Source organism: Paraburkholderia sp. J12, from assembly GCF_905220215.1.
GTDB lineage: Bacteria > Pseudomonadota > Gammaproteobacteria > Burkholderiales > Burkholderiaceae > Paraburkholderia.
In genome coordinates, this window is the sequence record NZ_CAJMZC010000014.1 from 113,260 (window position 1) to 170,116 (window position 56,857).

49 protein-coding genes (1 of these 49 cut by a window edge) are annotated in these 56,857 nt (G+C 66.6%); 25 read left to right on the forward strand and 24 right to left on the reverse strand.

Translation table 11 applies throughout. The features are described from left to right. The first annotated feature begins 150 nt into the window (after window positions 1-150). Window positions 151-1,053 (forward strand): hypothetical protein, encoded by a 903-nt coding sequence (locus tag U5760_RS25520; protein ID WP_322015097.1) that lies wholly within the window; start codon window positions 151-153, stop codon window positions 1,051-1,053. A gap of 62 nt (window positions 1,054-1,115) precedes the next feature. Here U5760_RS25520 and U5760_RS25525 read toward each other — a convergent pair whose 3' ends face one another. The 5 genes from U5760_RS25525 to U5760_RS25545 all read right to left on the reverse strand — a co-directional run bounded on the left by U5760_RS25525 (window position 1,116) and on the right by U5760_RS25545 (window position 9,048). After that, window positions 1,116-3,332, reverse strand: coding sequence for a GNVR domain-containing protein (locus tag U5760_RS25525; RefSeq protein ID WP_322015098.1), 2,217 nt, complete (start codon window positions 3,330-3,332; stop codon window positions 1,116-1,118). A 58-nt stretch (window positions 3,333-3,390) separates the two neighbouring features. Continuing rightward, window positions 3,391-4,494 carry a polysaccharide biosynthesis/export family protein gene (locus U5760_RS25530; RefSeq protein WP_415914178.1) on the reverse strand — a complete coding sequence of 368 codons (1,104 nt, stop codon included), beginning with the start codon at window positions 4,492-4,494 and terminating at the stop codon, window positions 3,391-3,393. A gap of 225 nt (window positions 4,495-4,719) precedes the next feature. After that, entirely contained in the window at window positions 4,720-5,790 is a 1,071-nt protein-coding gene (locus U5760_RS25535) for a sugar transferase (RefSeq protein WP_322015100.1), read from the reverse strand. Between the two features lie 433 nt (window positions 5,791-6,223). Beyond that, a complete protein-coding gene (locus U5760_RS25540) occupies window positions 6,224-8,041 on the reverse strand; it encodes a serine aminopeptidase domain-containing protein (RefSeq protein ID WP_322015101.1) in 1,818 nt (605 codons plus the stop codon). A gap of 191 nt (window positions 8,042-8,232) precedes the next feature. Then, window positions 8,233-9,048, reverse strand: coding sequence for a class I SAM-dependent methyltransferase (locus U5760_RS25545; protein WP_322015102.1), 816 nt, complete (start codon window positions 9,046-9,048; stop codon window positions 8,233-8,235). Window positions 9,049-9,439: 391 nt separating this feature from the next. Between U5760_RS25545 and U5760_RS25550 the strand changes: the two genes are divergently transcribed. From U5760_RS25550 to U5760_RS25570, 5 genes are read left to right on the forward strand one after another with little or no spacing between them, the layout of a single operon-like run. Then, on the forward strand, window positions 9,440-9,691 hold the full coding sequence (locus tag U5760_RS25550; protein ID WP_322015103.1) for an acyl carrier protein: 252 nt from the start codon (window positions 9,440-9,442) through the stop codon (window positions 9,689-9,691). Then, the gene (locus tag U5760_RS25555) at window positions 9,688-10,935 is read left to right on the forward strand and encodes an acyl-CoA dehydrogenase family protein (RefSeq protein WP_322015104.1); all 1,248 of its coding nucleotides are present in this window, start codon (window positions 9,688-9,690) and stop codon (window positions 10,933-10,935) included. The genes U5760_RS25550 and U5760_RS25555 overlap by 4 nt, the downstream gene beginning before the upstream one ends. A 1-nt stretch (window position 10,936) precedes the next feature. Next, window positions 10,937-11,962, forward strand: coding sequence for an amino acid--[acyl-carrier-protein] ligase (locus tag U5760_RS25560; RefSeq protein ID WP_322015105.1), 1,026 nt, complete (start codon window positions 10,937-10,939; stop codon window positions 11,960-11,962). After that, on the forward strand, window positions 11,959-12,954 hold the full coding sequence (locus tag U5760_RS25565; RefSeq protein ID WP_322015106.1) for a DUF1839 family protein: 996 nt from the start codon (window positions 11,959-11,961) through the stop codon (window positions 12,952-12,954). Before U5760_RS25560 ends, U5760_RS25565 begins: the two co-directional genes overlap by 4 nt. A 25-nt stretch (window positions 12,955-12,979) precedes the next feature. Continuing rightward, window positions 12,980-15,511: a glycosyl hydrolase 2 galactose-binding domain-containing protein gene (locus tag U5760_RS25570; RefSeq protein WP_322015107.1), complete on the forward strand. Its 2,532-nt coding sequence runs from the start codon at window positions 12,980-12,982 to the stop codon at window positions 15,509-15,511. A gap of 22 nt (window positions 15,512-15,533) precedes the next feature. Here the strand turns inward: U5760_RS25570 and U5760_RS25575 are convergent, their stop codons facing one another. After that, window positions 15,534-16,106, reverse strand: a complete 573-nt coding sequence (locus tag U5760_RS25575; RefSeq protein ID WP_322015108.1) for a flavin reductase family protein — start codon at window positions 16,104-16,106, stop codon at window positions 15,534-15,536. Window positions 16,107-16,267: 161 nt separating this feature from the next. On the opposite strand from U5760_RS25575, the gene U5760_RS25580 reads away from it, so the two are divergent. Continuing rightward, on the forward strand, window positions 16,268-17,374 hold the full coding sequence (locus U5760_RS25580) for a glycosyltransferase (protein WP_322015109.1): 1,107 nt from the start codon (window positions 16,268-16,270) through the stop codon (window positions 17,372-17,374). 39 nt (window positions 17,375-17,413) lie between these two features. On the opposite strand, the gene U5760_RS25585 is transcribed toward U5760_RS25580, so the two are convergent. Then, window positions 17,414-18,529 carry an acyltransferase gene (locus U5760_RS25585; protein ID WP_322015110.1) on the reverse strand — a complete coding sequence of 372 codons (1,116 nt, stop codon included), beginning with the start codon at window positions 18,527-18,529 and terminating at the stop codon, window positions 17,414-17,416. A 351-nt stretch (window positions 18,530-18,880) separates the two neighbouring features. Between U5760_RS25585 and U5760_RS25590 the strand changes: the two genes are divergently transcribed. Beyond that, on the forward strand, window positions 18,881-19,015 hold the full coding sequence (locus tag U5760_RS25590; protein WP_322015111.1) for an entericidin A/B family lipoprotein: 135 nt from the start codon (window positions 18,881-18,883) through the stop codon (window positions 19,013-19,015). 82 nt (window positions 19,016-19,097) lie between these two features. On the opposite strand, the gene U5760_RS25595 is transcribed toward U5760_RS25590, so the two are convergent. After that, the gene (locus tag U5760_RS25595; RefSeq protein ID WP_322015112.1) at window positions 19,098-19,787 is read right to left on the reverse strand and encodes a pyridoxamine 5'-phosphate oxidase family protein; all 690 of its coding nucleotides are present in this window, start codon (window positions 19,785-19,787) and stop codon (window positions 19,098-19,100) included. Window positions 19,788-20,102: 315 nt separating this feature from the next. Here U5760_RS25595 and U5760_RS25600 point away from each other — a divergent pair, with 315 nt between their 5' ends. After that, window positions 20,103-20,558 (forward strand): host attachment protein, encoded by a 456-nt coding sequence (locus tag U5760_RS25600; protein ID WP_322015113.1) that lies wholly within the window; start codon window positions 20,103-20,105, stop codon window positions 20,556-20,558. A gap of 69 nt (window positions 20,559-20,627) precedes the next feature. On the opposite strand, the gene U5760_RS25605 is transcribed toward U5760_RS25600, so the two are convergent. Then, entirely contained in the window at window positions 20,628-21,596 is a 969-nt protein-coding gene (locus U5760_RS25605) for a zinc-binding alcohol dehydrogenase family protein (RefSeq protein ID WP_322015114.1), read from the reverse strand. Window positions 21,597-21,796: 200 nt separating this feature from the next. Next, window positions 21,797-22,744: an MBL fold metallo-hydrolase gene (locus U5760_RS25610; RefSeq protein WP_322015115.1), complete on the reverse strand. Its 948-nt coding sequence runs from the start codon at window positions 22,742-22,744 to the stop codon at window positions 21,797-21,799. 109 nt (window positions 22,745-22,853) lie between these two features. On the opposite strand from U5760_RS25610, the gene U5760_RS25615 reads away from it, so the two are divergent. The 5 genes from U5760_RS25615 to U5760_RS25635 are packed head-to-tail and all read left to right on the forward strand — an operon-like array spanning window position 22,854 to window position 26,279. After that, window positions 22,854-23,189, forward strand: coding sequence for a metalloregulator ArsR/SmtB family transcription factor (locus U5760_RS25615; protein ID WP_322015116.1), 336 nt, complete (start codon window positions 22,854-22,856; stop codon window positions 23,187-23,189). After that, a complete protein-coding gene (locus U5760_RS25620; protein WP_322015117.1) occupies window positions 23,186-23,650 on the forward strand; it encodes a YeeE/YedE family protein in 465 nt (154 codons plus the stop codon). The genes U5760_RS25615 and U5760_RS25620 overlap by 4 nt, the downstream gene beginning before the upstream one ends. Window position 23,651: 1 nt before the next feature. Further along, complete coding sequence (locus U5760_RS25625) at window positions 23,652-24,104, forward strand: YeeE/YedE family protein (protein WP_322015118.1); 453 nt, start codon at window positions 23,652-23,654, stop codon at window positions 24,102-24,104. 17 nt (window positions 24,105-24,121) lie between these two features. Continuing rightward, window positions 24,122-25,414, forward strand: coding sequence for an FAD/NAD(P)-binding oxidoreductase (locus U5760_RS25630; protein WP_322015119.1), 1,293 nt, complete (start codon window positions 24,122-24,124; stop codon window positions 25,412-25,414). 25 nt (window positions 25,415-25,439) lie between these two features. Further along, the gene (locus U5760_RS25635) at window positions 25,440-26,279 is read left to right on the forward strand and encodes a sulfite exporter TauE/SafE family protein (RefSeq protein ID WP_322015120.1); all 840 of its coding nucleotides are present in this window, start codon (window positions 25,440-25,442) and stop codon (window positions 26,277-26,279) included. Window positions 26,280-26,283: 4 nt separating this feature from the next. Here the strand turns inward: U5760_RS25635 and U5760_RS25640 are convergent, their stop codons facing one another. Then, the gene (locus tag U5760_RS25640) at window positions 26,284-26,664 is read right to left on the reverse strand and encodes a DUF5594 family protein (RefSeq protein WP_322015121.1); all 381 of its coding nucleotides are present in this window, start codon (window positions 26,662-26,664) and stop codon (window positions 26,284-26,286) included. A 152-nt stretch (window positions 26,665-26,816) separates the two neighbouring features. Beyond that, the gene (gene rarD / locus U5760_RS25645; protein WP_322015122.1) at window positions 26,817-27,707 is read right to left on the reverse strand and encodes an EamA family transporter RarD; all 891 of its coding nucleotides are present in this window, start codon (window positions 27,705-27,707) and stop codon (window positions 26,817-26,819) included. Between the two features lie 296 nt (window positions 27,708-28,003). Here rarD and U5760_RS25650 point away from each other — a divergent pair, with 296 nt between their 5' ends. After that, complete coding sequence (locus U5760_RS25650; protein WP_322015123.1) at window positions 28,004-28,792, forward strand: sulfite exporter TauE/SafE family protein; 789 nt, start codon at window positions 28,004-28,006, stop codon at window positions 28,790-28,792. 39 nt (window positions 28,793-28,831) lie between these two features. Here U5760_RS25650 and U5760_RS25655 read toward each other — a convergent pair whose 3' ends face one another. Further along, window positions 28,832-29,092, reverse strand: a complete 261-nt coding sequence (locus U5760_RS25655; RefSeq protein ID WP_322015124.1) for a hypothetical protein — start codon at window positions 29,090-29,092, stop codon at window positions 28,832-28,834. 220 nt (window positions 29,093-29,312) lie between these two features. Continuing rightward, complete coding sequence (locus U5760_RS25660) at window positions 29,313-29,666, reverse strand: BON domain-containing protein (RefSeq protein ID WP_322015125.1); 354 nt, start codon at window positions 29,664-29,666, stop codon at window positions 29,313-29,315. A 574-nt stretch (window positions 29,667-30,240) separates the two neighbouring features. Between U5760_RS25660 and U5760_RS25665 the strand changes: the two genes are divergently transcribed. The 3 genes from U5760_RS25665 (at window position 30,241) to U5760_RS25675 (ending at window position 33,705) form a co-directional block, all read left to right on the forward strand. Next, complete coding sequence (locus U5760_RS25665; RefSeq protein ID WP_322015126.1) at window positions 30,241-31,710, forward strand: TAXI family TRAP transporter solute-binding subunit; 1,470 nt, start codon at window positions 30,241-30,243, stop codon at window positions 31,708-31,710. 135 nt (window positions 31,711-31,845) lie between these two features. Beyond that, a complete protein-coding gene (locus U5760_RS25670) occupies window positions 31,846-32,514 on the forward strand; it encodes a 2-hydroxychromene-2-carboxylate isomerase (RefSeq protein WP_322015127.1) in 669 nt (222 codons plus the stop codon). Between the two features lie 168 nt (window positions 32,515-32,682). Beyond that, window positions 32,683-33,705, forward strand: a complete 1,023-nt coding sequence (locus tag U5760_RS25675) for a LysR family transcriptional regulator (protein WP_322015128.1) — start codon at window positions 32,683-32,685, stop codon at window positions 33,703-33,705. A gap of 140 nt (window positions 33,706-33,845) precedes the next feature. On the opposite strand, the gene xdhC is transcribed toward U5760_RS25675, so the two are convergent. The 3 genes from xdhC to xdhA are packed head-to-tail and all read right to left on the reverse strand — an operon-like array spanning window position 33,846 to window position 38,453. Beyond that, entirely contained in the window at window positions 33,846-34,463 is a 618-nt protein-coding gene (xdhC, locus tag U5760_RS25680) for a xanthine dehydrogenase accessory protein XdhC (RefSeq protein WP_415914179.1), read from the reverse strand. Between the two features lie 41 nt (window positions 34,464-34,504). Then, complete coding sequence (gene xdhB / locus U5760_RS25685) at window positions 34,505-36,859, reverse strand: xanthine dehydrogenase molybdopterin binding subunit (protein WP_322015129.1); 2,355 nt, start codon at window positions 36,857-36,859, stop codon at window positions 34,505-34,507. A 31-nt stretch (window positions 36,860-36,890) separates the two neighbouring features. Then, window positions 36,891-38,453 (reverse strand): xanthine dehydrogenase small subunit, encoded by a 1,563-nt coding sequence (xdhA, locus tag U5760_RS25690; protein WP_322015130.1) that lies wholly within the window; start codon window positions 38,451-38,453, stop codon window positions 36,891-36,893. 358 nt (window positions 38,454-38,811) lie between these two features. On the opposite strand from xdhA, the gene U5760_RS25695 reads away from it, so the two are divergent. Then, window positions 38,812-40,050 carry an MFS transporter gene (locus U5760_RS25695; protein WP_322015131.1) on the forward strand — a complete coding sequence of 413 codons (1,239 nt, stop codon included), beginning with the start codon at window positions 38,812-38,814 and terminating at the stop codon, window positions 40,048-40,050. A gap of 101 nt (window positions 40,051-40,151) precedes the next feature. Here the strand turns inward: U5760_RS25695 and U5760_RS25700 are convergent, their stop codons facing one another. From U5760_RS25700 to aspT (U5760_RS25710), 3 genes are all read right to left on the reverse strand, one after another. Beyond that, complete coding sequence (locus U5760_RS25700; protein ID WP_322015132.1) at window positions 40,152-41,813, reverse strand: bifunctional aspartate transaminase/aspartate 4-decarboxylase; 1,662 nt, start codon at window positions 41,811-41,813, stop codon at window positions 40,152-40,154. A gap of 69 nt (window positions 41,814-41,882) precedes the next feature. After that, complete coding sequence (gene aspT, locus U5760_RS25705) at window positions 41,883-43,568, reverse strand: aspartate-alanine antiporter (RefSeq protein WP_322015133.1); 1,686 nt, start codon at window positions 43,566-43,568, stop codon at window positions 41,883-41,885. 120 nt (window positions 43,569-43,688) lie between these two features. After that, entirely contained in the window at window positions 43,689-45,371 is a 1,683-nt protein-coding gene (gene aspT, locus U5760_RS25710) for an aspartate-alanine antiporter (protein ID WP_322015134.1), read from the reverse strand. Between the two features lie 649 nt (window positions 45,372-46,020). Between aspT (U5760_RS25710) and U5760_RS25715 the strand changes: the two genes are divergently transcribed. Then, a complete protein-coding gene (locus U5760_RS25715; protein ID WP_322015135.1) occupies window positions 46,021-47,034 on the forward strand; it encodes a LysR family transcriptional regulator in 1,014 nt (337 codons plus the stop codon). Between the two features lie 42 nt (window positions 47,035-47,076). Here U5760_RS25715 and U5760_RS25720 read toward each other — a convergent pair whose 3' ends face one another. Then, window positions 47,077-47,598, reverse strand: a complete 522-nt coding sequence (locus U5760_RS25720) for a plasmid fertility inhibition factor family protein (RefSeq protein WP_322015136.1) — start codon at window positions 47,596-47,598, stop codon at window positions 47,077-47,079. Window positions 47,599-47,716: 118 nt separating this feature from the next. Between U5760_RS25720 and U5760_RS25725 the strand changes: the two genes are divergently transcribed. From U5760_RS25725 to U5760_RS25735, 3 genes are all read left to right on the forward strand, one after another. After that, window positions 47,717-48,517, forward strand: coding sequence for a crotonase/enoyl-CoA hydratase family protein (locus U5760_RS25725; protein WP_322015137.1), 801 nt, complete (start codon window positions 47,717-47,719; stop codon window positions 48,515-48,517). 216 nt (window positions 48,518-48,733) lie between these two features. Continuing rightward, entirely contained in the window at window positions 48,734-49,915 is a 1,182-nt protein-coding gene (locus U5760_RS25730; protein ID WP_322015138.1) for an MFS transporter, read from the forward strand. Between the two features lie 135 nt (window positions 49,916-50,050). Continuing rightward, window positions 50,051-51,238 carry an MFS transporter gene (locus U5760_RS25735; protein ID WP_322015139.1) on the forward strand — a complete coding sequence of 396 codons (1,188 nt, stop codon included), beginning with the start codon at window positions 50,051-50,053 and terminating at the stop codon, window positions 51,236-51,238. Window positions 51,239-51,315: 77 nt separating this feature from the next. Here the strand turns inward: U5760_RS25735 and fahA are convergent, their stop codons facing one another. Then, a complete protein-coding gene (fahA, locus tag U5760_RS25740) occupies window positions 51,316-52,632 on the reverse strand; it encodes a fumarylacetoacetase (RefSeq protein WP_322015140.1) in 1,317 nt (438 codons plus the stop codon). Beyond that, a complete protein-coding gene (hmgA, locus tag U5760_RS25745) occupies window positions 52,629-53,990 on the reverse strand; it encodes a homogentisate 1,2-dioxygenase (RefSeq protein WP_322015141.1) in 1,362 nt (453 codons plus the stop codon). The genes fahA and hmgA overlap by 4 nt, the downstream gene beginning before the upstream one ends. Before the next feature lie 369 nt (window positions 53,991-54,359). Here hmgA and U5760_RS25750 point away from each other — a divergent pair, with 369 nt between their 5' ends. Next, complete coding sequence (locus U5760_RS25750) at window positions 54,360-55,187, forward strand: EAL domain-containing protein (protein ID WP_322015142.1); 828 nt, start codon at window positions 54,360-54,362, stop codon at window positions 55,185-55,187. A 60-nt stretch (window positions 55,188-55,247) separates the two neighbouring features. On the opposite strand, the gene murB is transcribed toward U5760_RS25750, so the two are convergent. After that, window positions 55,248-56,306 carry a UDP-N-acetylmuramate dehydrogenase gene (gene murB, locus U5760_RS25755; protein ID WP_322015143.1) on the reverse strand — a complete coding sequence of 353 codons (1,059 nt, stop codon included), beginning with the start codon at window positions 56,304-56,306 and terminating at the stop codon, window positions 55,248-55,250. A gap of 269 nt (window positions 56,307-56,575) precedes the next feature. Here murB and U5760_RS25760 point away from each other — a divergent pair, with 269 nt between their 5' ends. Next, a protein-coding gene (locus U5760_RS25760; RefSeq protein ID WP_322015144.1) for a YajQ family cyclic di-GMP-binding protein crosses the window boundary here: on the forward strand, window positions 56,576-56,857 show its 5' portion. Its footprint extends 204 nt past the window's final position; the window shows 282 of its 486 coding nt (coding positions 1-282); it begins with the start codon at window positions 56,576-56,578; the stop codon falls past the right edge of the window.

A 56,857-nucleotide genomic window follows, 5' to 3' on the forward strand; every position in this document is an offset into this window, starting at 1 on the left:
CTGTGCGATGACTCACCTATGCCATGGAATATCGCAGCAAGCGCTCCCACACCATCGGTACAATGCAGACGAGTACGCGCTCGGCCTCTGCCGGTAACGTTTCTGATTTTTTTCCGCCGGGCAGCGAGAGAACCACGAGATAGAGGCAATATGAAGCCGGACAATCTGGTTATCGTCAGGGCTGGAAAGAACAGCCTCCACCCGGGATGGATGGAGGACCGTGGAAACGAATCGCCCGATTTCGATCTGCTCGTGGCCGCCTATGACAAAGAGGCCATGAAAGACGATACGGCACGTATCCAGTACAGGTTCGTTCCCGGCAGCAAAGTGCAGGGATGGAATACGGTCCTGCGGGAATATGGCGATCTCGTCAGCGGCTATACGCGCATTGCCCTCATCGATGACGATATCGACGCCGACACCAGCACGTTGAATCGATGCTTCGCCGTGGGAAAGGCTCACGATTTGAGCCTGTGGCAGCCGAGTCTCTCGCACGCCTCGTTCGTGACATACGGCGCATCGCTGCAAAACGAGCGATTCCTGCTTCGGCACGTCAATTTCGTCGAGATGATGTGCCCATTCTTCAAAGTCTCGACGCTATTGCAAATCTCCCCTCTGTTCTCACTCGGCTTCGAAAGCGGCATCGATCTCATCTGGTGCAGCATCGTTCGAGAGCTGGGGGGAACGTGCGCGATCGTCGACGCATGCGCCGTGACCCACACGGAGCCGGTTGGAGGGAGAAAGCAGTTGAATGGCTTCGTCGACAAGGACTACGAAGACGACATCTACCGTTGCCTCGAACTGTTCGGCATGAAATGGCCGTCCTGGGTGACGGAAGCCGGAATCGACAGAACGCGCAACGCAAAGCTCGACGGCGTCAGCCTGAAATTCAATTCGTTGCGGCCGCTGCTCAAATTTTATCTGGCCCCTAGAGGAAGCCGCCTTGGCAGACTCAAAGCGTCGTTCACCCACTTCCGGCACCAGGCGCTTCGTACGCCTTATTATGGCGCCGATGTTCTGAAAAGAACGAACCAGTTGGGCATGCTGGATTAGCGAATTCCCGGCGTGGTGCGACGCAGTGCGGCGAGATCTCGCCGCACTGCCGCTTTCCCGTTCTACGTATTGCCGTGGCTCGAATAGCCATACGCGGAGTACTCGTTGCCGTAGCGGCCAGGCCGCGATGCCATGTCGTTGAAAATCACGCCGCTGATCGGTACGCCGACCTGTTCGAAACGGCGCACCGATTCGCGGAGTTCCGCGAGGCTTGTGGCACCGTGGCGCGCGATCACGAACACGGCACCCGCGAGCTTGCCGACGATGCCGGCATCGGCCACCGGAAGAATCGGCGGGGCGTCGATCAGCACGACGTCATAGGCTTCGTTGGCCCAGTCCACGAAGGTCTGGAAACTCGATGCGCGCAGCAGCTCGCTGGCGTTGGTCACATGACCGCCTGTCGCGACGAAGTCGACGCCCGGCATGACCTCGGGGTGGACCACCAGATCATAGTCCAGGGTGTATCCGACAATATCCGTGACGCCGGGTGAGCACGGCACCCCCACGTGCTTGTGCAGCGAGCCGCGCCGCAGATCCGCGTCGACCAGGAGCACGCGCTTGCCCGCCACGCCGAGTACCGCAGCAAGATTGACCGTGACGAACGACTTCCCCACCATCGGTGTCGGTCCCGCCAGCAACACGACGCGATTGTGCGAGTTGCTCAACGAATACTCGAGTGCGCTGCGGAAGCTGCGCAGACTCTCCACCGCCGCATCGAACACGGCCGTATGGGCCAGCACCATATTCGTGCCGGGCGCGCCATGCGGCAGGCGCCGCGTCAGCGTCCGCTGAATACGGCTGCGCGGTATGGCCGCGAAAACGGCGAGCCCGGTGCCCACTTCAATTTCGTCGACGAGCGAAATGCCGCTATTGAGCCGCTGGCGCATCAGCACGATCGCCGTGCCGATGAACAACCCGGTAAAGGCCGCCGCGATCAGCAAAACGCTCCGCTTGGGCCGCACGGGGTTCTCCGGCGCCACAGCGGCATCGATCATGCGCACGTTCGACACACGGCCCGCCTTCAAGAGGCGCAACTGTTCGCGGCTATTCAGAAGATTCGTGTATATATTGGTGTCGACCGTCACCTCGCGCTGCAGGCGTACGACACCCTGCTCCACGGGCGGCAGTGCACGGGTTTGTTCCGCAAGGCTGTCGAGCGATTTCTGCGCCTCGGCCAGTTCACCGTTGACGGCAACGAGAGCGGGATTGTCGTCGGTGAAGCGGGCCAGCAACTGCGCGCGCTGCTGACGCAAGTCCGCGATGCGCTGCTGGGCCAACGCCGAACTCTGCAATAACGCGGCCCCGGCGGCGCTCAGGTCCACCGCGCCATGCTGGGAGCGAAACCGGTTGTACTCGTCCTCGGCCTTGTCGAGTTGCGCCTTCAGCTTCGGCAGTTGCTGGTCGAGAAACTCGATCGACTTCTCCGCCTCCTCCTGCGTGCGCAGCGCGTTCTGCCGCACGTACTCGTTGCCGATTGCATTGAGAATGGTGCTGGTCAAAACCGGGTCGCTGCCTTCCAGCGCGACGCCGATCACATCGGACTCCTTACCCTTCTCGGAGATCATCAACGAGGATTGCAGCTTCTCGATCGCACTCAGTTCGGACGAACGCGACAGATCGAAGGACGTGCCCGGCTGCGCGTCGATCCGGTTCACGAGCAGGTCGATCGATCCGCCCACCACCGCAACATGCAAGGCGGTGCCCACCACTCCGTCGTAAAGAACGCCATCGAGCTTGAGCGTATAAGCGCCGTAGCCGCGGTAGGTCAGGACGAACGGCTTGCCGTGCAGCCGTTCCGGCACATCGAACTGCACCACGTCTATCGCGGCGTCGCCCCACGCGTAGCCGCCCCATCCCGAGAGTTCGGCCAGGTTCAGATGCTGTGCGATCCAGCGGCCGATGACGGGAAAGTATTGCGGCGTCGCATGGATATAGAGCCGCGTGGCCTCCACGGCGGGCGAGACGACCGAGCGCGAGCGCAGCACCTCGATTTCCGCCGATGCGGCAGTCTTGATCGCAAACTGTGAAGAAAGGGCCGCCAACGCCGTCTTGTCGGGGCTCTGGCTCTCCTCCACCTGAATGAGCATGTCCGACTCGTAGACCGGGGACGCCAGCAACACATAAACGCAGCCCAAAAGCGTGCAGATCGCCGTGACGATCAAGATCAGCTTTCGACCGGCGTACAGTGTGTCGAGCAGGTTACCCATATGTCCGCCCTCGGGCGCCGGCGGCATGCTCCACTCAGCCGGCCCTTCGAGCAAATGATCACGCTGATTCATATCGCACTCTCGATAGAGGGAACGCGACCGCTCAAGCGGACCCGCGTTCCTGCGCCCATCAGTAGCCAACCGCGCGGCTCGCCGCCGCAGCCTGGGTAGTCGGCAAAATCAGGTTGATGACACGGCTCCACTTCACGAGGGAAGACGTATCGACGAACACCACGTCGTTAGGTTGAAGATCGAATCCATCGGCCGTCGCCATGGCGGACGCGTTGCTGGCATCCAGATGGAACACGACCGGCTTGCCGGTATCGCGCCCTCGCACCACATACACCTGCGAAGCGTCGGCCGACGCCTGGCTGATGCCACCCGCTTCGCCAATCGCCTCGTTGAGCGACATATGCCCGTTGTTGAACATCACGCCGCCGGGGCGCTCGACCTCCCCGACCACGAAGACCTTGCTGTCCGCCTGCGCGAAGATACGCACGAGGTCGCCGTCGTGAAGAATGATGCGGTCGGGATTCATGCCCTTGCGAATCAGTTCGGGCATGTTCACCACCACGGTGCTGTCGCCGCGCGTCACCGCCACGCGCGAACGATCGGCCGTGCTGGTGAACCCGCCTGCCCGGTTGATCGCCTCGGGCAAGGTCATCGGGCGGTCGTTCAGCACTTCCACACCTGGCGTCTTGACTTCGCCGTCCAGATAGACGCGCTTGCTGCGATACGTCTGGATACGCACGGTCACCTGGGGCTGACGCACGTATCGCACGAGCCTGGCCGCGAGCGCATCGCGCACGCCCATTTCCGAAAGACCCGCAACCTTCAACGGACCGATATAGGCGTACTGAATGAAGCCGTTGGTGTCGACGGTGTAGCCCGCGGCAACCGAACTGGCGCCCACCGTGCTATCCGCGACACCTGTTTCCGTGCCGGGCAGGTTGAGCTCCGGGTGATCCCAGACCACGATGCTCAGAACGTCCCCGGGCCCGATCTCGTACGGAGTGGGCGCAGCGAACAGCTTCTGCACGTCAACGGGAACCTCCTTCGGACGCTCCGCGGCTTCCTTTGCGATCAGCTCGGTATTGATCTCGATGAGCGAACCCGGCGTCGCACCCGCATAGCCCTTCGCCACCACACTGGCCGGAACCGGGGTGTCGGAGGCCGCGCCGGTGTCTGCGCCGGAAGCCGTACCGGTGCCGCTTTTCGCAGCATCGAACGTCATGCCCGGCGACCACGCGCAGCCGCTCACGCCCGCCAACGCGAGCCACGCAGCACACAGGGCCGCGCAGCGCACACTCCCGACCCGAGGCAAGTCACACGCTATTCGCGCCAGGGCGCCCCGGGTCGCATCTTTAACGGTCAGTTCCATAACTACCCCCAATCCCGTTCTATCGTTCCGGACCATGCTGTGTGATCCGGAAACGTACAACGCCGGCGCCGCCTTCGATCAGTAAGCGCCGCTACCGCGAATCACCACGAAAAACGTCTTGAACAGAATTCCCATATCTTTGCGGAAGGTCCAGTTCGTCACATACGAAACGTCGAGCGATACGCGCGTGTCGTAGTCCACGTCATTGCGCCCGCTCACCTGCCACAGGCCGGTGATCCCCGGCGTCACCATCAAGTAGTACTTTCTGGCCTCGCCGTAGCGCTGCAGCTCCTGGTCGATGATCGGCCGCGGGCCGACAAAACTCATCTCACCGCGCAGCACGTTCCAGAGCTGGGGCAATTCATCGAGGCTCGAGCGGCGCAGAAAGTGGCCGATCCGCGTCACGCGCACGTCGTTCTTGAGCTTGAACTCGCGCTCCCATTCGGCGCGCGCCTCGGGATCCCGCGCGAGCAGCTCCTCCAGCACCTGCTGGGAATTCACCACCATCGAGCGAAACTTCAGACAACGAAATGTCTTGCCATGTCGTCCGATACGCGTATGCCCGTAGAGCACGGGACCGCCGTCGCGCCGAACCATCAGGGCGACAACGGCGAGCACCGGCGAAAGCACGACAATGGCAGCCACTGCCGCGACGATGTCGAAGACGCGCTTCAAGGCATGGCCAATGACGGCGCCGCGCGCCGCTTCACGCGTTTCGGCCGCGAGCGGCTCCCGGTACCACCAGGCACGCGCAACGCGCAACACGCTGGACTTCGAAAACAGCAGCGTATGCGACATCAGCAGAGAGATACCCGTCGTCAGCGTCCAGTCGATGAACCACGGCAGCGCCAGCAGATGGTCGTGATGAATCGTGTAGAGCAGCACGAGGCCACAGAGCTGCACCGCAAGCCATGCAAACGCCGTACGGCCGGCCACGCTGAAAAGCGAGCCGCTGCCGCGCGAGCCATAGGTGCCGCAAGCAGGAAATACCGACAGGGCGAGCGCTGCGCAGAACGCCACCAGCGTGGGATCGGGGTGATGCACGGCACCCATATCAATATGCGCAAAATTCGGGTTCAGGTGGACGGCGCATACCGCGCCCAGCACGATCAGTGCGACATCGATCGCACGCTGCGTTAGCTCAGACATTTCCCTACCCCAATACGTGTCGTGTTCGTCAATCGTTCGTGGTACGGCGCGGTCGTCTTGCCGCGTGCGGACTGGAGATCCTCTCGCCGCCAGCGAGCCATGTACTCACACCACCTACCCGTCAGGTCACAGGAACACATTAAGGAGTGGGGAACAAAGAGACCGTGCGCGACACCACAAAGTCGGTACGATCCTGCTCCCACCTCTCCGTCCCGCTCATGCACGTGTTTTCGTTATCCAACGGATCTGCGCGCTGGCGCACATAAGCGCTTCGCCCGCCCGCATCCGGCATGCCGATCAGGCGACTTCGCTTTTAATGTGTAGTTGTACGAAGATTATGAATGGCAATAGTCTGTTGAATCGCTGCGATGGCGCGCGGACACACCGCGTGGCGCATATGACACGCTTGACCGGATGACCTCCGTGCTGCCGGCTAACCTCGTGCGGGCGTACCGATCCACGGCGGCACGCGCCGCGCCTGCGTCGCGGCAGCGCGCTCGTCGAGGCGCGTACGCTCGTCCGTGGCGACGAACTCCGTCAACAGCCAGTCCATGAAGTCGTTCATGACCTCGTTGCGGGCCTCGCGCGTGAAAAGCGCGTGGTCGAGCCTCGGCAACACCTGGATCTGCACGTTCGGCAGTCCGCGCAGCGCGCCCAGCGAAGCACCCAGATGCAGGTGGGCTTCGTCCAGCCCCGGGTCCAGATCGCCGTAGACGAGACGCATGCGAGCGTTCTTCGTTTGAATCGAGCGAAGCAACGCTACCGTTTCAGACCCGGCGAATTGCCGGTTCGTGGCGCGCGCAATCCCGCCCGTGCCCGCCACCCAGCAACGCCGCAGCGCACGGCGCGACAGTTCACCGGCAATCGCGAGCGGATTGATCGAGGTCTTGCCGCGCAACGCACGCATCCATTTCTCGCGGGTCAGGAAGGCACGCCAGTACGCCCGCGACGAGACATAGCGGTCATCGCGCGGCTTGTTGTTCGTCTCATGCCAGACGAACGCCTGCAGGTTCACACCGTATCCCGCGACAATGCCCGGATGCGTCGCGCACGACTGGAGGCTCGCAAAGGCGCCGCCACAAACGCCGAAGGTCACGACCCGCGCATGGCCGCACGCGGCCAGCCACTGCGCGCCAGCAATGGCGTCCTCACGCGAGGCCTGGGCGTAGATCGAATCGAGCGTGACCGTATCGGAAAGCGGCGTGGAATCGCCCTGGCCACGCAAATCCATGCGCAACGAGGCGATGCCCAGCGCGGCGAGCCGGCGTGCCATCAGCACCGAGAACCGGCCGTCCCCAATGTGATGCGACGCCCCCGTGCAGACGAGCAGGACCGCGGGTGCGCCCGCGCGCGGCTCATTGGGCTCGCAGGCAATGCCGAAGCAATGCCCGAATACGACGGGCCGCTCGCTTGCGCAGAGATCGGGCAGCGCCAGCACGGGCTCCGGCAACGCAGGCATGCGCGCGAATGGCGCATCGCGCGAGAGCGTGCTGGCGAGCCAGTCGACCACGCGGCCGAAAGCCTCGACAGGCTCCGTGCTGAAAAGCGCTTCCAGAAAGAAACGATCGGACTCCTCAAAACTGCCCTGCTCGACTTCCACACCGTTGGACGTATAGTGACGCGCCAGTTCGTCCACGAGATTCGTGCCGGTCGAGTCGAGCAGCAGCACGCGCCGTGCGGGCGAGTGGGTATCGGTCCGAAGATCGATGGCGCCGATCCGTTCGATGTCCGCGCCATGCAAACCAAAACCTAGCGCCTCCACATAGCGATCGTCGTCGGCAATGGGCTTGGCGCTGGCGCCCCCCGGCGTACTGAGCCACGCCTGACGATGGGCGCGCAACTCGCGCACATAACGGCGGCCGGTCACAGGAGGCGCGAGCAGCACCAGGCTCTCGATATCCCCCAGACGTTGCGCCGCAAGCGCTGCCAGCGTGGCGCCAAAGCGCAGGCCCACGAGCGCGACGCGCTCGACGCCCGTCCATTCGCGCAGCCGGCGTACCGCCGCACCGATGGCCGCGAGCCAGGCCTCCATACGCGCGGGATCTTCCTCGAAACCCGTCGCGTCGCCCGTGCCCGGATAGTCGAAGCGCAGCGTGGGCATCCCGGCCGCGGCGAGACGCGTCGCGAGCTTGCGCCAGCTCCGGTGCGTACAGAGCGCGTCGTATCCGAACGGATTGCAGAGCACGACCCCTGTGCGGGATCGGGCCGGATGCAGCCAGCCAAAGCAGCCGTCGAAAACTACTGGTTCCATGGATTCGCCACCCTTTGCCGTGTGCCCACACGCTTGTCACGCGGGGCCTGCGGCACGCGAACCGACCGCCCCTCCCCCACCCGAGCCGCCCTGGTCCGCGTTGCTACCGCGGCCAAGGCGTAAGGCAAATTTAATGTTCCGCCGAATCCCGATCTGTTCGCTGTCACACGCAGGGAAAAGGCGGCGAGACATCAGCGCGGCTTGCGGGCGATGAAATGCAGCCACCACGCGTCGCTCGTTTGCACCGAAGGGTCAATCACGCGGCCGTCGCAACTGCCGATCACGGCTTCCACTTCGAGGCCGATCGACTTCAGTTGACGCCGCTGCTCGGGCAACGTCGTATAAATGATGACGATGGCAAAGAAGTGTGCCGCGGCCGCGCGAATGGAATATCCCTCGTAGTCGCGGTGCAGCTGCGAATTGCGGTGGTAGTTACGCAGCGCGAGCGGCATCTGGCGCACCGTGCGCAACACGCGCCAGCCGAAGCGCAGCGGATTGAGGCAGCGGCGCGGCAGCAGTTGCCGGGGATGCTCCCCGAAGCCGGGACCATTGCGATTGTGCGTCGAGAAAAACACGAGGCCGCCGGGGCGCGTCACGCGATACATCTCTCTGAGGATGCGCTCGCGGTCTTCGTAGTCGACGCAGTCGATGCCGTTCCAGCTGAACGCCGTGAGCGCGTAGTGATTGTCCGGCAACGCGGACATGTCGCGCGCGTCCATGTGGCGCAGGTCGAGGTTCGGAAAGCGCAGGCGAGCTTTCTCCAGCAGCGGCTCCGTATAGTCGACTCCCGTGTAGTTCGAGGACATCTGCATCATCAGCGGAATCGTGCGACCCGCGCCGATGCCGATGTCGAGCAGAGGCTGGCCATGGCACTCGTCTGCGAGCCACGCGAACGCGGTCTCCTCGCCTGGGTCCGTCCACTTCTTCTCCGCGGTAAATTCGCGAAATGCGTCGCGCGTGGTCCATGCGCGTTGGTTGACCTGGTCGAGTGCAAGCTGCACGTCCATAGCGCCCCTCCAATGGGATCCGTCATGCGGGTTCAATCCCGTTACCGCCCACGTTGCGAAGCAAGTGGCGCGACGTGTTGCCCATGGGCTTTGCACATCGCGCGAAACGAGATCGCGATCGGCCTTTCACCGACGTCGCAGCCATTACAACAAAGAGCTTTCACCGTATCTGTACGGGCGCACACACACGTCGGCCGCCCATCCGGTGCAATCTTCGTCAGGTTCGCGCCGCCCGGCTCGAACCGCTCGACACGATGCACAACGGTGCGCTGGCGCACCGACGACGCACAGGGACAGTCCGTTTAATACGGCAAACAAGCTGTGCGTAAGGTCGAACCCAGCCGCTACCGGCGCATTTGATCCAACGTCATCCACGAGGGGGTTAAGCTCCATGAAAAATTCGCTGAGACGCATCCTTTCCGAATCCGCCCGGCTCGACGTGCCGCCCGAGACGCTCGCCGACGATGCCGATCTCTATGCCGCCGGACTGTCTTCGCTCGCCACCGTCCATCTGATGCTCGCCATCGAAGACGAATTCGGCATCGAGATTCCCGACCGGATGCTCACGCGCCGGCTCTTCTCGAGCATCGACTCACTCGCCGCCGCAGTCACCGAGCTGCAACAGGCGAAGGCGGCAGCATGAACGCCCCGCACGACGAAGCGACGCTCGAGCCCGAGCGCACTGCCGACGCGCCGGACGCCGACGGCCCTTGCTGGCGCGCCGCCGCGCACCGCGTTGCGCGCGTGGCCGTGCAGCATGCGGACGAAGTGGACCGCGCCGCGCGCTTTCCTGTCGAGGCGTTCGATGCGCTGCGGCGCGAACGCCTGCTCTCCGCGATGGTGTCGCCGCGCTTCGGCGGCGCCGGCCTCCCGCTCGCCGACATCGCGCAGATCTGCGAGATCCTCGCGCACGGCTGCGCTTCGACCGCAATGATCTATGCAATGCACCAGATCCAGGTCGCGTGCATCCAGGACCATGGTGCCGCGGTGCCGTGGCACCAGGCGCTGCTTCGCGAACTGGTCGAGCACCAATCGCTGCTGGCCTCGGCGACGTCCGAGGAAACCATCGGCGGAAACCTGCGCACGAGCGCATGTGCGATCGAACTGAACGGCGAGCGCCTGCGCATCGAGAAACTCGCACCGACGATTTCCTACGGCGCGCATGCCGACCTCATTCTCGTGACGGCGCGCCGCACGGCCGAATCGACGGCATCCGACCAGGCGCTGATCGTCGCGCGTTGCGAAGACATCGAGCTCGAAAAGCGCGGCACGTGGGATTCCATGGGCATGCGCGGCACCTGTAGCGAAGGATTCCGGCTCGTCGCGACGGGCGACGCCGCGCAGATCCTGCCGACGCCCTTCGCCGAGATCGCCGACCAGACCATGCTGCCCGTCTCGCACACGCTGTGGGCCGCGGTATGGACCGGTGTGGCTGCCGATGCGCTGGACCGCGCGAAGGCATTCTTCCGTGCCCAGGCCCGCACCCGGCCAGGCGCGGTGTCGCCGGCGGGCATTCGTCTGGCTGAAGCCGCGGGTCTGTTGCAGATGATGCAGGCGCGCCTCGCGGTGGCACTCGACGCCGCGCGCGCAGCGCATCGCGCACGCCATGCCGCGCCGGACGCCGACGCGCCGCTTTCGGCCGCGCTGCACTTCGCCTCGGACATGAACACGCTCAAGACGAGCATTTCGTCGACGGCGCTGCTCGTGGTGCAGGAGGCGCTGATGATCTGCGGCATGGCCGGTTACAAAAACGGCACCCCTTACAGCGTGGGCCGCCATCTGCGCGACCTGCACTCGGCGCCGCTCATGATCAACAACGACCGTATCGCGCAGAACACGGCGAGTCTGTTGCTCGCGCAACGGAATACGGGGCATGGGGAGGCGTGAAATGAACACGATGACCGAGACCTCCGCGCTCGAGAGCGTGGCCGATGCAGCACCCGCGCCGAGCTTTCGCGACGAACTGCTCGCGAGCGGCATCCTGATCGACACCGGCGAAAACGGTCTTTACGGCCGCAGCCAGGTATTCGAGGACGTCGTGGATCGCCTGAACGCGGCCATCACGTATCTGGGCGCGGACCAGCAGCCCGAAGTGCTGCGCTTTCCGCCCGCGATGCGCCGCACCGATTTCGAGGACAGCGAGTACCTGAAGAACTTTCCGCAACTCGCCGGCACGATTCATTCGTTCTGCGGCAACGATGCGGGACAGAGACGCCTGCTGCGCTGCCTCGACGACGCCATGAACGAGCGCGACGACGACCGCGATACGGCCTGGATGGAGCAGCAAAAGCCCACGCGCGTCGTGCTGACGCCCGCCGCCTGCTATCCGATCTATCCCGTGATGGCACGGCGCGGCCCGCTGCCGGCAGAGGGTCGCACGATCGACGTGCTCTCCTATTGCTTCCGCCACGAGCCGTCGCTCGATCCCGCGCGCATGCAGATGTTCCGCCAGCGCGAGTACGTGCGCCTCGGCAACGCGCAGCAGGTCATGACGTTCCGCCAGATGTGGATCGACCGGGGATCGCTCCTCGTCTCGCTGCTGCAACTCCCCGTGGACGTCGATCTCGCGAACGACCCGTTCTTCGGCCGCGGCGGCAAGATCGTCGCGGACAGCCAGCGCGCCCAGGCGCTCAAGTTCGAGCTGCTGATCCCGGTTGCGAACGCAGACAGCAAGACCGCCTGCCTTTCGTTCAACTACCACATGGATCACTTCGGCGGCATCTGGAAGATCGAATGCGAGGACGGCTCCGTCGCTCACACCGGGTGTGTCGGCTTCGGCATGGAACGGATCACGCTCGCGCTGCTGCGTCATCACGGTCTCGACGTGAACGCCTGGCCGGAGGAGGTGCGCGCACTGCTCTGGGACGACACGAAGGCCCGCGTAACCCGGGCACTCGCGGAGGCAAGCGCATGAACCCGCATTGCGCAACGCTGGCCCCCGTGCGCACGGGCGCGCGCGAGCACACCTCGCACGCGCTGCACCAGGGGGACCGGGTCTGGCAGGAGACCAATTGCTACGTCGATCTCTGGATCGAGCTGTTGCACGGCTACGGATTCGATCCGCGCGCGGCACTGGCCTTCACCGTCACCCAGGATTTCGAGGGCGACCAGTTCACCTTCTTCAAGTTTCCGCTGGAAGACATCGAACATCTGTTCGGGCTGCAGGTCCAGGAGCTCGCCATCTACGATTCGCTCGAGGACCGGGTGCACGCGCAGACGCAACGCGGCCGTACCGTGCTGGCCGAAGTCGACGGCTACTATCTGCCCAATACGCGTGCGACGTCATACCGGCGCGAACATCCGAAGACGTCGATCGGCATCGACTACATCGACCGCGAAGCGCGTCAGCTCGGTTATTTTCACAACACGGGCTATCACACCCTGGACAGTGAGGACTACGACGGTATCTTTCGCAAGCTCCCGCATTTCGCTGGTCAGGCCGACCTGCTGTTTCCCTACGTGGAGTTCGCGAAGCCGGTACGCCCTGCCCTCACCGGGGCCGCGCTCGCCCAGGCCTCGGCCGCGCTGCTGCGCGCGCATCTCGCACGGCGTCCCACGCGCAACCCGGTCACGGAATGGCGCGCGGCATTCGGAGCGCAGCTGGACGTGCTCCTCGAGCGTGGCGAGCGGTTCTTCCACCCTTACTCGTTCAACCTGATGCGTCAGCTCGGCGCGAACTTCGAGTTTCTGGCGAAGTATCTGCTCTGGCTCAAGACACAAGGCGTCGAGATCCCCGAGACCATTCCGGCCGCGGCGCAGAAAATCGCCTCCGAGGCGATGGTCATGCAGTTCCGCCTCGTGCGGGCAATGGCGCGCGGCCGCCGCGACACGTGCGACGACTGCTTCGACGTGCTCGAAGCCGCATACGAGGACACGCTGACGCCGCTCGCAGCCGTCATCGGCTAATGGACTTCCCGCGCTGAGTTACGACATGCGAACCTTGCCAGACGAATCGCCGGCGAGCGGCACCGAAGCCCGCCGCAGCGCCGCGGCCGACGCACTCGCCCTCTGGCCGCACCCGCTCACGCAAGGCTGGCAGTTCGTGACGACACCGGCCGGTACCTGTGCGACGCCGGCCGACCTGCCGGCCGCCGGCTGGGGCGCGGCCGAAGTGCCGGGCACGGTCGCCTCGGCGCTGCGCGCCGCGGGGCGGCTCGACACCCCGGCCTCGGCGGCCATTGCCTGGGACGATCACTGGTATCGGCTCGCGCTCACCGGGCACGGCAAAGAGCGCCTGCGGCTGCATGGGCTCGCGACGCTCGCCGAAGTCTGGCTCGACGATACGCTGCTGCTCACCTCCGATTCGATGTTCGTCGCCCACGACGTCGAAATCGAACTCGACGGCACCGCGACGCTGGCCCTGTGCTTCCGCTCGCTTGCGCCGGCGCTCGCGGCGCGGCGCTCGCGCGCGCGCTGGCGGCCGCGGCTCGTCACGCCGCCAACCTTGCGCAACGTGCGAACGACACTGCTTGGCCACATGCCCGGCTGGTGCCCGCCGCTGCAGACAGCGGGCCCCTGGCGTCCGATCGAACGGCTCGCAGGCGCGCCGCACGCGCTCGATACCGTCGATCTGGCCACATCGGTCGAGGGCGAAGACGGCGTCGTGTCCGCCACGATCAGGTTCGTCCATCCCCACGAGAGCCGCCCGAGCGCCTCGCTGCATGCCGGGGACGCCCAGACTGCGCTCGAATGGATCGATGCGCGCACCCTGAAGGGGCGCCTGCGTGTTCCGCATGTGCGGCTCTGGTGGCCGCATACCCACGGCACGCCGACGCGCTATCCTTTCACGCTGCAACTGGATGGCCTTTCTGTCGCGCTAGGGGAGGCAGGCTTTCGCACAATCGAAGTCGAGCGCGGCACGGATGGCGAGGGTTTCGGACTACGTATCAACGGCGAAGCGATTTTCTGCCGCGGCGCCTGCTGGACGAGCGCCGATCTCGCAACGCTGACCGGCACGCCGCAGCAGCTCGAACACGCCTTCGCTCTGGCGCGCGACGCGGGTATGAACATGCTGCGCATCGGCGGCACGATGGTCTACGAATCGGATGCGTTCTACCAGCTCGCCGATACCTACGGCATCCTGATCTGGCAGGATTTCGCGTTCGCGAATTTCGACTATCCGACCGATGCTGCCTTCGTCGACGCAGTCGATCGGGAGGCCACGCAATTTCTGGCCCGCACGCGCCACTTCGCTTCGCTGGCCGTGCTGTGCGGCGGCAGCGAAGTCGACCAGCAGGCGGCCATGCTCGGGCTGCCGCCCGAGATGCGCGAGCAGGCCCTCTTCGCGACACAGCTGCCCGCCATCGTTGCGCGCGAACGACCGGACGTGCCGTACGTGCGCAACTCGCCCACTGGAGGCACGTGGCCGTTTTCGACGCGTACCGGCATCACGCATTACTACGGCGTGAGCGCCTATCAGCGTCCGCTCGAGGACGCGAGGCGCGCGCAAGTGCGCTTCGCTTCCGAATGCCTCGCGTTCGCGAACGTCCCCGACGACGCCACGCTGCACGATGCGCTCGGCACGATCCACGCACACGACCCGCGCTGGAAAGCGGCCGTGCCGCGCGATCCCGGCGCGGGCTGGGATTTCGACGACGTGCGCGACTACTATCTGCGCACGCTGTATGGTTTCGAGCCCGCGCAGTTGCGCTACGACGATCCGCAGCGCTACCTGGATCTCTCGCGCGCCGTGGTGGCCGAAATCATGACCGAGGTGTTCGCCGAATGGCGCCGGCACGGCTCGTCGTGCCAGGGCGCTCTGGTCTGGCAGTTCCAGGACCTGCGCGCGGGCGCGGGATGGGGCGTCGTCGACGCGCTCGGGCGGCCGAAAAGCGCCTGGCACGCGCTCGCCCGCGCACTGCAGCCCGTGCAGATCGCGATCACCGACGAGGGGTTGAACGGACTCGACCTTCATCTCGTCAACGACACGGCGGCAACGCGCGCCGTGCAGCTCGACCTCGCCTGTCTGCGTGACGGCGCGGTGAGCGTGGCAAGCGCAACGCGAATGCTCGAACTGGCGCCGCGCAGCGTCGCTCGCGTGGGCGCCGCAGACCTGCTCGGCCGCTTTTTCGATTTCACCCACGCCTACCGGTTCGGCCCTCGCGCGCACGATGTGACGATCGCGACGCTGCGCGATCCGGCAACGGGCGAAATCGTCTCCGAGGCCGTCCACCTTCCCGAGCGGCGTCCGATGGAACGCCATGATCTCGGCATGGAGGTGACTGTTCAGCGCAGCGGCGGCGAGTGGTCCCTCGTGATTCAGGCACGGCGCTTCGCGCGCTTTATCCATATCGCCGATGCGCACTATCGGGCGGCGCGCGACTGGTTCCATCTGCCGCCGGACCGGGCGGTCACGCTCGCGCTGGTGCCGCTCGACGGCACCGCGCACGACGCGGCTCCGGATGGCGAGGTCCGCGCGATCAATGCAGCCGCGCCGGTGTTCTACCGGCACGCGGGTGCATAGTCCGGGTGTAGTCCGGGTGATTTCAGCGATCGCCGGCGACCGACGCGTAGCGTCCGCCAATGAAGATCAGCGGCTCGCGCTCGTCGAGCGAAAACGCGATTATCTCGCCGACGAACAGGGTGTGGTCGCCGCAAGGGTACCGATCGACGATACGTAATCCGAAATGTGCGACGGCCTGCTCGACAAGGGCAACGTTTTTCAGCCCTTCGAGTTCGGTGAAGCGCGGCGCAAGCCAGCTCTGCGGCTCGCCGGCGAAGTGACGACTGTACGGCTCCTGCTCCTCGGACAACACGCTCACGCCGAAGCGGTCGGTTTGCATCAGGCGCTCGTGCATGCGTGCGCGATGGCCGACCGAAACGACGATGAGCGGCGGCCTGAGCGACCCCGACATGAAGGCATTCGCCGTCATGGCATGCAGCGCGTCGCCGCTGCCCGTGGAGATGACAACGACGCCGGTGGCGAAGCGACCCAGTGCGTTACGCAGACGTCGTTCGTCGAAGCGCTGCGTTGTGGCAACCTCGCGCGCCAGCGCCCCGTCGCGGCGCGGCGCGTCGACATCGGTGAGACCGACAGCTGCAAGCCCGTGTGCGTTCATGATCCCGTTTCCTTCCCGGCCACCGCACGGCGGCCGCAGTGTTCAGGACCATTTGAGCGCAGGCGGCGGGCGATGTCTGTGCGTACCCGCACACCCCTGCGCGCCGGCCTCCCCCCGCCGGCTTTGTATAATCGCGCATCCCCTCCACTCGTGCAGCTCTCATGCTTAGTTTTGCACTCGGTTTTCTCGTCTCGTTGCTGGTCACGCTGCTGATCGTGCGCTACGCGCATCTGCATGAAAGGTTCTCCGTGGATTCCGATCTCGCGGGCGTGCAGAAATTTCACGCGCGGCCGGTGCCGCGCATCGGCGGAACCGGCATCCTGGCCGGCCTCGTGGTGGCGGCCGTGCAGCTCTATCACAGCTATCCAGCCGTGGCGGGCGGCATTCTCGGCATCGTGGGCTGCGGGATTCCGGCGTTCGCCTCCGGTCTCGTCGAAGACCTCACCAAACGGGTCTCGCCGCTCGCGCGCCTCGTCTGCACGATGGCCGCGGCGGCCCTCGCGTATTTCGTGCTCGGCATCGCCGTCACGCGCATCAGCGTCCCGCCGCTCGATTTCCTGCTCTCGTATGCAGCGATTTCGTGCGTCATCACGGTGCTGGCCGTCGCGGCCCTCGCCAACGCGATCAACATCATCGACGGCTTCAACGGCCTTGCCTCGATGGTCGCCTTCATGATGTTCGCCTCGCTCGCCTACGTGGCCTTCCAGGTGCACGACCCGGTGGTGCTCTCGGCCTCGCTCATCATGATGGGCGCCGTGATGGGCTTCTTCATCTGGAACTTCCCGGCCGGGCTGATCTTCCTCGGCGACGGCGGCGCGTATTTCATCGGCTTCATGCTCGCCGAGCTGGCCATCCTGCTCGTGATGCGCAACCGCGACGTTTCGGCGTGGTATCCGGTGCTGCTTTTCATGTACCCGATCTTCGAGACCTGCTTCTCGATCTACCGGAAGAAGTTCGTGCGCGGCATGTCGCCGGGCATCCCCGACGGCGTGCATCTGCACATGCTCGTGTACAAGCGGCTCATGCGCTGGGCCGTGGGCGCACGCACGGCGCGCGAACTCACGCGCCGCAACTCGCTCACCTCGCCCTATCTCTGGCTGCTGTGCCTGATCGCCGTGATCCCCGCCACGCTGTTCTGGCGCCACACGCTGCATCTGTTCTGCTTCGTGGTGATCTTCGCGCTGACCTATGTGTGGCTCTACGTGAGCATCGTGCGCTTTCGCTCGCCCAAGTGGCTCGTCGTGCGCAAGTCCCATCGGCGCACCTGAGTTCGCGCCTGGGTTTAGACGCTGGCGCCGGGGATCGGATTATGGGTTGCTCTGGCCGCGCGGCAGGGTCATGGCATTGTCCGCAACGACTGCCGGGGCGATCCCGGGGCGCCGCCCGATTCGAGCGGTCAGCCAGGCCCGTGCGGGCGCATCGGCGAACCGGACGATGGCATAGCTGGCCAGCAGAATGACCGGCACGAACAAGGCGGCCTCCACGATCGGGTCCTTCCTGTGCATCACCTGCTGGTAGATGCCGTTGAGCCAGACAAAGAGCGGGTAATGCATCGCGTAGACAGGGTAGGACAGTTCGCCCAGCACGAGCGCAACCGTGCGCACCCGACCGTCAAGCCTGATCGACGATCCCCCGAGGATCAGCAGAGGTACGACGGCGGCAGCCCAGGCCCACTGCGCGACGAAGGGAAGCGGCGACGGCCACATCATGATGGCCAACGTCACGACCGATGCGGGCAGAAACAACGTCTTCCAGATCCTCCAGGAGAGAAGACCGAATTTGACGTCGCTGTGATAGAGCAGGACGCCCAGATAGTAGGCACCGAATACGCGCGGAAAGCCGCTAAGGAACGTATCCGGCGTATCGCCGCCCATGCCGAACAACGCCGTGAGCGAATAGCCGGCGAGCGTCAGCACGAGCGCGAACTTCACCCCGTCGAAGCGGCGGGCGAGAACCCAGAAGACATTGACCGTCAGCTCGAGAAATAGCGAGTACTGGGGGCCATTGAGAGGAAAGACCTGCGGTCCTCCGATTGCATGCGGAGCGCCGAACGACGGCAGGCACAACAGCCCGAGCGCCGTGGCGGCCAGCAGCCAGTCCACGCGAATGTCGGCGTCGTGAAGCAGAAGAACCTTTGTCGCCAGATACGCTGCGCTCACCAACGTTCCGAGGAAAATCAGCGGCAACAGTCGTATCAGCCGGATACGCACGAAGTGAGCGGCACTCAACCCCGTTTCGAAGCGCCGCCGGTAGGCCACGCACAAGACGTAACCCGAGAGACAAAAGAAGAAGTCGACCGCAATGCTCGCGTTCGATGCCAGCCACGGAATACCTAGCCAGTGGTTCAAATGAAAAAGCAGAACCGATATGGCGGCGAGGCCGCGCAAACAGTCAGGTAGCGCGAGGTGAGATTGTTTGTTCATCGCGGGGCGTCGTAGACCATCTTTCGCCGCCGATATTGGCATGCGAACTCACCCTGATCCTAGACGATTCGATGCAGGCGCCAATCCGATTTTGCTCCGGAGCGTTCGCTGCTTAACGCTATCCGTGTAACGCTGTGCGTAGCGCCGTAAGTTGTCGACGGAAGCCATTTCGCCGCGATACCCGAATGCCGCCAGGCACGCGACGTGCGCCTCCGCGCGCCCTCTCCCCGCGCCACGCGTACAATCCCCATCAGCAACCGACGCCGCTGCGGCGCCGTCTGCCTACGGCGGCCCGCGTCGCAGGCCGCTTCGTTTAATCGCTGGGGAATCCGTCAAAAAAGGAGAGCCGATATGAGCCGTTATCTCGCGTTTGCGCTTGCACTTTTCACGATCACGCTCGCCGCGTGCAACACCATCGCCGGCGCGGGCCAGGATCTTTCGAAGGGCGGCCAGGCCATCACGGACGAAGCCGAAAAGGCCAAGTAGCCCATTCCCCGGCGCGGCGGCACATCAGCTACATCGGCTACATCGGCGCGCAGAGAGCCGCGCGCTTACCGCCGCCGCCCGCTCACTGCATGGACCCAGGCCCGGCCCCTTCCTCCACCTTCCCGCCCAGCCGCGCAAGCTCCTCTTCCAGCCGCCGCACCCGCTCCTCGCGCTGCTGCGCCTTGGCTTCCAGCGTCTCGATGCGCGCTTCGCGCTGTGCCAGCGCTGCCTCGACCTCCTCGGCGTCGAAGCGCTGCGGAATGTGTTGCGGGCAGTTCATGTCCCACGCCTGAACCGTCAGCACGATCGCGCGCTCCGGCCGCGCGCGGTAGTCCTCTGGCATCAGCTTCGCGATCAGTTCGGCGTCGTCCACGGCGCGCGCCGTGCCCCAGATCTTCACGCGCCGGCGCCGCGCGTAGTCGATCAGGAAGAGATGCACCTTCGGATTGTCCGCGAGGTTGCCGAGCGTGATGTATTGCCGGTTGCCGCTGAAATCCGCGAACGCGATGGTGTGCTCGTCGAGCACGTGCAGGAAGCCCGCGGGACCGCCGCGATGCTGGATATACGGCTGGCCGTCCGCGTTGGCGGTGGCGAGAAATACACTGGTCTGCGCCTCGATGAACTGGCGAATGTCGGCACCGAACCCGGTGCGCCAGCCGTGCTCCGACTCCACGCGCGCATAGATCTCGCGCGAACCGAGGCGCTGCTGCATCGCCTTGACGGTGGGCGTGAACGCTACGTCGCTCGGATAGCGGGGGGCGGCTGAGGTCATGTCGGGCTCCTGCGGGAAACGTGCCGGTCGGGGCAACCGGAGCTTGCAGGTTAGGTGTTTTCACGAGGAAAGAGAATCCGCTGAAAACGGGAACCTCTCTCCCGATAAATGGAAGGATGTCCGTCGCCTGCCCGGCCACGGTAGCGCCCACGCATCCGACGATCGCGCTACCCTTGGATTTCGCGGTGTGGGGCGCGCGGCTGGCGGTGCGCGGCAAGCAATGCGCACCCCACACCGCACATTCGCTCATCGCTCCGGCACACGGCCCCGGGTCACGCCGCGACGCGCTGCCGGGGCCTGGACCGGGAGGGAAACATGTCGAAAACGATCTGGATCGTCGTCGCCAATCGCGTCACTGCCCGCATTTTCGCGGCCGAGAGCCCGCTGGGCGGCATCGACGAAGTCGAAACCCTGCTGCATCCGGAAGGACGCGTGCCGGAGCAGGATCTCGTGAGCGACAAGCCCGGCCGGACTTACGATCGCGCAGGGCCCGGGCGCCACGCCACCGCGCCCGATACCACGCAGCACGTGCACGAGGCCACGCTGTTCGCCGCGCAGATCGCGACGGCGCTCGCGAAAGCCCGCACGGAAGACCGCTACGGCACGCTCGTGATCGCGGCGCCGCCGGCGTTCCTCGGCGCGCTGCGCAAGGCCCTCGACGCGCAGACCCAGAGCGTCGTCACGCTGGAGCTCGACAAGGATCTGGCGCATCTCGATGCGCGCTCGCTGCGCGCCCATCTGCCCGAGCGGCTGGTGCGCTGCGAGACCTAGCGCCCGGGGATCCGCGAAAGCTCGGGCGGATTCGCGTGTCGTGTCGTGCCGCCCCGCCCGCGCTCCCGCTTACGCCATTTCGATCACCACGCGTCCGCGCGTGCCGGCCGCCACCGCCTCGTAAGCGTCGCGCGCGCGTTCGAGCGGAAAGCGCGCGGCGATCACGGGCGCCTCGAAGTGGCCGGCGTCGAAGCCTTCGGCAATCGCCTGCATCATCGGCGCCGAGTCGGCCACGCCCAGCTTCGCGCTGTCGGCCCCGAAAAGCTGCGTCTCGTTGTGATAGAAGTCGATCAGATCGAACTCCACGCGCCGCTTGCCCGTGGCGCTGATCTCCACCACCCGGCCGCGGCGCTTCGCGAGCGAGAGCGCGGTTTCGAACGCGACGCCGCCTACGGCGTCGTAGACCACGTCCGCGCCGGCGCCGTCCGTGAGTTCGCGCACGCGCGCCGCCGTGTGCTCGTCGAGCGGCACGAAGGCGTCGATGAGACGCGCCGCCGGGGAGCCCGCCAGCGGTTCCTCGCGTGCCACGCCGATCACGCGCGCGCCGCGCGCCTTGGCGATCTGCGCCACCGCGCCGCCCACCCCGCCCGAGATGCCGATCACGGCGATCGTCTCGCCCTTCGTCACACGCCCGTAGTCGACGGTGCCGAGCCACGCCACCACGAAGTTCACCCCGATGGACGCCGCCTCGGCATGCGAGAGCGTCGCCGGCTTGCGCGCGAGCGCGGCCAGCGGAATTTCGATGAATTCGGCGTGCGTGCCGTCGCGCGTGAAGCCGATGTCGCCGCCCGTGCCCCAGACTTCGGCGCCGCCCCATTCGTCCGGGCCGGCCACGACCACGCCGCTGAAATCGCGGCCCGGCACGCGCGGCGCCACGGTGTGCTCGAAATGGCCGGAGACGTTCTTCACGTCGCTCGGGTTCACCGAGGCGGCCTTCACCTGCACCAGCACGTGGCCGGCGGCGGGAACGGGGGTGGGCAGATCGACGAATTCGAGCACGTCGGGCTTGCCGAAGGACTTGAACTGGATGGCTTTCATGGCTTCTCTCCGTGAGATGGGGGTCGGGCGGCGACCGGGCCGTTCGGGGCACGGGCCGCGCTATCGAACTGGAAGCCAGTCTAGATGTCCGTCGGCCGATTGGGTGGACAGACGCTTTCGAGTTTCGGACAAGACTGGGGGAGAAGCCGTGTTGGGCGCGCGCCGGGAGCGAATTGGCGCACCGCCCGCGGCCCCCGCCTTCACAGCGCGTTGAGCGGAATCTTCAGATAGCGCACGCCGTTGCCTTCGGGCTCCGGCATGCGCCCGGCGCGAATGTTCACCTGGATCGACGGCAGGATCAGGTTGGGCATGGAAAGCGTGCGGTCGCGCGCGGTGCGCATTGCCACGAAGGCCTCTTCGCTCACGCCGTCGTTCAGATGGATGTTGCCGCTGCGCTGCGCCGCCACCGTGGTTTCGAAACGGGGCTCGCGCGTGGCGGGCGGATAGTCGTGGCACATGAAGAGGCGCGTTTCGCCCGGCAGGTCGAGCAGCCGGCGCACCGAGCGATAGAGCGTATGTGCGTCGCCGCCGGGGAAGTCGCAGCGCGCCGAGCCCACGTCGGGCATGAACATCGTGTCGCCGACGAACACCGCGTTGCCGATCTCGTAGGCGAGATCGGCGGGCGTATGGCCCGGCACGTGCATCGCGCGCGCGACGAGGCTTCCCACCTGGAAAGTCTCGCCGTCCTGGAACAGGTGATCGAATTCGCTGCCGTCAGCCGCCACCACGCCGCCGAGATTGAACACGTGGCTGAACACGCCCTGCACCGCGCGAATGTGCTCGCCGATGGCGATGCGCCCGCCCACCTGCGACTTCAGATACGGCGCCGAAGACAGATGATCGGCATGCGCGTGCGTTTCGAGCAGCCATTGCACCGTGAGGCCGTGCTCGCGCACGAAGGCGATCACGCGGTCGGCCGATTCCGTGGAGGTGCGGCCCGACTTCGGATCGTAGTCGAGCACCGGATCCACGATCGCGCAGGCCGAGCCGCGCCCCGCGTGCACGACATAGGTCACGGTGGCGGTGACGGGATCGAAGAACGGCTCGACGATCGGCAACTGACCTGAATCGCTCGAAGGCGCGGACGAAAGCCCGGACGAAAGCGTGGAGGAATGGTCAGCCGGATGGGGGGCGGAACTGCGGGACATGAGAGGCTCCATGCAACGGAGTAGATCGTATATTGAAACACATATTATGAATCGATATAATGTTTGTCAACAAATTGACAGGCGCCCATCCCGCCGATCCGTGCGACACATGAACTCACCGCTCACGCCCGCCGCCCTCGCCGCCCTGCGCGAATCCGCCGAGAAGTGCTGCGCACTCCTCAAGGCCCTCGCCCACGAAGACCGGCTGCTGCTGCTCTGTCAGCTCACCGAGGGCGAGCGCAACGTCGGCGAGCTGGAAGAGCTCGTCGGCGTGCATCAGCCGAGCCTTTCGCAGCACCTCGGCGTGCTGCGCGAGGAGGGCCTCGTGCAGACGCGCCGCGAGGGCAAGTACATCTACTACAGCCTCGCGAGCCACGAAGTCATCCAGGTCATGCAGACGCTCTCCAGCCTCTATTGCGGGCGCCTCAAGGTGCGGCCGGCGTGAGCCTCGCCCTCGACTTCGCGCATTTCACGCCGCTCGCCTCGCTCGCGGGCGGTTTGCTGATCGGCGCGGCCGCCACGCTGCTGGTGCTGGGCAACGGACGCATCGCGGGCATCAGCGGCATCGTGGGCGGTCTCTTCAGCAGCATGTTCGGCGGTCTCGCAGGTGCTGCACGCGGCGAACGCGCCTGGCGCCTCGCCTTCGTCGCCGGTCTCTTCGCCGCGCCCTGGCTGTGGCGTCTCGTGGCCCCGCTTCCCGCACCCGTGATCGCCGCTTCGCCCGTCACGCTGATCGTCGCGGGGCTGCTCGTGGGCGTCGGCACGCGCTACGCCTCGGGCTGCACGAGCGGCCACGGCGTGTGCGGCATCGCCCGCGGCTCGCTGCGCTCTGTCGCCGCAACGCTCGCCTTCATGGCCGCCGGCTTCGCCACGGTCTATGTGGTGCGCCACCTTGCCGGAGGCTGACGTGCGCATCCTCAACGCGTTCGTGTGCGGCCTCGTGTTCGGCCTCGGCCTGATCCTCTCGGGCATGGCCGATCCCGCCAAGGTGCTCGCTTTCCTCGACCTCGCCGGTCACTGGGATCCGTCGCTCGCCTTCGTCATGGCCGGTGCGGTCGCGCTCGCAGCTCTCGGCTTTCGCCTCGCGCGCACATGCGCCGCGAGCCTGTCCGGCGCGCCGATGCAGTGGCCCACGGCCCGCCGCATCGATGCGCGGCTCGTGGGCGGCAGTCTGCTATTCGGCATCGGCTGGGGGCTGGCAGGCTTCTGCCCCGGTCCCGCGCTCGTCAGCGCGGGCAGCGGCCAGCCGCGTGCGTGGCTCTTCGTTGCGGCCATGCTCGCCGGCATGGCGCTCTACGCCGCCCTCCATGCCGCCCTCGAACGCCGCCGGCCCGCTGCCGGTCCGGGCCACCGTCTTTGATCAGGAGTCTTGAATTCATGTCCATCGCCCCGCTCGACGAACGCCACGCCGGCGAGAGCCAACCCGCACTCGACGCCCCCACCGCCACCTACGACATCGTCGTGATCGGCGGCGGCCTCGCCGGTATCACTGTGACGTCGAGCCTGCTGCGCCGCACGCGCAACCTGAGCATCGCGATCGTCGAGCCGAACGACGAGCACTTCTATCAGCCCGCGTGGACGCTCGTCGGCGGCGGCGCCTTCGACGTGAAGAAAACGCGCCGTTCGATGGCCAGCGTGATCCCCGCCGGCGCCACATGGCTGCGCACGGCGGCCACGCGCGTCGAGCCGCAGGCGAACCGCGTGCGCCTCGCCAACGGCGAGACCCTCGCGTATGGCCAGTTGATTGTCGCGACCGGGCTGCGGCTCGCCTGGGAGCGCATCGCGGGCCTCGAAGCCACGCTCGGCAAGAACGGCGTCACCTCGAACTATCGCTACGACCTCGCGCCCTACACGTGGCAACTCGTGCAGCAGATGAAGGGCGGCACCGCGCTCTTCACGCAGCCCGGCATGCCGATCAAATGCGCGGGCGCGCCGCAGAAGGCAATGTACCTCGCGTGCGACCACTGGCGGCGCAGCGGCGTGCTCTCGAAGGTGAAGGTCGAATTCGATCTCGCGGGCGCGGTGCTGTTCGGCGTCGCGACCTTCGTGCCGCCGCTCATGGAGTACGTGAAGCGCTACGACGCGAAGCTCGCGTTCTCGTCGAATCTCGTCGCCGTGGACGGGCCGTCGCGCACCGCCACGTTCGAAACGAAAGACGCCAACGGCAACACGGCGCGCGTGGAGAAGCGCTTCGACATGATCCACGTGGTGCCGCCGCAGGTGGCGCCCGACTTCATCCGCGAAAGCCAGCTTGCGGACGAAGCCGGCTGGTGCGAAGTCGATCACGCGACGCTCCAGCATCCGCGCTATCCGAACGTGTTCTCGCTCGGCGACGTGTGCTCGGCGCCCAACGCCAAGACGGGCGCCGCGGCGCGCAAGCAGGCCGTGATCGTGGCGGAAAACCTGCTCGCGGCGCGCGCGGGCAAGCCGCTTTCGTACCGCTACGACGGCTACGGCTCGTGCCCGCTCACGGTCGAGCGCGGCAAGGTCGTGCTCGCCGAATTCGGCTACGGCGGCAAGCTCCTGCCCACCTTCCCGCTCGACCCCACGCGGCCGCGGCGCCTCATGTGGTTCCTCAAGGCGACGGTGCTGCCGCGTTTCTACTGGTCGGGCATGCTCAAGGGCCGCGAGTGGTTCACGGGCGCCTGCGCAGATCGAACCCAGCGCTAAACCGAACCTCGCAGGCAGGACCCGCATGCTGCACACCGCTCTTCTCATCAGCGCCGCGCTCGGCTCGTTCGTCGGACTCGTCCTCGCCTTGACGGGCGCGGGCGGCGCGATCATCGCCGTGCCGCTGCTCGTGTTCGGCCTAGGGCTCGAAGTCGCTCAGGCCGCGCCCATCGGACTGCTCGCGGTGGGGCTTTCCGCAGGCATGGGGGCGCTGCTCGCGCTGCGCGAAGGCAAGGTGCGCTACAAGGCGGCCGCGCTGATGGCCTCATGCGGCGCGCTGGTCTCGCCCGTCGGCCTGTGGGTGGCGCATCGCGTGCCCGACGCGCCGCTCACGCTCGTCTTCGCCGCCTTACTGGCGCTGGTCGCCGTACGCATGTTCCGCCAGAAGAGCGGTGCGACGCATGGCGGCCCCGAGCTCGCGCCTTCGAGCCTGCCGTGCCGCCTGAACGCCGAGCGCGGCAAGCTCGACTGGACCGCGCCCTGCGCGCGGGCGCTCGCGTTCTCGGGCGCGCTGTCCGGGTTCCTGTCGGGATTGCTGGGCGTGGGCGGCGGTTTCGTCATCGTGCCGGCGCTCAAGCGCGCGTCCGATATCCCCATGCAAGGCATCGTCGCCACGTCGCTCGCCGTGATCGCGCTCGTTTCGTCGGCGGGCGTGGCCGCTTCGGCGGCATCGGGGCACATGCTCTGGGCGGGCGCGCTGCCGTTCGCGGCCGGCGCGCTTGCGGGCATGCTGGGCGGGCGCGGCGTCGCGCGCCACGTGAGCGGGGTGCGCCTGCAACAGTCGTTCGCCGCGTTCGCGGGCTGCGTGGCGATCGGCATGGCCATCAAGGCCACGCTCGCCATGCACGCTTCGGGCTGGTTCTGAGCGCTCAGCCCTCGAAGTCGAGACCGCCGATCAGCACTTCCGGCTCGCCCTGCGTGCGCGAAGCAAAGTCGATCGGCCGCGCCGTCTCCCACGACGCCATCTTGCGCACCATCGCCTCCAGATAATGCGCGAAGCGCGCTTCGCCGCCGGGCTCCAGCAGGCGCTCGATCTCCTCGATGTCCCACGTGAGCGAAACGTTCAGCGCATACGCGTACGGATGGCGGGTCACGCTCGCCTCGCCGGCAAGGCGCACGCGCGTGGGATGGCCGCGCCCTTCGCTCGGCACGATCTCCACCCGCACCGCCGGGCCGAACTGGCCGGCGAGCGTCGCCGCGATGCGCGGGGCGAACGTCTCCTCGAAGCGATGGATGGCCTCGATGCTCATGCGTGTCTCACTCCATGGGTCGTTGGGGTTGTGCGCGAGGCCGCGAGGGGTTCGCACATCGGCACAGGATGTCGAAGCATCGTACCGCGCGCGAGGCGCCTGAACCAGCCCAGCCAGTCCTCCGGTGCCGCGTCTGCACGCTGCCCAGCAGTTCAGGCCGCCCCACGTGCCCCACGCGCCGACGCCGAACTGCGCAGCCCTTCGAACGAATAAAGCGCCAGGGCAACCCAGATCGCACCGTAACCGGCGGCGCGCACCGGACCGAACGGCTCGTGATACACGAGCACGCCGGTCAACAGTTGCAGCGTGGGCGTGACGTACTGAACGAGGCCGAGCGTCGACAGCGCAATGCGCCGCGCGGCGGCTGCGAACAGCAGCAACGGGATCGCGGTAACGGGCCCGGCACAGACGAGCAGCAACTGAAACGCGAGCGGCGCATGCCCGAAATGGCTCGCCCCGCTCAAGCCCAGCGCGCTCAGATAGACGATCGCGACGGGAAAAAGCAGCAGGGTTTCGAGCGTGAGTCCTTCGAGCGCGCCGAGCTGCGCCGTCTTGCGCAAGAGCCCGTAGCCGCCGAACGTGATCGCCAGCGCGAGGCTGATCCAGGGCAGCGTGCCGTTTTGCCAGGTGAGCCAGGCCACGCCCGCGGCGGCGATGCCCACGGCGCTCCATTGCAGCGGCCGCAGCCGCTCGCCGAGAAACGCATAGCCGAACAGCACGTTGATGAGCGGATTGATGAAGTAGCCGAGACTCGCTTCGACGATATGCCCGGCGTTCACCGCCCAGATGTAGATGCCCCAGTTCGCCGAAAGCAGCACGGCGCTCGCGGCGAAGCGACCGAGGACGCGCGGATTGCGCAGCACGGGGCCGAGCCAGCGCCAGTGGTGCCGCACGAGCAGCACGGCGAGCACGAACAGCAGCGACCACGCCATGCGGTGCGCGAGCAGTTCGAGGGTCGGGATCTGGTGCAGCGTCTTGAAGTAGATCGGAAAGAGACCCCAGAGGACGAAGGCGAGAAACGCGTAGAGGATGCCGGGATTCATGGTTATCGTGTGTGCCCGATTCTTGTGGCGGAGTCTTGTGCCCGGTTCTTGGCCTGGTTCTTGGCCCGATTCTTGTGCCCGATTCGTGCGCCGGATTCTGTCCGCTCTGCGCCGGCGCGCCGGTTTTGCGACAATACGGGATTTTCGCCGCCGGACTTTGCCGCTGTCCAGCCTGACGCGCCACTTACGGCGCGCCCGGGGCTGTCAGGCAACCGTCATGACGGCCGCTCTTACGCTCTTCTCGACTAACCCGACCAGGCGCCAGGCCTGGCTCGCCCGACCGGCCCCCAAGCGCGATGCACCTGCCCCATATCGAACCGCTCTATACGCTCTCCGGCCTGTGCGTCGGCTTTCTTGTCGGCCTGACCGGCGTGGGCGGCGGCTCGCTGATGACGCCGATCCTCGTACTGCTCTTCAAGATCCACCCGGCGACCGCCGTGGGCACCGACCTGCTCTACGCCGCGGCGACCAAGTCGGCGGGCACGCTCGTGCACGGGCTCAAGGGGTCGGTGGACTGGCGCGTCACCCTGCGGCTCGCCGCCGGCAGCGTGCCCGCGGCCACGGTCACGCTGATCCTGCTGCACCGCTACGGCATGGATACGCCGCGCGCCGGCCATCTGATCCAGGTGGTGCTGGGCGCCGCGCTCCTCGTCACCGCCATCGCCCTGATCTTCCGCCCCCAGCTGGCCGCCTTCGCCGCGCGCCACCGCCGCGCGCCGGGCGAGGCGCGCACGCTGTTCCTCACCATGCTCACGGGGGCGGTGCTGGGAGTGCTGGTGTCGCTGACTTCGGTGGGCGCGGGGGCGATCGGCGTGACCGTGCTGTTGCTGCTCTACCCCGCGCTTTCGACCGTGCGCATCGTGGGCTCAGACGTCGCGCACGCCGTGCCGCTCACGCTGCTGGCAGGCGCCGGACACTGGCTGCTCGGGTCGATCGACTGGTCGATGCTGCTCTCGCTGCTCTGCGGGTCGCTCCCCGGCATCGTGGTGGGGAGCCTGCTCTCGTCGCGCGCGCCCGAGCGGCTTCTGCGCGTGCTGCTCGCGGCCACGCTCACGCTCGTCGGCGTGCGGCTCGTGCTGAGCTAAGGGCTCGCCGCGCGGGCCGACGAGACCTCGAACCGGACTTCAGGCGTGCGGCGCGAGCCGGAAGAAGCGGCTGTTCAGGTCGGTTTCGAACTGGCGCAGCCATTGCCCGCGCTCGTCGATGCGGTACGCCTGGGCCCAGGCGCCGCGCCGCACGACGACGAGTTCGCCGTGGGCCGGATCGTTGGGGTCGGTCTCGCCGCTCACCTCGAAGTGAATCGGCGCAAAGCCGTGGCGTGCGCACGCGAGTTCGAAGGCCGCGCGATCGACGAGCGGCAGGTCGGTATAAGTGTGAATAGTCATGGCGGTGTCCGGCAATGAGGCCGCGCGCGGCCCCGGGTTCTTGCACGCGATACCTACGATATACGCCGTTTCCCGCGAAAGCTGTGTGTCAGTCCGCACTCAGTCCCTATTGCGCGGCATTCTGGCGCCCATCGGCTAGAGCCCGCGCCAAAAAAACGGGCCCCGGCATATGCCGGGGCCCGTTGCCCTGCCGTCACGCCCCGCAACGGGGGCGCCACGCTTATTGCTGCATCACGGTCAGCTTGTTCGCGACCGATTTCACGCCCGCCACGCCCTGAGCGACCTGGCCTGCCTGGTCGATCTGCCCCTGGTCCGGCACCGTGCCGGTGAGCGTCACGTTGCCGCCGCGCGAGCGCACGGCGATGTTCGAGACGTCGATGCCTTGCGCCTTGGCGAGCGCCTTGCGCACCGTGTAGCCAAGCTTGCGGTCCGCCTTCTTCGGCGAAGCCGCAGCCGGCGCCGCCGTGGTGGCAGCCGCGCCGCTCGCGGCGGAGTTGTCCTGTGCATAGACGCTGCATGCCACCGTGACACACACCACTGCACCCAGCGCCTTCAGAAAATTGACCGATTTCATGTTTTCTCCTTGTTGCTCCGCTTGTTGCTCCGAATAGGACCGCCTCCCTACGCCCGCCGTTGACTGGAGTGTCACCGGCCGGCCACGGTTGGACGGCTTCTTTACGACTTCCGCCGGACGGCCCGGCACGTGCCTCGCGGCACGAATGCGGACTGCCGTGGCTTGTACACGATGTGCGAGTGGCAAGGATGAAAGAGCGGCGAGGCGCCACGCCCCCCTGGAGGCACGACTGCCCGCCCGCTGCGACGCCTGCGCGCCCGTTATAGTGTGTGCGGCTGCCCGTAGCCTCGCTAAGCAAGGCCTGCCGGGCGTCCCGCATGAAGGCGCGGCATGTTTGCCGCAGCGGCGATGCACAATTTAGCCTGGTCGCGCGCCGAGCGCAAAGGGTTTAGCGCAGGTGCGGCGCGGCCCTGGCACGATTGCGCTCCCGCGTGCTCGCGCCGCCCGCGTCATGGCGCCGCAAGGGCGAATCTCATGTAACATCGGCGGGTGGAACCGCGGCCGGCTTGTCCGGCAGCCGGTATCCGAGCCCCGCCCCCATCCGCAAGGCATTGCCGAGGCCCGCACTCCCCCGATGAAGTCCCCCACCGGCCGCAAACCCCGTCCCCGCCTCGTCGCGCGTTTCGTGGCGATTTCGTGGCGCGACCTGGCGCTGTCGTTCGGCCCTATCCTGCTTGTCAGCCTTGCCGCCATCTGGCTCGCGGTGCGTCTCATCCAGCCCGCGCCGCCCAGCACGCTCACCCTGAGCGCGGGTCCGAAGGGCAGCACCTTCTGGAATGCGGCGCAAAAGTACAAGACGATCCTCGCGCGCAACGGCATCACGCTGAACGTGCTCGAATCGGAAGGCTCGGCACAGAACCTTCAGCGCCTCGGCGACCCGAAGTCGAACGTCGATGTCGCGTTCGTGCAGGACGGCCTCGCGAGCAAGGTGCCGGAGGGGCTCGTTTCGCTCGGCAGCGTGGCCTACGTGCCGCTCGCGGTGTTCTATCACGGTCCCGTCGTCACGCGGCTCTCGCAGTTCGAAGGCAAGCGCCTTGCCATCGGCGCCGAGGGCAGCGGCACGCGCGAGCTCGCGCTCGCGCTGCTCAAGGCCAACGGCATCGAACCGGGCGGCGCCACGACGCTACTGCCGCTCTCGGGCGACGACGCGGCGCGCGCGCTCGTGAACGGCACCGTCGACGCAGCCTTCCTCGCGGGCGACTCGGCCCAGCCGCCGGTCATGGGGCGCCTCTTGCGCATGCCCGGCGTGCGCTTCTTCGACTTCGCCCAGGCCGACGCCTACGCACGCCGCTTTCCGTACCTCACGGCGATCACGATCCCGATGGGCGCGTTCGACTTCGCCCGCAACCTGCCCGCGGCGCCGATGTACATGGTGGCGCCCACGGCCGAACTGGTCGCCCGCGACTCGCTCCATCCGGCGCTCTCCGATCTCCTGATCGAAGCGGCCAAGGAAGTGCACGGCCGCGCGACGCTCCTGCAGCGCGCCGGCGAATTCCCGGCCCCGCGCGCCCAGGACTTCCCGATCAGCGACGACGCCGCGCGCTACTACAAGTCCGGCAAGAGCTTCCTCTACCGCGTGCTGCCGTTCTGGCTCGCGAGCCTCGCCGACCGGCTGATCGTGGTGCTCGTGCCGATCGTGGTCGTGCTGATCCCGGGGTTGCGGCTCGTGCCGTCGCTGTACGCGTGGCGGGTAAAATCGCGAATCTACCGCTGGTACGGTTCGCTGATCGCGCTGGAGCGCGCCTCGATGGCCGACACCTCGCCCACCGAACGCCGCGCCCTCCTGCGCCAGCTCGACACGATCGAGGATTCCGTGAACGGCATGAAAATGCCGCTCGCCTACGCGGACCAGTTCTACGTGTTGCGCGAACACATCGGCTTCGTGCGCCAGCGCCTCGTGCAGGCTTCGGCCCGCGAGTCCGAGGGGGGCGAAGATGCGGCCGAAACGGAGACCGCCACTGCGGAAACGGCGGAGGACAGCGGCGAGGGGCCTGATGTAACGCGACCTGACGGACCCCGACCTGACGCGGCGCGCCCGGAGTGACACCAATGGCGCGCGTGGCCGCCAGCACGCATGATCGTGTGGCGAAGCGCAAGATACGCGGGCAAGCAGCAATTCGAAACAAGGGGCCGCTTAAGCGGGCGGCCCGCATAAAGCGCTTTAAGCGGGAGGAACAGCATGATCAGCGGCATCGACATCAGCGGCATCGACGCCAGCCAGCCGCAGTGGTTTTTCGACTTCGTCTCGCCGTTCTCGTACCTGCTGCTCGAGCAGCACGACAAGTGGCCGTCGTTCAACTTCGTGCCGCGCCCGGTATTGCTCGTCGACCTGTATCGCCACTGGGGCCAGCCGCTCGGCTCGGCGGTCCCGGCCAAGCGCATCTTCACCTATCGTCACGCGCTCTTTCGTGCGGACCAGCTCGGCATTCCGTTCAAGATGCCGCCCGCGCACCCGTTCGACTCGACCAAGGCGATGCTGCTCGCGATCGCCGCGGGCGGCGAGTTCGCCTGCGTGCGCGAGATCTTCCGCTTCATCTGGCGCGAAGGCCGCGATCCGTCCACCGAGGAAGGCTTCGAGCAACTGTGCGAGCGCGTGGGCATCGCGCACGGGGAGGCGCTCATCGAGGAGGAATCGGTGCGCGCCCAGTTGCGCCGCAACACGAACGACGCGATCGCGATGGGTGTGTTCGGCGTGCCGACGTTCTGGATGAACAAGCAGCTTTTCTGGGGCGAGGATGCCCTGCCGATGGTGCTGTACAGCGCGCGCACGCCGAACTGGCTCGATTCGCGCGAGGTGAAGCGCATCAGCTCGCTGCCTTCGGGAATCGGCAAGCCGGAGGCGCAGTAAGCGGGACGGCGGGGCCCAGGCGGGTCTCCTGATCCCGGCCATACCGCGCAGCCTATGGCGTCCTCGCGCGCGGCGGCCTATGGTTATGGCTGAGCCGGTGCGCACGCGAAGACGGGGCGGCCGGCCGCAGGCGGGTTTCCCGCCCGCGCTTCACCGATACCCCCTTACATGGACGACACCGCCCTCACCCTCGACATCTGGCTCGTGCGCGTATTGCGCACGCTGCTGGTCGAGCGCAGCGTCACGCAGACGGCGCTGCGGCTGAACCAGACCCAGCCCGCGATCAGCACCGCGCTGCGCCGGCTGCGCGAGATCCTGGGCGACCCGATCCTGGTGCGCGGCAAGGCCGGCATGGTGCCGACCGAATATGGCGAATCGCTCCTGCAGCACGCCCAGTGCGTACTGCGCGAGGTCGATTTCGTCTCCACGCCGCATGGCGACTTCGACCCCGCGCGCTCGAAGCGCACCTTTCGGGTCGCGGCGCCCGACTACCTCAACGACTTCTTCATGCCGACGCTGATCGCCTGCTTTCGCGAAGCGGCGCCCGCGGCGCGGCTGGAGATCCTCTCGCTCTCGCCCACGCTCGACCACTACGCATCGCTCGACGCGGGCGAGCTCGACATCGTGATCGGCAACTGGCCGAAGCCCGACGCGCGCTTCGCGAAGAGCGACCTGTTCGCCGACAAAGTGGTGTGCATGATGCGCGCCGACCATCCGCTCGCACGCGAGCCGCTCACGCGCGAGGCCTACCTGGGCGCCGCACACCTCGCGCCTACGCCGTACACGGGCGCCAGCGCGGGTGCGATCGACCTGGGTTTCGCCAAGGCGCGCGCCGAGCGGCGCATCGTGGCCACGCTGCCCTACTTCGGACTCGTGCCGCAGGTGCTGCTGCAATCGGACCTGGTGTTCACCACCACGCGCCGCTTCGCGCTGCACTACGCGAGCCTCATGCCGCTCGCCGTGATCGAGCCGCCCATCGCGTTTCCGCGCATCCGCAGCTACCAGATGTGGCATCCGCAACCGGACCGGCCGAGCGACGTGGGGTGGCTGCGCGATCTCATCGACCAGGTGTCGAAGACGCTCACCGAACGCAGCGCCACGAAGACAAAAGCGAAGACGGCCCGACACGCCGCCGGCACACCCGACTCGCTCGACACGCCGCGCGCACCGGCCAAACGCGCGACGGCATGAGCATCGGTCTGCCAGAGCGCACCCGCGATCTGCGGGAAAAATACGGCAAAAAGTACAGCAAGAAATAGAAAACGGGCGGCACACCGCGCCGCCCGTCCCCTTTCCCCTGTGCCGTCTGGCGGCACCCGTCGTGGCATTCCTCAGACGCGCGCCAACATCGCCGTCCTCGCCGGCCCGCTCGCTGCTCGTGCGCCGCCCGCCTCGGTGCCGAGCGGCACGCGCAGCTGCATGAGCTGCGCCGCCACGGCCACCGCAATCGACGACGGCGCCTTGTCGACAACGCCCGGCACGCCGATCGGACACACCATCTCGGCCAGACGCTCCGCGCCCACGCCGCGATCGAGCAGGCGCCGCTCGAACTTCACGCGCTTGGTCTTCGAGCCGATCAGCCCGAACCACGCGAAGTCGCGCCGCCGCATGATGCGCTCGGTCAGCTCGAAGTCGAGTGCGTGGTTGTGCGTCATCACGATGAACCAGGCGCCGGGCGGCGCTTCGTCGACGATCGCGGCCGGCGTGTCGGTGGCTTCGACCTGCACGTTCGCAGGCACCTCGTCCGGGAACAGCTCGTCGCGCTCGTCAACCCATTGCACCACGCACGGCAGCATGCCGAGCAGGCGCACGAGCGCATGACCGACGTGCCCCGCGCCGAACAGCACGACGTGCATCGGGCCGTAGTGCGGCACCGGCGTGCTGCGGCGGCCGATGACCACGCGCCCCGTCACATCGATGCTCACGCAATGATCAGGATGACGATTCATCTCGGGCTCCTCCCTCGAAGTGCCTTGCCTGCGCCGGCCAGTCAGCCGCGCGCTGCCGTGCGCACCGCGCGCACGGCCCTGAGGATTTCCTCGGCCGTGGCGGGCGCGTTCATCGGCGGATTGAAGCGGTAGTCGGCCACGCTCGCCACGGCGTCGCGGATCGCGAAGAACACCGAGAACGGCAGCAGGAGCGGCGGCTCGCCGACGGCCTTCGAACGGTGAATGCTGTCCTCCGCATTGCGGTTCTTGAAGAGGCGCACGTTGAACTCGGGCGGCGTGTCGTTTACTGTCGGGATCTTGTAGGTGGACGGCGCATGCGTCATCAGCTTGCCGTCCGGCTTCCACCAGAGTTCTTCGGTGGTGAGCCAGCCCATGCCCTGGATGAAGCCGCCTTCGACCTGGCCCACGTCGAGCGCCGGGTTCAGCGAGGCGCCCACGTCGTGCAGCGCATCGGCGCGCAGCACGCGCATTTCGCCCGTGAGCGTATCGATCACCACTTCCGAAACGGCCGCGCCGTACGAGTAGTAGTAGAACGGGCGGCCGCGCAGCGTCGCCTGATCCCAGTAGAGCTTGGGCGTCGCATAGAAGCCGTCCGACCAGAGCTGTACGCGCGCCACGTAGGCCTTCGCCACCAGCGTCTCGAATGACACGATCTCGCTGCCGACGATTACATGGTCGTTCGCAAAGCGCACGTTGGCGGCAGCAACGGCGCCCTTGCCGTACAGGTTCGCGGCGAGCGCGCCCAGCCGTTCGCGCAACTGGCGCGCGGCGTCCTGCGCGGCCTTGCCGTTCAGGTCCGAGCCGGTGGAAGCCGCCGTGGCCGAAGTGTTGGCGACCTTGCTGGTATCGGTCGCCGTCACGCGCACGCGGCCGAAGTCGATGCCCAGTTCGTGCGCCACGACCTGCGCGACCTTCGTGTTCAGGCCCTGGCCCATTTCGGTGCCGCCGTGGTTCACGAGCACCGAGCCGTCCGTGTAGATGTGCACGAGCGCGCCGGCCTGGTTGAAGTGCGTCACGTTGAACGCGATGCCGAACTTCACCGGCGTGATCGCAATGCCCTTCTTGAGCACTTCGTTGTTCGCGTTGAATTCGCGAATTTCCTTGCGGCGCGCGCGGTAGTCGCTCGTCGCCACGAGTTCGTCGATCAGCTCGTGAATGACGTTGTCTTCGATCTCCTGACCGTAGGGCGTGACGTTGTTTTCGGTCTTGCCGTACAGATTGCGCTTTCGAACGTCGAGCGAGTCGAGGCCGAGCGAGCGCGCCACGTCGTCCATGATGTACTCGATCGCGAATGCGCCCTGCGGGCCGCCGAAGCCGCGGAACGCGGTGTTCGACTGCGTATTGGTCTTGCCGCAGAAACCCGAGATGGCGACGTCGGGCAGCCAGTAGGCGTTGTCGAAGTGGCACACCGCGCGCGTCATCACCGGGCCCGAGAGGTCGGCGGAAAAGCCGCAGCGCGAGGTCATGTCCACCGACACGCCTTCGATCACGCCGTCGTCGTCGTAGCCCACTTCATAGGTGTAGTGGAAGTCGTGGCGCTTGCCCGTGATCATCATGTCGTCGTCGCGGTCCGGGCGCAGCTTCACGGGGCACAGCAGCTTCCACGCGGCGAGCGCCGCGCAGCACGCGAAAATGCCCGACTGCGATTCCTTGCCGCCGAAGCCGCCGCCCATGCGCCGGCATTCCACGAGCACGTTGTGCGAATGCACGCCCAGCACGTGGGCGACGAGGTGCTGCATTTCGCTCGGGTGCTGCGTCGAGCACCACACGTGCATGCCGTCGTCGTCCTTCGGCACCGCGTAGGCGATCTGGCCTTCGAGGTAGAACTGTTCCTGGCCGCCCAGCAGCATTTCGCCCTGGTGGCGGTGCGCGGCGCGTGCGGCGCGCGTGGCGGCGTCGCCGCGCCCGAGCTTCATCGGCGGCAGCACGAACTGGTTCGCCGCGCGCGCCTGCTGCGCCGTGAGCACGGCGGGCAGCTCTTCATAGACCACTTCGGCGCGGCGCGCGGCCTGGCGCGCGGTATCGTGCGAGGTGGCCACCACGATGAACATCGGCTGGCCGACGAACTGCACCATGCCGTCGGCCAGCACCGGGTCGTCGTGGATGATCGGGCCGCAGTCGTTCACGCCGGGAATATCCTCGGCGGTCAGCACGGCGACCACGCCCGGCGTCGCGCGCACCTTGTCGAGATTCATCGAGACGATGCGCGCATGGGCCTTCTGCGAGAGCCCGAGCGCCGCGTGCAGCGTACCCGCGACCACGGGAATGTCGTCGGTATAGGTCGCCCGGCCGCTCACGTGCAGGTGCGCCGACTCGTGCGGGCGCGACACGTGAACCTGGGTGAAGTCGTCGAGGGCCTGCGCATCCTTCAGGAACGGTTCGGCTTGCTGGTTCATTGTTTCGTTCTCCTTCTCGTTTCCTGAATGCTCAGACGGCCTCGGCAGCACCGGCCGCCAGCACGGCCCGCACGTTCACGGCCTGCTGGGCGAGCGGGTTGTTCGGGCGCGTTTCCAGCCAGAAGCGATACAGCGTGTTCTTTGCCGCCTCGAGGCGGTATTCGTCGGTGGCGCGCATATCGGAGAGCGGCGCGTAGTCGTTGCCGAGCGCGATCATCGCGGCCTGCGCCGTGGCTTCGTGCCATTGCGCGTCCGCGAGCACGCCTTCGGCGTGCGCCGCGCGTTTGGGCGTCGCCGCCATGCCGCCGAACGCGAGGCGCGGCTCGCGGATCGTCTCGCCATCCGCGATGAAGGCGAATGCCGCGCACACGGCCGAGATGTCCGAGTCGAAACGCTTCGAGATCTTGTAGGTGCGGAACTGCAGGTTCTTGCGCGCGCCCGTGCGGGTGGGCACCTTCAGCGCGAGCACGAACTCGTGTTCGGCCATGTCCTTCTTCTGATACGCGAGGTAGAGGTCTTCGAGCGCCAGCTCGCGCGTCACGTCGCCGCCGCGCAGCACCACGCGCGCGCCAAGCGCGATGAGGCCCGGCATCGAGTCGCCGATGGGCGAGCCGTTCGCGACGTTCCCGCCGATCGTACCCGCGTTGCGGATGGGCAGCGAAGCGAAGCGCTGCCACATTTCGTTGAGTTCGGGGTAGTGCTTCGCGAGCTCGGCATAGGCGCGCTCGACGCTGACGCCCGCGCCGATCTCGATCCAGTCACGGCCCGCCTCGATCTGGCGCATCGCCTCCACCTGACCCACATAGACGATGTCGCCCAGTTCGCGCATCTGCTTCGTGACCCACAGGCCGATGTCGGTGCTGCCGGCGAGGATGCGCGTGTTGGGGCGCGCAGCCTTGATCGCGGCGAACGCATCGACGGTGCGCGGCGCGTCGAACTGCTGGCCCTTGTGTTCGTAGTGGAACGTATCCTCGCGCTCGATCGTCGCGAGCGTGCGCGCGAGCGCTTCGACATCGACAGGCTTCTTCGGGGCACCGGCCTGGAACATGCGGTCGGCAGCGTCGAGGATCGGGCGATAGCCCGTGCAGCGGCACAGGTTGCCGGTGAGCGCGTTGGCGATCTCTTCGCGCGAGGGCACGGTGCAGGCGGACTTGCCCGGACAACCGGATGCCGCAGGCAGGCCGGGCGCCGCAGCGTGTTCGTGGCCGTGCTTCTCGTAGAGCGCCCACATCGACATCACGAAGCCCGGCGTGCAGAAGCCGCATTGCGAGCCGTGGCAATCGACCATGGCCTGCTGGACCGGATGCAGCGAGCCGTCCGGCTGGCGCAGGTCTTCGACCGTGAAGAGCGCCTTCCCGTCGAGCGTGGGCAGAAACTGGATGCACGCGTTGACAGCCTTGAAGCTCACGCCGCCCGCCTCGTTGCGCTCGCCGACGACGACCGTGCACGCGCCGCAATCACCTTCGGCACAGCCTTCCTTGGTGCCGGTGCAGTGCACGTCTTCGCGCAGGTACTGGAGAACGGAGCGGGTGACGCCCGCGCCGCTGACCTCGCGGATCGCGTTGCGGTGGTAGAAGCGGATCGGCTGACTCATGATTTCTGACTCGTCTGGGTGTGCGTGCCGGCAACGACTGCCAGGCACGCTTCTGTGGACGGTTCGAACGCTATCACCACCAATATTTACAACCCATAGGCTCAGGTGCATGGGGGATATATCGTTGAATCGATAAATCGACGCGTCGCACGGGAGGTTAGCTTATGTCGTCTTGGCCGATTTTCCGTATAACTGCCATCGATATCTGATTTTAGCCACCCCTGCTCCCGACCGGGAGACGCCCAGACTGCGTCCCAGGCGCGTTTGCATGGCCAAAATCACTTTTCAATATCTGCAGAAGAACCGGTTCCATGGGACAATCACGGCTTCCCTGCCGTCTTCCATCCGCATTTTCCCCATGTCCGCTGATTCGGCGCCCGAGCGCAGCGCGTTCGCAACGACCTTGCAGATCATTCCGGTCGTTTTTTTCACGTTCCTCTGCTATCTGACCATCGGTATCCCGCTCGCGGTGCTGCCGGGCTACGTCCATAACGACCTCGGTTTCAGCACCGTCGTGGCGGGCGGCGCCATCAGCGTGCAGTACCTCGCCACGCTCGCCTCGCGCGCGCTCGCCGGCCGCTCGGCCGACACGCTCGGCCCCAAGCGCACCGTCACGCTCGGCCTGATCGGCTGCGGCGCGAGCGGCGTGCTGCTCCTGCTCGCCACGCTCGTCGCGCACTGGCCCGCGCTCTCGCTCACGCTGCTGGTGGCGAGCCGTCTCCTGCTCGGCTGCGGCGAAAGCCTGTGCGGCACCGGCGCGATCCTCTGGGGCATCGGGCGGGTGGGCACCGCCAACAACGCACGCGTGATCTCCTGGAACGGCATCGCCACCTACGGCGCGCTTGCCATCGGCGCGCCGCTCGGCGTGGAATTCGCGCATTACCTCGGCTACTGGACGCTCGGCGTGGCCGTGATCGGGCTCGCCGCGCTCGGCTACTGGCTCGCGCGCCCCATCGCCCCGGTGCCGGTGGTGCACGGCGAGCGCCTCTCGTACCGCAGCGTGTTCATGCGCGTGTTCCCGCACGGCATGGGCCTCGCGCTCGGCTCGGCGGGCTTCGGCTCGATCGCCACCTTCATCACGCTCTTCTACGCCGCGCGCCAGTGGCCCAACGCGGCTTTCACGCTGACCGTGTTCGGCCTCATGTTCATCGGCGCGCGCCTCCTGTTCGCCAACACCATCAAGCGCTTCGGCGGCTTTCGCGTGGCCATCGCGTCGTTCTCGTGCGAATGCGCGGGACTGCTCCTGCTGTGGCTCGCGCCCGTGCCGCACGTCGCGCTGGCCGGCGCCGCGCTCACGGGCTTCGGCTTCGCGCTCGTGTTTCCGGCGCTCGGCGTCGAAGCGGTCGGTCTGGTGCCGGCCGCGAGCCGCGGCGCGGCGCTCTCCGCGTACTCGGTGTTCCTCGACCTCTCGCTCGGCATCACCGGCCCGCTTGCCGGCTATGTCGCGAATCTGTTCGGCTACGGCTCGGTGTTTCTTTTTGCGGCCATTGCCGCGGCCGCGGCAGTCGTCCTTTCGGTCTCGCTGCATCGGCGCAGCGTGCGCGATGCGCAGGCCGCCTCCGCGGCCAGCGCGCCTGCCGCCACGGGCGCCGAATGAAAAAAACGCCGCACGGCTCTGCTCCGCGCGGCGTTTTTGCATGAGGACAGCAGCGGCGGCGGCATGGTTGCCACCGCCTGCCTCGAACCCCGGATCCAGGCTTACTTCTTCACGATCTTCACCGCAGCCGGATCGAGCTTCTTGCCGGTGGCTTCGTTGTACTTCTGCACCCATTCCTCGGTAAGCTTGCGCACCGCGCGGCCGATCTTGCGGTAGTCCGACTCGTTCAGGTTCGCCAGCGACACGCGGCCCGACGGGTGCGGCGTGCCGAAGCCCATACCCGGCAGCAGCACGACACGCGCATCGCTCGCGAGACGGAACAACAGCTCGTTCGGCTTCACCTGCTTGAGCAGCCAGTCCACGAAATCGCGGCCGAAGAGTTTCTCGCCCAGGTACTCCATGTCGAGAATCGTGTAGTAGTCCACCTGATTCGGGTCGGTCTCGTCGTAGGCAATGCCCATCTCTTCGAAGAGCGCGCGCTTGCGGTTGCGGATCAGGCGCTTGAGCGCATTCTTGTACGCGTCCGGCGTGTCCATCAGCGAGAACAGCGAGAAGAGCACCATCTGCACCTGCTGCGGCGTCGAGAGGCCAGCCGTGTGGTTCAGCGCCACCGTGCGGCTGTCGGCCACGAGGCGGTCGATGAACTTGAGGTTGTCCGGCTCCGTCGTGATCGACTCGTAGCGCTTGTGCAGGATCTTCTTCTCGTCCTTCGGCAGCTTCGCGAGCAGATGGTCGAGCACGTTGTCGCGATGCGTGGCGATCGTGCCGAGGCGCCAGCCCGTCGCGCCGAAGTACTTCGAATAGGAGTACACGAGAATCGTGTTCTTCGGCGCAAGCGCGAAGAGCGAGACGAAGTTATCGGCGAAGGTGCCGTACACGTCGTCGGTCAGGAGGATGAGGTCCGGACGTTCCTTGATGATCTCGGCGATGTACTCGAGGCTCTCGTCGTCGATCTTCACCGAAGGCGGGTTGCTCGGGTTCACGAGGAAAAACGCCTTGATCTTCGGGTCGCGCAGCTTGTCGAGCTCCTTCTTCGAGTACTGCCAGTCGTTCTCGACCTTGGCCTCGACGTGCACGACGTTGAGCTCGTAGTCGTTGAGTTCCGGAATCTCGATGTAGGGCGTGAAGATCGGCATGCCGAGCGCGATTGTATCGCCCGGCTTGATGAGGAAGTTCTCGCGCATCGTGTTGAAGATGTACGTCATCGCCGCCGTGCCGCCTTCCACCGCGAACACGTCGAACTCGCCGACGAACGGATGCTTGCCGATCATCTCGCGGCGCAGGTACTGGCCGACGATGATCTCCGAGAGCCTGAGCATGCGGTCCGGCACCGGATAGTTGCAGGCGAGAATACCTTCGCACATTTCATAGAGGAAGTCGCCCGCCGAAAGCCCGAGCTGGTCGCGCACGTACGACACGGCGCCCGCAAGGAACTCGATGCCGGGCTGGCCCTTGTTCTCGCGCACGAAGAGATCGAAACGCTCGACGATGCCCACGCGCTGCGGGAAGCCCCCCACGCCCTCGGGCATGTAGGCGAACGAGCGCTCCGATTCGCGCATGGCGAAGAGGCCCAGTTGCCAGAAGCCGTGACGCGGAATGGTGGCGAGGAAGTTGGGGTTGCCGCGGCCGGCGTTGAGCATCGAGAAGTTGGCCGGACGCTCGGTTGCGCCGCCGCCCGCCGCCTTGATCAGCTCGTCCTTCAGCTCGAACGGGCTCAGTGCGTCGAGACCCGACTTTTCCTTCGCTTCTTTACCTTTTGCCATGGTGCTTTTCTCCAGTGGAAGAACGGATGCGAGGCGCCGCCCGAGGGGCACCCCGCATTGCCTTGAGCGTTATGCGAGACCGACCACGAGCGGCCCGAGCAGCGTGAGCAGCACGTTGGCGATCGCATAGGTGATGGCGAACGGCACGGTCGGCACCGCGCTTTCGGCCTTGTCGAGCACGCCGCCGAACGCCGGATTCGCACTGCGTGCGCCGGACAGTGCGCCCGCGAGGATCGCCGCGTTGTTGTACTTCAGCACGTAGCGGCCGAAGAGCATCGTGAGGAGCAGGGGGACCATCGTCACGACCACGCCGAGCAGGAAGATCGTGACGCCGCTCTGCTTGATCGTCACCACGGCCTGCAGGCCCGAGTTCAGGCCCACCACGGCAACGAACGCCGCGAGACCGAAGTCCTTGAGCAGTTGCGAAGCGGCCGGCGGCATCACGCCGTACATCGGATGCTTGCCGCGCATCCAGCCGAACAGCAGGCCCGCGAGCAGACAGCCGCCGCCCGAGCCGAGCGTGAGCGGAATGCCCGCCACGTTCACGACGATCAGGCCGATCAGAAGACCGAGCACGAGACCGACGCCCATGTAGATGAAGTCGGTCTTGTTGCTGTAGGCGAGCTCATAACCCGCTTCCTGCACCGCGCGCTTCGTATCGGTTGCCGTGCCGTAGATCGTGATCACGTCGCCGTGCTCGAGCTTCGTTTGCGGCAGCACGGGAACGGGCTGACCCACGCGCTCGATCTTCTCGATGTACACGCCGTGGCGCATGTCGCGGTCCACGTTCTTGCGCACCTCGGCGATCGTCGTGTGATTCATGCCCTTTCTCGTGAACACGAGCTGGCGCGTCTGCATCACGAGGCTCATGCCGCCCGAGTCGGGCACTTCCGGCCCGATCAGCGCACCCACTTCGACCATCTGCTCGCGGCGCCCCACCACGAGCACGATGTCGTCGCGGGAAAGCACGAAATCAGGCGTGGAATCGAGCACCTTGCCCGCACGCCGAACCTTCTCGATGGCGACGAGATCTTTCTCGGCCGTCTCGAGCTGCTTGACCGTCTTGCCCGCGGCCGCTTCCACGCGAAACACGCGGCCGAAGAGCTCGGGCAGCGCCGTGACCTGGCCCGGCCCCGAACTGCCCGCGCCGCCGGACATCTCTTTCTCGGCCTCGATCGAGGCCTCCCGGAGCCCCTGCCCCATGAATTTCGGCAGGATGTTCACGCAAACGATGATCGCGCCGAGCGAGCCGAACACGTAAGTCACGGCGTAGCCGATCGCGACGTCGGCCTGCATGGACTTCACCTCGTCGGGCGAGAGGCCGAGGCGCGCGATGGCGTCGCCTGCCGTGCCGATGATCGCCGACTGCGTCATGCCGCCGGCGGCGAGGCCCGCGGCGAGGCCCTTGTTGAGGTGAAAGAGCTTCGCACAGATGATGACGGTCACGAGGCCCGCAACGGCCATGAACACGGCCATGGCGATCTCGCGCAGCGTCTTGCGGTTGAGCGAGTTGAAAAAGCCCGGGCCCGAGTCGTAGCCCACCGCATAGATGAACACGGCGAACATCACCGCCTTCACGCCGTTGTCCACCGTCACGCCCACCTGGCTAATCACGACGGCCGCGAGGAGCGAGCCGCCCACGCCACCCAGCTGGAATTTCCCGAAGTTGATCTGGCCGACCCAGTAGCCGACCGCCAGTGACAGAAACAACGCTATTTCGGGGGATTTGTGAAAAATGTCATGTAGCCATTCCATCGTGCCCTCGCTGTGTGAATCGCTGCGTGAATCGCCGCGTAAATACTACGTACTGCTGTGGAAATGAACCGCCATCGGGGCGAAGCTGCCACGTGAGTCCGTGCACCGCCTCGCTGCCCCTCAGCCGAACTTCGCCGCCAGCCCGACGACAACCGGGCCCATCAGCGGCAACAAGATGTTCGATAACGCATAGGTGATGGTGTAGCCGATCACCGGAATCGAATTGCCCGCCACGCCGACGAGCGCACTGATCGCCGGCGTGCTGCACTGCTGCCCCGCAATCGCGCCGAGCAGCATCGGCGCTTCCAGCTTGAGAAACATGCGCCCGATCCAGAGCGACAGGAAACCGGGAATCACCACCAGCAGAATGCCCGCAGCGGGCAGCGCCAGACCGTATTCGCGTACGAGCCGGATGGCGTCGGGGCCGGCCGAAAGCCCAACCGCCGCGATGAAGGTGGCAAGACCGAAGTCCTTGAGCACCTGGGCCGCCGCCGACGGCAGCGAGCCGACCACCGGAAAATGCGAGCGCAACCAGCCAAAGAGGAGACCCGAAAGCAGGCACCCGCCGCCGGTGCCGAGCACCAGCGTCACGCCGCCGATCGTCGCGCCGAGCCGGCCGATCGCCATGCCGACGAGCACGCCGAGGCCAAGGTATACGAAGTCGGTCTTTTGCGTCTGCTGGATGACATAGCCAAGCCGCTTCGCGCCACGCGCGACATCCGTGGGCGCGCCCACGAGCGTGAGCACGTCGCCGCGCTGGACCACCGTGCCGGGCAGCGCCGGCACCGTGGTGTCCGAGCGCGTGAGCGCGGCCACGTAGATGCCGCGCCCCGCCTGCGGCTCGGCGCGCTCGCGCATCTGGGCGAGCGTGATGCCGTTGATGTCGCGGCGCGTGACCAGCACGTCGGTGCGCTGCGCGAGGACCCGCGCGAAACTTTCGCCCGAGACCTCCTCGCCGAACGCCGACGACGCCTCGATCATCGCTTCGCGCCGCCCCGCGATGAACACGGTGTCGCCCGCCGCCAGCACGAACTGCGCGTCCACTTCAAGCTGCTTGCCCCCGCGCAGTACGCGCTCGATCGTCACGTTGTTGCCGAAGCGCGCTTCGAAAGCGGAGACGACGGTGCCCGCAGCCGGCCCCACGAGGAACGCGCGGCCGACGAGCGGCGGCAGTGCGAGCCGCTCCCCTTCGTCGAGCACGCCGTCGCCGCCGAGCTTGCGGGCGAGCCGGGCCGATTCGTCGCGCAGATTGATGCGCAGGATGAGCGGCGCAATCTGGCTTGTGAAAAGGACGATGGTGATGAGGCCAAAAAGGTAGCTCACGCTATAGGCAGTCGCGATGTTCGACTGGAGCTGGGTGACCTGCGCACTGGCGAGACCGAGCTTCGAGACGGCTTCGGAGGCCGTGCCGATCACGGCGGATTCGGTGGCCGCCCCCGCGAGCAGCCCCGCGGCGGTGCCCGGATCGAGTTTCATCGTAACGACTGCAATCATCACGAGCGTCATCACGGAAACGATTTCAACGACCGAGAGGAGCCCGTAGCGCCAGCCGCGCAGCACGTTGGCGAAGAACTGCGGGCCGCCCGTGAAACCGAGCGCGAAGATGAAGAGCGCGAAGGCAATGTTCTTGAGGTCGGGCGCGATGCGCGCGCCGGTCTGCCCCAGCACCAGCGCGACGATCAGCGTGCCGCACACGCCGCCGAGCGAAATCGGCCCGAATTTGAAGGAGCCAATCAGATAACCCAGCGCGAGACTGAGGAAAAGCGCAATTTCGGGCTGCGATTTCAGCAATTCGACGATCATGAGTGTCCGGCCTGCTGATTAAAGGTTTTGAGTGTGCCAAAAATTGCATGGAAAAGCGCGCAAAGTGTGCGCACCGCGTATTCCACAATGGGTCCGTCACAGCACCGGTAATAAATCGCCCGGCTACTCTACTCTTATTCATGCCTATGCGACCAGCGTGAATTCACGCTGGGTTGATGCAATGCAACCCGGGCAGCAGATAAGGAAATTTCGCAAGGCAATTGGAAAATTTCAGCAGAAAAACACGAAAGACAAGACAGACATCGTTTCCTCGCGAGCTGGCCCGCAACCCGCAAGCCACCGGGCCGACGGGCGGTCGACCCGGCCGGGAAAAACGCTATCTGCAGAACCGAAAAACGATGGGCAATTCAATTGCGCATACGGCCACACCGCATTCCTCATTCAATTCCCATGCCAGATGAGTATTGAATCCTTTACACCAATGCAACGCTGTGCCACGCCGAGATAAATATTGTAATTCCCACAGACTGTCAATATGATTTTCATTCCCGTACCGCCAATGCGAGGCCGCAACGAAGGGCGCAAGAAGGGCGCAACAAGCCGAATCCACGGAGACAGTGCTGCACTCTCTTGCCGTTGCAGCGTCTCTTCTTCCGATTCATGCAGTCAGCATACGAGGCGAATGTCCATGAACCAGATACACGCCATGCGCGTCTTCGTCAGGGTCGCGGAAACGCAAAGCTTCCGCCGCGCCGCGCAGCAGCTCGACGTGTCCAACGCACTCGTCACCCGTTCGGTCGCGATGCTCGAAGCGCATCTGCACACGCGTCTCATCAATCGCACCACGCGTAACCTGTCTCTGACCGAAGCCGGGCAGCGCTATCTGGAAGGCTGCCGAAGCGTGCTCGAAGAGCTCGATCACCTGGAGCATACGGTCGCCCACACCGAGCGCGAACCGAGCGGCACGCTGCGCGTGGTCGCCGCAGGGGCGCTTTCGCTCGCCACGCTCACCCCGCTCATCGACGGCTACCGGCGGCTCTATCCGCGCGTGAACGTGCGGCTCACGCTCGCCGAGCGGCGCATCGACCTGATCGAAGACGGTTTCGACTGCGGCATCGTCGCGGCGGCTTCCTTGCGCGGCAGCGATGTCGTCGAGCGCTCGCTCGGCACCACCACCTTCGTGCCGTGCGCCGCGCCGGCCTGGCTCGCGGAGCACGGCGAGCCGCGCACGCCCGAAGCGCTCGCGCGCGTCGCCGCCGTCACGCTGCCGCCCGAGGAGCGCAGCGCGACGTGGCAGTTCGCGCGGCCCGGCGAGCGCGCACAGCAGGTCACGCTCCAACCGGCCTACGCCGTGAACAATATGTTGATGGTGCGCCTCGCGGCGCTCGCGGGCATGGGCGTGGCGATCGTGCCGGCCTCGCTCGTCGCCGACGATCTCACGGCCGGCACGCTGCGGCGCCTGTTGCCCGACTACGAGATCGACGACCCCGAAGCCCGGATGTCGATCGTCTATCCGAGCCGCCAGTACCTGCCTGCCAAGACGCGCCGCTTCGTCGACTACACGGTCGAGCACTTCGGGACGGCGGGATCCGCCGAAACCCAGGCACCCGCGAGCCTGCGACCGCCCGCACCCGCGGCGGGCAGCGCGATGAATGGCGCCCTGAACAGCACGATGGGCAACGCGCTGCGCGAGGCGGTCTAAAGCATCGCGCAGTGCCCGGAACCGTCCGGGCGCCTGCGGCCATCACTCTCCATACGCGTTCTGCACCGCCGTGCCCTCGCCGGGCTCGCCCGCGCCGCACAACTCGCGCAAGAGCGGCGCCTCGCGCTCGTGCACTTCGACCGGCAACCACACCGCCCCGGCCCACGCGAGGTAACGCGCCCGATGCTGGCCGTTGCGAAAGGCCACCACCCCCTCGTGCGCGAGCCGCAGCCACCCCCCAATCCCCGGCGCGCGACGTGTCGAGATCGTGACATAGGGCATCTGCGGCACGCGTTCGCTCTCCGGATCGAGGAAGTCGCGAATGCCGCGCACCTTGCCCGCGTGCCAGTCGTCCACGGGGCGCAGCACGTAATCGGTATCGTCGCGATCGGCGCACAGCAGCAGCTTGTGCAGATCGACGATCACGACTTCATGGCGCGTGCCGTCGGTCGTGAAGACGCGCTTTAAGCGCACATGGTCGTAAGCGTGATGCGTGGGCAGCGGCACGATCCAGAGAGGTTCGGCAGCGGAAGACGGCGAGAGGCTCGGGTCGGGCGTAAACATGGGCGAGCGCTGCATGCGAGAGGACGGCAATTTCTATGATTAAAAGCGGCCTAAGCTACGAGGCAATCGTGACGCTCGTGTGACCTATGCGCAGCGCATTCCCGTACCGGAGAGGACCATGCACATCGAAACGTTCGGCGCCGACGTGCGCATCGAAGCCAGCGGCCAGATCGCGACCATCGTGCTCGAGCGGCCCGCGTGCCGCAACGCCATCGACCGCCCCACGGCAAACGCGCTCGCCGATGCCTTCGCTCGTTTCGAAACGAATGGCGCATGGCATGCGGCGGTGCTGTTCGGCGCGGGCGGCACGTTCTGCTCGGGCGCCGATCTCACGGCCCTCGGCGATGAAAGCCGGCGCAACGAACTGCATGCCGACGGCAGCGGGCCAGGCCCGCTCGGCCCCACGCGCATGCGGCTCGCCAAGCCCGTCATCGCTGCAATCACAGGATACGCCGTCGCGGGCGGCCTGGAGCTCGCTTTGTTGTGCGATCTGCGTGTGGTGGAAGAAGACGCGGTGCTGGGCGTGTTCTGCCGGCGCGTGGGCGTGCCGCTGATCGACGGCGGCACCGTGCGGCTGCCGCGCCTGATCGGCCTGTCTCGCGCGCTCGATCTGATCCTCACGGGACGGTCCGTCGATGCCCGCGAGGCACTCGCCTTCGGTCTCGCGAACCGCGTCGTACCGTGTGGCGAAGCGCGCGCGGCCGCGGAGCGGCTCGCCGCGCAGATCGCCGCGTTCCCGCAGGCCGCGTTGCTTGCCGATCGCCGCTCCGCCTTCGAGAACAGCCCGCTCGACGACTGCGCCGAAGCGTTGCGCCGCGAAGGCGCGGGCGGCTATCGTGCGGTGCTCGACGAGGGCCTGGCGGGCGCGGCGCGTTTCGCGTCGGGTTCGGGACGCCACGGCGGTGCGCTCGACGGCTGATTCGGGTCGAAGGCGTCTGCCCGACCGACTAGCGGCACTAGCAGCACTAACAGCACAAGCGGCACAAACGGGCGCGAGTGTTGGCCGCAAGGCACAACGAAAAGCGGGTCGTATGCGATGTGTCAGGATTCAGTACAATTCCGTGTTGACTTAATTGCGGCTTCCCGGGCGCGCCGTGCGCACCGTCGGCCGCGTGACTCCGACCCGCGCCGCGCCATGCCCCTGCCCCTTCTCGCCCTCGCCGTTGCCGCCTTTGGAATCGGTACCACCGAGTTCGTCATCATGGGGCTCCTGCCCGACGTGGCGCGCGACCTCGCCGTCTCGATCCCGGCCGCCGGCATGCTGGTCTCCGCCTATGCGCTCGGCGTGACCATCGGCGCACCGATCGTCGCCATCGCCATCGCCAACGTGCCGCGCAAAGCGGCGCTCATGCGGCTGATCGGCATCTTCATCGTGGGCAACCTGCTGTGCGCGCTCGCGCCGAACTACACGATCCTGATGGCCGCGCGCATCGTCACCGCGTTTTGCCACGGCGCGTTCTTCGGCATCGGCTCCGTGGTCGCAGCCGGCCTCGTCGCGCCGAACCGCCGCGCCCAGGCCATCGCGCTGATGTTCACCGGCCTCACGCTCGCCAACGTGCTGGGCGTGCCGCTCGGCACGGCGCTCGGCCAGATCGCCGGCTGGCGCGCGACCTTCTGGGCCGTGACCGGCATCGGCCTGCTCGCAGCCGCAGCGCTCTGGGTCTGCCTGCCGGCGAAGATCGAAATGCAGAAGGCGAGCCTCGTGCACGAGTTCGCCGTGCTGAAGAACCCGCAGGTGCTCATGGTGCTCGGCATCAGCGTGCTGGCTTCGGCGAGCCTCTTCTCCGTGTTCACCTACATCACGCCGATCCTCGAAGACGTGACCGGCTTCAGCCCCCACGAAGTGACCTTCGTGCTGCTTCTGTTCGGCCTCGGCCTGACCGTGGGCAGCACGCTCGGCGGCAAGCTCGCCGACTGGAAGCTCATGCGCTCGCTGCTCGGCTTCCTCGCGCTCATCAGCGTGGTGCTCGCCGCGTTCGCTGCCACCATGCACGACCAGATCGCCGCCATGGCGACCATTTTCGTGTGGGGCATTCTCGCGTTCGCCATCGTCCCGCCGCTGCAGATCCTGATCGTCAATCGCGCGAGCCATGCGCCGAACCTCGCTTCCACGCTCAACCAGGGCGCGTTCAATCTCGGCAATGCGAGCGGCGCGTGGCTGGGCGGCGTGGCGATCAGCGCGGGCGCGCCGCTCACGGCGCTGCCGTGGGTGGGGATCGCGATGGCCCTCGGCTCGCTCGCGCTCACGCTCGTTTCGGCTCAGCTCGACCGGCGCGCCCGGCGCCTCGCCGTGGCGGGGCCGCAGTCCTGCGCATGAAGACCTGGGGGCAGCGAGGCATAACGCGCCTTTAGCCGTCTGGGTCGACGCATCGAGGATTGCCTGCCCGCGCGCCCCGCCGCACGGGGCCTTCCGCCGGCGCCCGAACGCGCCCCCGTAGTAGCATCTGGCCCGATGAAAACCGTCCTCACCCGCGATTTCCTCGCGCTGATCCTGAGCGTCGCCGTGGTCGGCGTGGGTTACGGCGCCACGCTGCCGCTCACGGCGCTCGCTCTGTCCCAGGCCGGCTACGGCACCGCCGTCATCGGCCTTCTGACCGCCACGCAGGCCTTCGGCGGCCTCGCCGTCGCGCCGCTTGCCGCGTGGGTCTCCACGCGCTTCACCAACCGTCAGGTCATCACGGGCGCCGTGCTCGCCGTGGCGCTCGCCACCGCCGCGATGCAGATCACCGCGAATCTCTGGGCCTGGGCGCTCCTGCGCATGGTCTGCGGCGCGGCGCTCATGCTGCTCTTCACGATCGGCGAAGCCTGGGTCAACCAGCTCGCCGACGACACGAACCGCGGCCGCGTGGTCGCGATCTACGCCACCACGTTCACGCTGTTCCAGATGGCGGGGCCCGTGCTGGTGAGCCAGATCGCCGACTCGCTGACCTGGCGCTTCGCGATCTGCGGCGCGATCTTTCTCGTGGCGCTGCCCATGCTCGCCGCCATGCGCGGGACGGCACGGGCGAGCAACGTGCACGATACCCATGATGGGCACGATGGGCACGGACACGCCGCACAGGCGGGCAGCTGGCGCCACGTGCTGCCGAGGATGCCGGCGCTCGTGCTCGCCACGGCCTTCTTCGCCCTCTTCGATACGCTCGCGCTCTCGCTTTTGCCGCTCTTCGCCATGGACCACGGCATCGGCAGCGAAGAGGCCGTGCTGTTCGCCTCGGCGGTGCTGCTGGGCGACACGGCCCTGCAGTTCCCCATCGGCTGGCTCGCGGACAAGCTCGGCCGCGAACGCGTGCATGCGCTCGCGGGCATCACCGTGGCGGTGCTGCTGCCGCTGCTGCCGTTCGTGATGGGCACGCCCTGGCTGTGCTGGCCGCTCCTCTTCGTGCTCGGCGCGGCCGCGGGAGCCATCTACACGCTGGCCGTGGTGGCGTGCGGCGAGCGCTTCGAAGGCGTCGCGCTCGTCTCCGCGAGCGCCGTCGTGAGCGCTTCGTGGAGCGCGGCGAGCTTCGCCGGCCCAATCGTCACCGGCGCGCTGATGGAGCATGCCGGGCGCGATGCGATGCTCTGGGTGCTGTTCGCGGGCGTGCTCGTGTTCCTCTTTGCGCTGCAGTGGGAGCGCACGCGCCGGCTCGTGCAAGCCTGAGCGCCATACGGGTTGCATCAAAACGCAGGGCCGGTGCGCTGCGAAGCACACCGGCCCTGCGTTCATCCGTCTTTCGATCAGGACTGCAATGCAGGCAGGATCCTGCCGACGCAGGTGCCGAAGCCCACGCGATACCCCTCGCCCTGGCACCAGCCCGCGAGCGTGAGTTCGTCGCCGTCCTCGATGAAGCCGCGCGTGCCGCCGCCCGCGAGTTCGAGCGGATGCTTCGCGTTCCACGTGAGTTCGAGCAGGCTGCCGAACGAGTCGGGCGTCGGGCCCGAGATCGTGCCCGAACCCATGAGGTCGCCCACACGCGTGTTGCAGCCCGCCACGGTGTGATGCGCGAGCTGCTGCGCCATCGTCCAGTACATGTGGCGGAAATTCGTGCGCGCGATCGCGGTCGCCTGGGCAGCGCCTTCAGGGCGCAGCAGCACTTCGAGCGCGATGTCGAACGCGTGGTCGCCGGTATGGCGAAGGTATTCGAGCGGCTGCGGATCCTGCTGCGGCTGCGCGACGCGGAACGGCTCCAGCGCGTCGAGCGTCACGACCCACGGCGAGATCGACGTGGCGAAGGTCTTCGCGTTGAACGGCCCGAGCGGCACGTATTCCCATTGCTGGATGTCGCGCGCGCTCCAGTCGTTGAGCAGCACCATGCCGAAGATGTGATCTTCGGCGTCCTCGCATGCCACCGGCTCGCCCAGCGCGTTGCCGCGCCCGACGATGAAGCCGGTCTCCAGTTCGATGTCGAGCTTGCGGCAGGCACCGAACACCGGACGCTCCTGCTCGGGCAGCTTCAGCTGGCCTCGTGGACGACGCACCGGCGTGCCGCTCACCACCACCGACGATGCACGCCCGTTATAGCCGATCGGCATTTCCGACCAGTTCGGCAGGAGCGCATTCTTCGGATCCCGAAACATCGAGCCGACGTTGGTTGCGTGCTCTTTCGACGAATAGAAGTCGGTATAGCCGGGGATGTCCACCGGCAGATGCAGCGTGGCATCGGCCTGGCGCACGAAGGCGCGGGCCTTGAGCGCGGCGTCGTCGCGCAATGTCGCGGTTTCGCGCGCCAGCAGCGAAGAAAGCTGGATGCGCACGCTGCGCCACGTCTCGCGGCCGAGCGCGATGAAATCGTTCAGCGCGCCGCGTGCGAAGACATCCTGCGACGCGCCTTGCGGCAGGCGCAGCAGGCCCGCGTCGTGCAGCACGGCAAGGTCGGCGATCAGCTTGCCGATCGCCACGCCCACGCGCGGCGCGGCGTTGCCGGCGTGGCTGAACACGCCGAACGGCAGGTTCTGGATCGGGAAATCGCACTGCGGGTCGTTCGCGCTGTCGATCCAGCTCTTGCGCGCCGGGTCGAGCGTCGCCTGAAGATCGCTCTGGATGGTGCGGCTCATTGCTTCTCCGGATTGAAATGTTTTGTGAGGCCTTGCCAGCACTGGTAGTAATTGGCCTGCAGTTCGGCCGCTTCGAGCGCGTAACGCGTCGGGCGGATCAGCGTGCGGGTTTCGAACATGAAGGCCAGGGTGTCGCCCACCTTGTGCGGCTTCGAGGTATCGGCGTTCGAGGCCTTCTCGAAGGTTTCCGCATCGGGGCCGTGGCCCGACATGCAGTTGTGCAGACTCGCGCCGCCCGGCACGAAACCCTCGGCCTTGGCATCGTAGACGCCATGCACGAGGCCCATGAATTCGCTCGCGATATTGCGGTGATACCAGGGCGGACGAAACGTGTTCTCCGCCGCGAGCCAGCGCGGCGGGAAGATCACGAAGTCGATCGAATCGACGCCCGGGGTGTCGGTGGGCGCGTGCAGCACGAGGAAGATCGACGGGTCCGGGTGGTCGTAGCTGATCGAGCCGATGGTGTTGTAGCGGCGCAGGTCGTACTTGTAGGGCGCGTAGTTGCCGTGCCACGCCACCACGTCGAGCGGCGAATGGCCGATGTCCGCGCGCCACAGCTCGCCGTTCAGCTTCGTGACGAGTTCGAACGGTCCTTCGCGGTCTTCGTAGGCCGCGTGCGGCGTGAGGAAGTCGCGCGGATTCGCGAGACCGTTCGAACCGATCACGCCGAGGTCCGGCAGGCGCAGGAGCGCGCCGAAGTTCTCGCAGAGATAGCCGCGGGCTTCGCCGTCGGGCAGATCGACCGCGAAGCGCACGCCGCGCGGAATCACCGCGATCTCGAACGGCTCGACTTCGAGCCGGCCCATCTCGGTGGCAATGGCGAGGCGCCCGTGCTGCGGGACGATCAGCAGCTCGCCGTCCGAGTTGTAGAAGAAGCGGTCCGTCATCGGCCGGTTCGCGGCGTACAGATGGATCGCGCAGCCGCTCATCGACGCCGCCGAGCCGTTGCCGGCCATCGTCACCCAGCCGTCGATGAAGTCGGTGGGCTCGGCCGGCATGGGTAGCGGGTCCCAGCGCAGCTGGTTGGGCGGCGTGGGCGGCACGGCGCCGAAGTCGGCGACGAGGCGCGAAGCGCGTGCCGTGAGCGGCATGAGCGGCATGAGCGGCGTGAAGGGCCGATGCACCGCCCCCGGACGGATGCGGTAAAGCCACGAGCGGCGGTTGTGCGAGCGCGGAGCGGTGAAAGCCGTGCCCGAAATCTGCTCGGCGTACAGGCCGTAGGCCACGCGCTGCGGCGAGTTCCGGCCCTCGGGCAAGGCGCCGGGAAGCGCCTCGGTGGCGAACTCGTTGCCGAAGCCGCTCATGTAGCCGCGCTGGGCATCCACGGCCTCGGCGGGGTGTCGCAGGGGTGCGTTCATGCTGATGTCTCCACGTGCTCCGGCACGGCGGCAAGCCGGCCGTGCCTCGTCCGATTGAGTCTGGGTCGAGGCCTGGCGGAATCCCGTCCGGATCCCGCCCTGGCCCGAAAAAAGTACAACGACGCGTGTCGCGTGATTTACGAATAGTAAAACGGATTATGAATAGTAAAACACCGTGTATACCCTGGCCTTGAGCGCCCCGGCCCGCTAACGTCCTGCAGGCGGCCTGCGGGCGCCCGTGCCATCGATAACGTTATAAGCAAGAAGTCGAATCGCCCGGCGCGGCGACTGCTACCATCAAGTCATGCGGCCCCCGGCGCGCGCGAAGGCGCGGCGTCCGAGCGTGGCCAGCGCCGCCACTCACCCTCTATGATCGCTCCGACTATTCCCGAGCTTGTCGCCCGCGCCGCCGCCCATCCGTTTCTCGGCGAGCACCTCGCGCTGGGTACGGGCGCCTGGCACGACCAGGCGGTCGCAAGGCGACGCGGCGTGGAGTTGCTCTCGGCCTACGAACCGATCTACGACATCACCGTGCACAGCGGCGTGCAGTCGCTCACGGCCGATCTCTCGAGCGCGTCGCGCTTTGGCGACGAACTGGGTTTTCAGGCCGTGACGCTGCGCGAGCAGGACGGTCAGGCCGTGCCTTTCGATCCGTTCGTGGATTCGCTCGACGATCCCGAACTGGTCGCGCTCGACCGCATGGTGCGCTCGCTGCACGCGATCAACTTTCTCGGCTCGCAGCAGCACGGGCTCCTCTTCCTGCGCGTGCACGAGCGGCTCCTGAAAAGCGTGAAGTACGACCACGGGCGGCACTTTTCGAACGTGCTGGTCTCGTTCGGGCTGAATCCCGGGCGCATCGTGATCGAGCTGCCCGCGGCGGCCGTGGCGCACCGGACCTTCGTCGGCTATCTCACGAAGAGCTATCAGCGTTATGGGTTCAAGGTCGCCGGCAATCTGCCCAATGCCGGACAGATCCTTTCGGTGTCCGACATGGCGCGGCTCGATTTCGTGAAGATGGATGCCACCGCGGCGCTGCGCGATTCGGTGGTGAAGCCGCTCGTGAGTTATGCCGCGCGGCTGCGGATTCCGCTGATATTCAATCGCGTAGTGGACGCGGCGCAGTTCGATCTGTTGCAGCAGTACGACGTGCGGTTCGTGCAGGGGCCGGTGTTCGCGGCCCAGGATAAAGTGATTTGAAGCGGCGTGATTTGAAGCGGGGCGATTTGAAGCGGCGTGTAGTCTGCCGCGGCAAAAACCTTAGAGGCTGACGGGCTCCTGCTCCAGCGCCACACCGAAACGCGCTTCGACGTCGCGCCGGATCGCCTGCGCGAGTTCGAGAATATCGGCACCCGTCGCGCCGCCCCGGTTCACGAGCACGAGCGCCTGGCGGTCGTGCACGGCCGCCGCGCGCAGCGTGCGGCCCTTCCAGCCGCACTGGTCGATGAGCCAGCCCGCCGCCAGCTTCACGCGACCATCCGCCTGGCGGTAGGACACGATCTGCGGCTCGCGCGCTTGCAGCGCGTCGAACTGCGGCGCCTCGATCACCGGATTCTTGAAGAAGCTCCCCGCATTGCCGAGCACCTGCGGATCGGGCAGCTTCGCGCGCCGCACGGCCACGACCGCATCGAACACGGCACGCGCATCGGGCTCGCCCGCGCCACCGATCTCGCCCAGCGCGCGCGCGAGGTCGGCGTAACCGGCGTTCGGCTGCCACGCCTTGGGCAAGCGGAACGTCACCGCGGTAATCACGTAACGGTCGCGCCCTTCGCGCTTGAAGAAGCTGTCGCGATAGCCGAATGCGCATTGCGCCGCGTCGAATTCGACCACAGCGCCCGTGGCCGCCTCGATGGCGCGCACCGCGGCGCAGCGCTCGGCCATTTCGAGCCCGTAAGCCCCGATGTTCTGGATCGGCGCCGCGCCCACCGTGCCCGGAATCAGCGCGAGATTTTCGAGGCCGGGCATGCCCGCTTCGAGCGTCCAGGCCACGAAATCGTGCCAGTTCTCGCCCGCGGCCGCCTCGACGTACCAGGCTTCGGCGTCCTCGCGCACGACGCGGCGTCCGCGCAGCGCCATGAGCAGCACGAGGCCGTCGAAGTCGCGCGTGAGCACCACGTTGCTGCCGCCGCCCAGCACGAACGTCGTCAGCCCCGCCGCGCGCGGGTCGCGCATCGCCTCGACGAGGGCCGCCTCGGTGTCGATGCGGCAGGCAAGACGCGCGCGCGCCTCGATGCCGAACGTGTTGTGCGCGCGCAGCGGATAGCCGGCGGCAAACCACACGGGGGACGAATCGACAGCGGCGGGATGAGCAGTGGACATCGGGGCCAACGGAAAAACGGATGGGACAGGGAACGCAGCCGGTACAGGCCGCCACGGCCGCAGGGCCACGCGCCATGCGCACGGGCGCCTAGGGCACTTGTGGCAACTGCGGCACCTGAGCGCGGGCGGCGCGGCGCCACGGCCTTGGGCAAACGCGCGAGGCGCCGGTAAAATGGCGTCGGTCCGTGATTATAGCGAGTGCGCGGCCCGCCGCCCGATCCGGCAGGCGTGGCCCGTGGATGCGCCGCTCGCGCTACTGGGAGAATGCAATGCCATCGTTTGACGTCGTCAGCGAAGCCAATATGATCGAAGTCAAAAACGCCATCGAGCAATCCAACAAGGAGATCTCGACGCGCTTCGACTTCAAGGGCTCGGATGCGCGCGTCGAGCACAAGGAACGCGAACTGACCGCGTTCGCCGACGACGACTTCAAGCTCGGTCAGGTGAAGGACGTGCTGATCGCCAAAATGGCCAAACGCAACGTCGATGTGCGCTTTCTCGACTACGGCAAGATCGAGAAAATCGGCGGCGACAAGGTCAAGCAGGTCATC

Excerpts from the sequence above, each read along its gene's own strand:
- U5760_RS25520 (WP_322015097.1), top strand. The coding sequence starts at position 151 with ATGAAGCCGGACAATCTGGTTATCGTCAGGGCTGGAAAGAACAGCCTC.
- U5760_RS25525 (WP_322015098.1), bottom strand. The coding sequence starts at position 3,332 with ATGAATCAGCGTGATCATTTGCTCGAAGGGCCGGCTGAGTGGAGCATG.
- U5760_RS25530 (WP_415914178.1), bottom strand. The coding sequence starts at position 4,494 with ATGACGTTCGATGCTGCGAAAAGCGGCACCGGTACGGCTTCCGGCGCA.
- U5760_RS25535 (WP_322015100.1), bottom strand. The coding sequence starts at position 5,790 with ATGTCTGAGCTAACGCAGCGTGCGATCGATGTCGCACTGATCGTGCTG.
- U5760_RS25540 (WP_322015101.1), bottom strand. The coding sequence starts at position 8,041 with ATGGAACCAGTAGTTTTCGACGGCTGCTTTGGCTGGCTGCATCCGGCC.
- U5760_RS25545 (WP_322015102.1), bottom strand. The coding sequence starts at position 9,048 with ATGGACGTGCAGCTTGCACTCGACCAGGTCAACCAACGCGCATGGACC.
- U5760_RS25550 (WP_322015103.1), top strand. The coding sequence starts at position 9,440 with ATGAAAAATTCGCTGAGACGCATCCTTTCCGAATCCGCCCGGCTCGAC.
- U5760_RS25555 (WP_322015104.1), top strand. The coding sequence starts at position 9,688 with ATGAACGCCCCGCACGACGAAGCGACGCTCGAGCCCGAGCGCACTGCC.
- U5760_RS25560 (WP_322015105.1), top strand. The coding sequence starts at position 10,937 with ATGAACACGATGACCGAGACCTCCGCGCTCGAGAGCGTGGCCGATGCA.
- U5760_RS25565 (WP_322015106.1), top strand. The coding sequence starts at position 11,959 with ATGAACCCGCATTGCGCAACGCTGGCCCCCGTGCGCACGGGCGCGCGC.
- U5760_RS25570 (WP_322015107.1), top strand. The coding sequence starts at position 12,980 with ATGCGAACCTTGCCAGACGAATCGCCGGCGAGCGGCACCGAAGCCCGC.
- U5760_RS25575 (WP_322015108.1), bottom strand. The coding sequence starts at position 16,106 with ATGAACGCACACGGGCTTGCAGCTGTCGGTCTCACCGATGTCGACGCG.
- U5760_RS25580 (WP_322015109.1), top strand. The coding sequence starts at position 16,268 with ATGCTTAGTTTTGCACTCGGTTTTCTCGTCTCGTTGCTGGTCACGCTG.
- U5760_RS25585 (WP_322015110.1), bottom strand. The coding sequence starts at position 18,529 with ATGAACAAACAATCTCACCTCGCGCTACCTGACTGTTTGCGCGGCCTC.
- U5760_RS25590 (WP_322015111.1), top strand. The coding sequence starts at position 18,881 with ATGAGCCGTTATCTCGCGTTTGCGCTTGCACTTTTCACGATCACGCTC.
- U5760_RS25595 (WP_322015112.1), bottom strand. The coding sequence starts at position 19,787 with ATGACCTCAGCCGCCCCCCGCTATCCGAGCGACGTAGCGTTCACGCCC.
- U5760_RS25600 (WP_322015113.1), top strand. The coding sequence starts at position 20,103 with ATGTCGAAAACGATCTGGATCGTCGTCGCCAATCGCGTCACTGCCCGC.
- U5760_RS25605 (WP_322015114.1), bottom strand. The coding sequence starts at position 21,596 with ATGAAAGCCATCCAGTTCAAGTCCTTCGGCAAGCCCGACGTGCTCGAA.
- U5760_RS25610 (WP_322015115.1), bottom strand. The coding sequence starts at position 22,744 with ATGTCCCGCAGTTCCGCCCCCCATCCGGCTGACCATTCCTCCACGCTT.
- U5760_RS25615 (WP_322015116.1), top strand. The coding sequence starts at position 22,854 with ATGAACTCACCGCTCACGCCCGCCGCCCTCGCCGCCCTGCGCGAATCC.
- U5760_RS25630 (WP_322015119.1), top strand. The coding sequence starts at position 24,122 with ATGTCCATCGCCCCGCTCGACGAACGCCACGCCGGCGAGAGCCAACCC.
- U5760_RS25635 (WP_322015120.1), top strand. The coding sequence starts at position 25,440 with ATGCTGCACACCGCTCTTCTCATCAGCGCCGCGCTCGGCTCGTTCGTC.
- U5760_RS25640 (WP_322015121.1), bottom strand. The coding sequence starts at position 26,664 with ATGAGCATCGAGGCCATCCATCGCTTCGAGGAGACGTTCGCCCCGCGC.
- rarD (WP_322015122.1), bottom strand. The coding sequence starts at position 27,707 with ATGAATCCCGGCATCCTCTACGCGTTTCTCGCCTTCGTCCTCTGGGGT.
- U5760_RS25650 (WP_322015123.1), top strand. The coding sequence starts at position 28,004 with ATGCACCTGCCCCATATCGAACCGCTCTATACGCTCTCCGGCCTGTGC.
- U5760_RS25655 (WP_322015124.1), bottom strand. The coding sequence starts at position 29,092 with ATGACTATTCACACTTATACCGACCTGCCGCTCGTCGATCGCGCGGCC.
- U5760_RS25660 (WP_322015125.1), bottom strand. The coding sequence starts at position 29,666 with ATGAAATCGGTCAATTTTCTGAAGGCGCTGGGTGCAGTGGTGTGTGTC.
- U5760_RS25665 (WP_322015126.1), top strand. The coding sequence starts at position 30,241 with ATGAAGTCCCCCACCGGCCGCAAACCCCGTCCCCGCCTCGTCGCGCGT.
- U5760_RS25670 (WP_322015127.1), top strand. The coding sequence starts at position 31,846 with ATGATCAGCGGCATCGACATCAGCGGCATCGACGCCAGCCAGCCGCAG.
- U5760_RS25675 (WP_322015128.1), top strand. The coding sequence starts at position 32,683 with ATGGACGACACCGCCCTCACCCTCGACATCTGGCTCGTGCGCGTATTG.
- xdhC (WP_415914179.1), bottom strand. The coding sequence starts at position 34,463 with ATGAATCGTCATCCTGATCATTGCGTGAGCATCGATGTGACGGGGCGC.
- xdhB (WP_322015129.1), bottom strand. The coding sequence starts at position 36,859 with ATGAACCAGCAAGCCGAACCGTTCCTGAAGGATGCGCAGGCCCTCGAC.
- xdhA (WP_322015130.1), bottom strand. The coding sequence starts at position 38,453 with ATGAGTCAGCCGATCCGCTTCTACCACCGCAACGCGATCCGCGAGGTC.
- U5760_RS25695 (WP_322015131.1), top strand. The coding sequence starts at position 38,812 with ATGTCCGCTGATTCGGCGCCCGAGCGCAGCGCGTTCGCAACGACCTTG.
- U5760_RS25700 (WP_322015132.1), bottom strand. The coding sequence starts at position 41,813 with ATGGCAAAAGGTAAAGAAGCGAAGGAAAAGTCGGGTCTCGACGCACTG.
- aspT (WP_322015133.1), bottom strand. The coding sequence starts at position 43,568 with ATGGAATGGCTACATGACATTTTTCACAAATCCCCCGAAATAGCGTTG.
- aspT (WP_322015134.1), bottom strand. The coding sequence starts at position 45,371 with ATGATCGTCGAATTGCTGAAATCGCAGCCCGAAATTGCGCTTTTCCTC.
- U5760_RS25715 (WP_322015135.1), top strand. The coding sequence starts at position 46,021 with ATGAACCAGATACACGCCATGCGCGTCTTCGTCAGGGTCGCGGAAACG.
- U5760_RS25720 (WP_322015136.1), bottom strand. The coding sequence starts at position 47,598 with ATGTTTACGCCCGACCCGAGCCTCTCGCCGTCTTCCGCTGCCGAACCT.
- U5760_RS25725 (WP_322015137.1), top strand. The coding sequence starts at position 47,717 with ATGCACATCGAAACGTTCGGCGCCGACGTGCGCATCGAAGCCAGCGGC.
- U5760_RS25730 (WP_322015138.1), top strand. The coding sequence starts at position 48,734 with ATGCCCCTGCCCCTTCTCGCCCTCGCCGTTGCCGCCTTTGGAATCGGT.
- U5760_RS25735 (WP_322015139.1), top strand. The coding sequence starts at position 50,051 with ATGAAAACCGTCCTCACCCGCGATTTCCTCGCGCTGATCCTGAGCGTC.
- fahA (WP_322015140.1), bottom strand. The coding sequence starts at position 52,632 with ATGAGCCGCACCATCCAGAGCGATCTTCAGGCGACGCTCGACCCGGCG.
- hmgA (WP_322015141.1), bottom strand. The coding sequence starts at position 53,990 with ATGAACGCACCCCTGCGACACCCCGCCGAGGCCGTGGATGCCCAGCGC.
- U5760_RS25750 (WP_322015142.1), top strand. The coding sequence starts at position 54,360 with ATGATCGCTCCGACTATTCCCGAGCTTGTCGCCCGCGCCGCCGCCCAT.
- murB (WP_322015143.1), bottom strand. The coding sequence starts at position 56,306 with ATGTCCACTGCTCATCCCGCCGCTGTCGATTCGTCCCCCGTGTGGTTT.